General features: G+C 69.6%; 58 protein-coding genes and 1 tRNA gene (1 of these 59 cut by a window edge). 17 read left to right on the forward strand and 42 right to left on the reverse strand.

From position 1 onward, the window contains the following. Window positions 1-38 precede the first annotated feature (38 nt). The 3 genes from ACLKM7_RS12705 to ACLKM7_RS12715 are packed head-to-tail and all read right to left on the reverse strand — an operon-like array spanning window position 39 to window position 5,809. Window positions 39-530 carry a peptide deformylase gene (locus ACLKM7_RS12705; RefSeq protein WP_436447532.1) on the reverse strand — a complete coding sequence of 164 codons (492 nt, stop codon included), beginning with the start codon at window positions 528-530 and terminating at the stop codon, window positions 39-41. 7 nt (window positions 531-537) lie between these two features. After that, window positions 538-2,349, reverse strand: a complete 1,812-nt coding sequence (locus tag ACLKM7_RS12710) for a MinD/ParA family ATP-binding protein (RefSeq protein ID WP_436447533.1) — start codon at window positions 2,347-2,349, stop codon at window positions 538-540. Window positions 2,350-2,401: 52 nt separating this feature from the next. After that, entirely contained in the window at window positions 2,402-5,809 is a 3,408-nt protein-coding gene (locus tag ACLKM7_RS12715; RefSeq protein WP_436447534.1) for a pyruvate carboxylase, read from the reverse strand. Window positions 5,810-5,895: 86 nt separating this feature from the next. Between ACLKM7_RS12715 and ACLKM7_RS12720 the strand changes: the two genes are divergently transcribed. Both ACLKM7_RS12720 and ACLKM7_RS12725 read left to right on the forward strand, forming a co-directional pair. Continuing rightward, complete coding sequence (locus ACLKM7_RS12720; protein ID WP_168914422.1) at window positions 5,896-6,705, forward strand: AAA family ATPase; 810 nt, start codon at window positions 5,896-5,898, stop codon at window positions 6,703-6,705. 162 nt (window positions 6,706-6,867) lie between these two features. Continuing rightward, on the forward strand, window positions 6,868-8,097 hold the full coding sequence (locus ACLKM7_RS12725) for a trans-sulfuration enzyme family protein (RefSeq protein WP_436447535.1): 1,230 nt from the start codon (window positions 6,868-6,870) through the stop codon (window positions 8,095-8,097). Between the two features lie 24 nt (window positions 8,098-8,121). On the opposite strand, the gene ACLKM7_RS12730 is transcribed toward ACLKM7_RS12725, so the two are convergent. The 3 genes from ACLKM7_RS12730 to ACLKM7_RS12740 form a co-directional block, all read right to left on the reverse strand. Further along, window positions 8,122-8,664, reverse strand: coding sequence for a MerR family transcriptional regulator (locus ACLKM7_RS12730; protein ID WP_168914420.1), 543 nt, complete (start codon window positions 8,662-8,664; stop codon window positions 8,122-8,124). 126 nt (window positions 8,665-8,790) lie between these two features. Further along, window positions 8,791-9,483, reverse strand: coding sequence for a transcriptional regulator FtsR (gene ftsR, locus ACLKM7_RS12735; protein WP_168914419.1), 693 nt, complete (start codon window positions 9,481-9,483; stop codon window positions 8,791-8,793). Then, entirely contained in the window at window positions 9,483-9,986 is a 504-nt protein-coding gene (locus tag ACLKM7_RS12740) for an FHA domain-containing protein (RefSeq protein WP_436447536.1), read from the reverse strand. The genes ftsR and ACLKM7_RS12740 overlap by 1 nt, the downstream gene beginning before the upstream one ends. 169 nt (window positions 9,987-10,155) lie before the next feature. Here ACLKM7_RS12740 and ACLKM7_RS12745 point away from each other — a divergent pair, with 169 nt between their 5' ends. Beyond that, entirely contained in the window at window positions 10,156-10,506 is a 351-nt protein-coding gene (locus ACLKM7_RS12745; RefSeq protein WP_343234356.1) for a hypothetical protein, read from the forward strand. 6 nt (window positions 10,507-10,512) lie between these two features. Here the strand turns inward: ACLKM7_RS12745 and ACLKM7_RS12750 are convergent, their stop codons facing one another. Next, the gene (locus tag ACLKM7_RS12750) at window positions 10,513-10,914 is read right to left on the reverse strand and encodes a hypothetical protein (protein WP_168914417.1); all 402 of its coding nucleotides are present in this window, start codon (window positions 10,912-10,914) and stop codon (window positions 10,513-10,515) included. Window positions 10,915-11,017: 103 nt separating this feature from the next. Between ACLKM7_RS12750 and ACLKM7_RS12755 the strand changes: the two genes are divergently transcribed. Together ACLKM7_RS12755 and lpdA are read left to right on the forward strand one after the other, a co-directional pair. Then, window positions 11,018-11,716 (forward strand): copper resistance protein CopC, encoded by a 699-nt coding sequence (locus tag ACLKM7_RS12755; RefSeq protein ID WP_436447537.1) that lies wholly within the window; start codon window positions 11,018-11,020, stop codon window positions 11,714-11,716. Window positions 11,717-11,726: 10 nt separating this feature from the next. Further along, on the forward strand, window positions 11,727-13,124 hold the full coding sequence (lpdA, locus tag ACLKM7_RS12760) for a dihydrolipoyl dehydrogenase (protein ID WP_436447538.1): 1,398 nt from the start codon (window positions 11,727-11,729) through the stop codon (window positions 13,122-13,124). Between the two features lie 53 nt (window positions 13,125-13,177). Here the strand turns inward: lpdA and ACLKM7_RS12765 are convergent, their stop codons facing one another. Both ACLKM7_RS12765 and ACLKM7_RS12770 read right to left on the reverse strand, forming a co-directional pair. Continuing rightward, the gene (locus tag ACLKM7_RS12765; protein ID WP_436447539.1) at window positions 13,178-13,828 is read right to left on the reverse strand and encodes a CYTH domain-containing protein; all 651 of its coding nucleotides are present in this window, start codon (window positions 13,826-13,828) and stop codon (window positions 13,178-13,180) included. Then, window positions 13,815-14,048 carry a response regulator gene (locus tag ACLKM7_RS12770; protein ID WP_168914414.1) on the reverse strand — a complete coding sequence of 78 codons (234 nt, stop codon included), beginning with the start codon at window positions 14,046-14,048 and terminating at the stop codon, window positions 13,815-13,817. The genes ACLKM7_RS12765 and ACLKM7_RS12770 overlap by 14 nt, the downstream gene beginning before the upstream one ends. A gap of 113 nt (window positions 14,049-14,161) precedes the next feature. Here ACLKM7_RS12770 and glgP point away from each other — a divergent pair, with 113 nt between their 5' ends. Further along, a complete protein-coding gene (glgP, locus tag ACLKM7_RS12775; protein ID WP_436447540.1) occupies window positions 14,162-16,723 on the forward strand; it encodes an alpha-glucan family phosphorylase in 2,562 nt (853 codons plus the stop codon). A 103-nt stretch (window positions 16,724-16,826) separates the two neighbouring features. On the opposite strand, the gene ACLKM7_RS12780 is transcribed toward glgP, so the two are convergent. Beyond that, entirely contained in the window at window positions 16,827-17,468 is a 642-nt protein-coding gene (locus ACLKM7_RS12780) for an endonuclease domain-containing protein (RefSeq protein ID WP_436447541.1), read from the reverse strand. A gap of 399 nt (window positions 17,469-17,867) precedes the next feature. Here ACLKM7_RS12780 and ACLKM7_RS12785 point away from each other — a divergent pair, with 399 nt between their 5' ends. Then, a complete protein-coding gene (locus ACLKM7_RS12785; protein ID WP_436447542.1) occupies window positions 17,868-18,599 on the forward strand; it encodes a glutamine amidotransferase in 732 nt (243 codons plus the stop codon). A 15-nt stretch (window positions 18,600-18,614) separates the two neighbouring features. On the opposite strand, the gene ACLKM7_RS12790 is transcribed toward ACLKM7_RS12785, so the two are convergent. The 3 genes from ACLKM7_RS12790 to ACLKM7_RS12800 form a co-directional block, all read right to left on the reverse strand. Then, window positions 18,615-19,352, reverse strand: a complete 738-nt coding sequence (locus tag ACLKM7_RS12790) for an NAD(P)H-hydrate epimerase (RefSeq protein WP_436447543.1) — start codon at window positions 19,350-19,352, stop codon at window positions 18,615-18,617. After that, a complete protein-coding gene (locus ACLKM7_RS12795) occupies window positions 19,349-20,407 on the reverse strand; it encodes a YihY/virulence factor BrkB family protein (protein ID WP_436447544.1) in 1,059 nt (352 codons plus the stop codon). The genes ACLKM7_RS12790 and ACLKM7_RS12795 overlap by 4 nt, the downstream gene beginning before the upstream one ends. Before the next feature lie 254 nt (window positions 20,408-20,661). Continuing rightward, entirely contained in the window at window positions 20,662-21,210 is a 549-nt protein-coding gene (locus ACLKM7_RS12800; RefSeq protein ID WP_436447584.1) for a GNAT family N-acetyltransferase, read from the reverse strand. Between the two features lie 70 nt (window positions 21,211-21,280). Here ACLKM7_RS12800 and ACLKM7_RS12805 point away from each other — a divergent pair, with 70 nt between their 5' ends. Further along, entirely contained in the window at window positions 21,281-22,951 is a 1,671-nt protein-coding gene (locus ACLKM7_RS12805; protein ID WP_436447545.1) for a GspE/PulE family protein, read from the forward strand. 9 nt (window positions 22,952-22,960) lie between these two features. Here the strand turns inward: ACLKM7_RS12805 and ACLKM7_RS12810 are convergent, their stop codons facing one another. The 15 genes from ACLKM7_RS12810 to ACLKM7_RS12880 form a co-directional block, all read right to left on the reverse strand. After that, the gene (locus ACLKM7_RS12810) at window positions 22,961-24,202 is read right to left on the reverse strand and encodes a type II secretion system F family protein (RefSeq protein ID WP_436447546.1); all 1,242 of its coding nucleotides are present in this window, start codon (window positions 24,200-24,202) and stop codon (window positions 22,961-22,963) included. Then, window positions 24,202-25,347 carry a type IV pilus twitching motility protein PilT gene (locus tag ACLKM7_RS12815; protein WP_436447547.1) on the reverse strand — a complete coding sequence of 382 codons (1,146 nt, stop codon included), beginning with the start codon at window positions 25,345-25,347 and terminating at the stop codon, window positions 24,202-24,204. The genes ACLKM7_RS12810 and ACLKM7_RS12815 overlap by 1 nt, the downstream gene beginning before the upstream one ends. A 1-nt stretch (window position 25,348) precedes the next feature. Next, window positions 25,349-26,053, reverse strand: coding sequence for a hypothetical protein (locus tag ACLKM7_RS12820; RefSeq protein WP_436447548.1), 705 nt, complete (start codon window positions 26,051-26,053; stop codon window positions 25,349-25,351). Next, window positions 26,050-26,694, reverse strand: coding sequence for a hypothetical protein (locus ACLKM7_RS12825; RefSeq protein ID WP_436447549.1), 645 nt, complete (start codon window positions 26,692-26,694; stop codon window positions 26,050-26,052). The genes ACLKM7_RS12820 and ACLKM7_RS12825 overlap by 4 nt, the downstream gene beginning before the upstream one ends. Continuing rightward, on the reverse strand, window positions 26,694-27,749 hold the full coding sequence (gene pilM, locus ACLKM7_RS12830; RefSeq protein WP_436447550.1) for a pilus assembly protein PilM: 1,056 nt from the start codon (window positions 27,747-27,749) through the stop codon (window positions 26,694-26,696). Before pilM ends, ACLKM7_RS12825 begins: the two co-directional genes overlap by 1 nt. Window positions 27,750-27,780: 31 nt before the next feature. Continuing rightward, a complete protein-coding gene (locus ACLKM7_RS12835; protein WP_436447551.1) occupies window positions 27,781-28,644 on the reverse strand; it encodes a prepilin peptidase in 864 nt (287 codons plus the stop codon). Beyond that, complete coding sequence (locus tag ACLKM7_RS12840; protein WP_436447552.1) at window positions 28,632-30,200, reverse strand: hypothetical protein; 1,569 nt, start codon at window positions 30,198-30,200, stop codon at window positions 28,632-28,634. Before ACLKM7_RS12840 ends, ACLKM7_RS12835 begins: the two co-directional genes overlap by 13 nt. Continuing rightward, a complete protein-coding gene (locus ACLKM7_RS12845; protein WP_436447553.1) occupies window positions 30,197-30,778 on the reverse strand; it encodes a prepilin-type N-terminal cleavage/methylation domain-containing protein in 582 nt (193 codons plus the stop codon). The genes ACLKM7_RS12840 and ACLKM7_RS12845 overlap by 4 nt, the downstream gene beginning before the upstream one ends. Further along, window positions 30,775-31,215 (reverse strand): prepilin-type N-terminal cleavage/methylation domain-containing protein, encoded by a 441-nt coding sequence (locus ACLKM7_RS12850; RefSeq protein ID WP_436447554.1) that lies wholly within the window; start codon window positions 31,213-31,215, stop codon window positions 30,775-30,777. The genes ACLKM7_RS12845 and ACLKM7_RS12850 overlap by 4 nt, the downstream gene beginning before the upstream one ends. A gap of 85 nt (window positions 31,216-31,300) precedes the next feature. Continuing rightward, the gene (locus ACLKM7_RS12855) at window positions 31,301-31,708 is read right to left on the reverse strand and encodes a type II secretion system protein (RefSeq protein ID WP_436447555.1); all 408 of its coding nucleotides are present in this window, start codon (window positions 31,706-31,708) and stop codon (window positions 31,301-31,303) included. A gap of 220 nt (window positions 31,709-31,928) precedes the next feature. Further along, window positions 31,929-32,228 carry a DUF1905 domain-containing protein gene (locus ACLKM7_RS12860; protein WP_436447556.1) on the reverse strand — a complete coding sequence of 100 codons (300 nt, stop codon included), beginning with the start codon at window positions 32,226-32,228 and terminating at the stop codon, window positions 31,929-31,931. Between the two features lie 48 nt (window positions 32,229-32,276). Further along, window positions 32,277-32,705, reverse strand: a complete 429-nt coding sequence (locus ACLKM7_RS12865) for an SRPBCC family protein (protein WP_436447557.1) — start codon at window positions 32,703-32,705, stop codon at window positions 32,277-32,279. Between the two features lie 16 nt (window positions 32,706-32,721). Beyond that, window positions 32,722-33,519 carry a glycosyltransferase family 2 protein gene (locus ACLKM7_RS12870; protein WP_436447558.1) on the reverse strand — a complete coding sequence of 266 codons (798 nt, stop codon included), beginning with the start codon at window positions 33,517-33,519 and terminating at the stop codon, window positions 32,722-32,724. A gap of 77 nt (window positions 33,520-33,596) precedes the next feature. Next, the gene (locus ACLKM7_RS12875; protein WP_436447559.1) at window positions 33,597-34,250 is read right to left on the reverse strand and encodes a response regulator; all 654 of its coding nucleotides are present in this window, start codon (window positions 34,248-34,250) and stop codon (window positions 33,597-33,599) included. Further along, window positions 34,247-35,443 (reverse strand): sensor histidine kinase, encoded by a 1,197-nt coding sequence (locus ACLKM7_RS12880; protein WP_436447560.1) that lies wholly within the window; start codon window positions 35,441-35,443, stop codon window positions 34,247-34,249. Before ACLKM7_RS12880 ends, ACLKM7_RS12875 begins: the two co-directional genes overlap by 4 nt. Window positions 35,444-35,565: 122 nt before the next feature. On the opposite strand from ACLKM7_RS12880, the gene ACLKM7_RS12885 reads away from it, so the two are divergent. From ACLKM7_RS12885 to ACLKM7_RS12895, 3 genes are all read left to right on the forward strand, one after another. After that, window positions 35,566-36,345 (forward strand): ABC transporter ATP-binding protein, encoded by a 780-nt coding sequence (locus ACLKM7_RS12885; protein WP_436447561.1) that lies wholly within the window; start codon window positions 35,566-35,568, stop codon window positions 36,343-36,345. Continuing rightward, window positions 36,330-38,027 carry a hypothetical protein gene (locus tag ACLKM7_RS12890; RefSeq protein ID WP_436447562.1) on the forward strand — a complete coding sequence of 566 codons (1,698 nt, stop codon included), beginning with the start codon at window positions 36,330-36,332 and terminating at the stop codon, window positions 38,025-38,027. Before ACLKM7_RS12885 ends, ACLKM7_RS12890 begins: the two co-directional genes overlap by 16 nt. Before the next feature lie 80 nt (window positions 38,028-38,107). Beyond that, the gene (locus ACLKM7_RS12895) at window positions 38,108-39,988 is read left to right on the forward strand and encodes an adenylyl cyclase (protein WP_436447563.1); all 1,881 of its coding nucleotides are present in this window, start codon (window positions 38,108-38,110) and stop codon (window positions 39,986-39,988) included. A 74-nt stretch (window positions 39,989-40,062) separates the two neighbouring features. Here the strand turns inward: ACLKM7_RS12895 and ACLKM7_RS12900 are convergent, their stop codons facing one another. After that, window positions 40,063-41,055: an aldo/keto reductase gene (locus ACLKM7_RS12900; protein WP_436447564.1), complete on the reverse strand. Its 993-nt coding sequence runs from the start codon at window positions 41,053-41,055 to the stop codon at window positions 40,063-40,065. Window positions 41,056-41,211: 156 nt separating this feature from the next. On the opposite strand from ACLKM7_RS12900, the gene ACLKM7_RS12905 reads away from it, so the two are divergent. Then, window positions 41,212-42,303 carry an FUSC family protein gene (locus tag ACLKM7_RS12905; protein WP_436447565.1) on the forward strand — a complete coding sequence of 364 codons (1,092 nt, stop codon included), beginning with the start codon at window positions 41,212-41,214 and terminating at the stop codon, window positions 42,301-42,303. A 44-nt stretch (window positions 42,304-42,347) separates the two neighbouring features. On the opposite strand, the gene ACLKM7_RS12910 is transcribed toward ACLKM7_RS12905, so the two are convergent. Next, window positions 42,348-43,298 (reverse strand): L,D-transpeptidase, encoded by a 951-nt coding sequence (locus tag ACLKM7_RS12910; RefSeq protein WP_436447566.1) that lies wholly within the window; start codon window positions 43,296-43,298, stop codon window positions 42,348-42,350. Between the two features lie 113 nt (window positions 43,299-43,411). On the opposite strand from ACLKM7_RS12910, the gene ACLKM7_RS12915 reads away from it, so the two are divergent. After that, on the forward strand, window positions 43,412-44,125 hold the full coding sequence (locus tag ACLKM7_RS12915) for an NADPH-dependent F420 reductase (RefSeq protein WP_436447567.1): 714 nt from the start codon (window positions 43,412-43,414) through the stop codon (window positions 44,123-44,125). Here the strand turns inward: ACLKM7_RS12915 and ACLKM7_RS12920 are convergent. The 4 genes from ACLKM7_RS12920 to ACLKM7_RS12935 all read right to left on the reverse strand — a co-directional run bounded on the left by ACLKM7_RS12920 (window position 44,103) and on the right by ACLKM7_RS12935 (window position 46,149). Further along, entirely contained in the window at window positions 44,103-44,552 is a 450-nt protein-coding gene (locus ACLKM7_RS12920) for a DUF2809 domain-containing protein (protein WP_436447568.1), read from the reverse strand. The two genes, ACLKM7_RS12915 and ACLKM7_RS12920, sit on opposite strands and share 23 nt — an antisense overlap. After that, a complete protein-coding gene (locus ACLKM7_RS12925) occupies window positions 44,549-45,118 on the reverse strand; it encodes a mismatch-specific DNA-glycosylase (protein WP_436447569.1) in 570 nt (189 codons plus the stop codon). Before ACLKM7_RS12925 ends, ACLKM7_RS12920 begins: the two co-directional genes overlap by 4 nt. A gap of 48 nt (window positions 45,119-45,166) precedes the next feature. After that, window positions 45,167-45,481, reverse strand: a complete 315-nt coding sequence (locus ACLKM7_RS12930) for a hypothetical protein (RefSeq protein WP_436447570.1) — start codon at window positions 45,479-45,481, stop codon at window positions 45,167-45,169. A gap of 89 nt (window positions 45,482-45,570) precedes the next feature. Further along, window positions 45,571-46,149 carry a hypothetical protein gene (locus tag ACLKM7_RS12935; RefSeq protein ID WP_436447571.1) on the reverse strand — a complete coding sequence of 193 codons (579 nt, stop codon included), beginning with the start codon at window positions 46,147-46,149 and terminating at the stop codon, window positions 45,571-45,573. A gap of 153 nt (window positions 46,150-46,302) precedes the next feature. Here ACLKM7_RS12935 and ACLKM7_RS12940 point away from each other — a divergent pair, with 153 nt between their 5' ends. After that, window positions 46,303-46,881 (forward strand): dihydrofolate reductase family protein, encoded by a 579-nt coding sequence (locus tag ACLKM7_RS12940; protein WP_436447572.1) that lies wholly within the window; start codon window positions 46,303-46,305, stop codon window positions 46,879-46,881. A 68-nt stretch (window positions 46,882-46,949) separates the two neighbouring features. Here ACLKM7_RS12940 and ACLKM7_RS12945 read toward each other — a convergent pair whose 3' ends face one another. Then, the gene (locus tag ACLKM7_RS12945) at window positions 46,950-47,696 is read right to left on the reverse strand and encodes a group I intron-associated PD-(D/E)XK endonuclease (protein WP_436447573.1); all 747 of its coding nucleotides are present in this window, start codon (window positions 47,694-47,696) and stop codon (window positions 46,950-46,952) included. Between the two features lie 102 nt (window positions 47,697-47,798). Continuing rightward, window positions 47,799-47,872 (reverse strand) — tRNA-Pro (locus tag ACLKM7_RS12950). A 122-nt stretch (window positions 47,873-47,994) separates the two neighbouring features. On the opposite strand from ACLKM7_RS12950, the gene ACLKM7_RS12955 reads away from it, so the two are divergent. The 3 genes from ACLKM7_RS12955 (at window position 47,995) to ACLKM7_RS12965 (ending at window position 49,714) form a co-directional block, all read left to right on the forward strand. After that, window positions 47,995-48,582 (forward strand): N-acetyltransferase family protein, encoded by a 588-nt coding sequence (locus tag ACLKM7_RS12955; protein ID WP_436447574.1) that lies wholly within the window; start codon window positions 47,995-47,997, stop codon window positions 48,580-48,582. An 86-nt stretch (window positions 48,583-48,668) separates the two neighbouring features. Next, on the forward strand, window positions 48,669-49,337 hold the full coding sequence (locus ACLKM7_RS12960; protein ID WP_436447575.1) for a lysoplasmalogenase family protein: 669 nt from the start codon (window positions 48,669-48,671) through the stop codon (window positions 49,335-49,337). After that, a complete protein-coding gene (locus ACLKM7_RS12965) occupies window positions 49,334-49,714 on the forward strand; it encodes an RNA-binding S4 domain-containing protein (protein WP_436447576.1) in 381 nt (126 codons plus the stop codon). The genes ACLKM7_RS12960 and ACLKM7_RS12965 overlap by 4 nt, the downstream gene beginning before the upstream one ends. 6 nt (window positions 49,715-49,720) lie before the next feature. Here ACLKM7_RS12965 and ACLKM7_RS12970 read toward each other — a convergent pair whose 3' ends face one another. The 6 genes from ACLKM7_RS12970 to scpB all read right to left on the reverse strand — a co-directional run. After that, a complete protein-coding gene (locus tag ACLKM7_RS12970; RefSeq protein WP_436447577.1) occupies window positions 49,721-50,620 on the reverse strand; it encodes an NUDIX domain-containing protein in 900 nt (299 codons plus the stop codon). A gap of 84 nt (window positions 50,621-50,704) precedes the next feature. Beyond that, window positions 50,705-52,249, reverse strand: coding sequence for a ribosome biogenesis GTPase Der (gene der, locus ACLKM7_RS12975; RefSeq protein ID WP_168914368.1), 1,545 nt, complete (start codon window positions 52,247-52,249; stop codon window positions 50,705-50,707). Continuing rightward, window positions 52,239-52,979: a (d)CMP kinase gene (gene cmk / locus ACLKM7_RS12980; protein WP_436447578.1), complete on the reverse strand. Its 741-nt coding sequence runs from the start codon at window positions 52,977-52,979 to the stop codon at window positions 52,239-52,241. The genes der and cmk overlap by 11 nt, the downstream gene beginning before the upstream one ends. Continuing rightward, window positions 52,972-54,114: a prephenate dehydrogenase gene (locus tag ACLKM7_RS12985; RefSeq protein ID WP_436447579.1), complete on the reverse strand. Its 1,143-nt coding sequence runs from the start codon at window positions 54,112-54,114 to the stop codon at window positions 52,972-52,974. Before ACLKM7_RS12985 ends, cmk begins: the two co-directional genes overlap by 8 nt. Further along, a complete protein-coding gene (locus tag ACLKM7_RS12990) occupies window positions 54,115-54,903 on the reverse strand; it encodes a pseudouridine synthase (RefSeq protein WP_436447580.1) in 789 nt (262 codons plus the stop codon). Then, window positions 54,900-55,234, reverse strand: the 3' portion of a protein-coding gene (scpB, locus tag ACLKM7_RS12995; RefSeq protein WP_436447581.1) for an SMC-Scp complex subunit ScpB. It continues 241 nt past the right edge of the window; the window shows 335 of its 576 coding nt (coding positions 242-576); its start codon lies beyond the right edge, outside the window; it ends in the stop codon at window positions 54,900-54,902. The genes ACLKM7_RS12990 and scpB overlap by 4 nt, the downstream gene beginning before the upstream one ends.

Genomic DNA, 55,234 nt, shown 5'->3' on the forward strand with positions numbered 1-55,234 from the left:
GGGCCTTCTCGAAAGGCCCGGGCCGCGGCATTCTCACGTCAGAACCAGTCCGACTCGCGGATCTCACGCATCGCGACGCGGCGCTCTTCGGGGGTGAGCCGGTCGAGGTACAGCATCCCGTCGAGGTGATCGGTCTCGTGCTGCAGCGCCTGCGCGAGCAGCCCCTCACCCTCGACGACGATCTCGTTCCCGTCGAGGTCGATGCCGACGACCTTCGCGTACGGATATCGGATGGCGTCGTGCCAGAGTCCGGGAACCGAGAGGCATCCCTCCCCGATGGGCTGCGGGTCGCCCGATGTCTCGACGAGCACGGGGTTGAGGACGTAGCCGATGTCGCCGTCGATGTTGTAGCTGAACGCTCTCAGCCCGACACCGATCTGGCACGCGGCCACCCCGGCGCGACCGGGGAGCTCGACGGTGTCGATCAGGTCCTTCACGAGGGCGCGCACGCCGTCGTCGATCTCGCCGATGGGAGCGCTGACCGATTTCAGGACGGGGTCGCCGAAGACACGAATGGGACGAACTGCCATGGATGCCTCAGGCAGCCGAAGCGTAGGAGCGCAGGCCCTCGACGACCGCGGCCGCGAGCTCGCGTGCCGCAAGGCGGGTCGCGGGCTGCAGGTCGCGGAACACGATGGCGCTTCCGGTCGCGATGTGGGGGTCGTACGGCATGCGGACAACCGACCGCACCCGCGTGCGGAAGTGCGACTCCAGCTCGTCCAGCTGCACCAGCGGCTGCCCGGGACGCGCGTTGTTGAGCACCACCACGGCGCCGCGCACCTTGTCGGAGTAGCCGTTCGTCTCGAGCCACGTGAGCGTCTCGGAGGCGAGGCGCGCCTCGTCGACGCTCAGTCCTGCCACGATCACGATCTGATCGGCGAGATCCAGCGTCGCGCCCATCACGGAGTGCACGATGCCGGTACCGGTGTCGGTGAGCACGACCGAGTAGTAGTGCGCGGCGAGCGACGCGACATCCCGGTAGTCCTGGTCGTTGAAGGCCTCAGAGACGCGCGGGTCGGTGTCGGACGCGACGACGTCCAGGCGCGTCTCGTCGCGGGCGACGATGTTCGAGAGGTCGTTGAAGCCCACGACATCGCCGCGCACGCGCACGAGGTCACGGACGGTCTTGCCGCTCTCGCGCGAGATGCGCTCGGCCAGCGTGCCGCGGTCGGGATTGGCGTCGACGGCGATGACGCGATCGTCGCGTGCGTCGGCGAGTGCCATGCCCAGCAGCGTCGTCACGGTGGTCTTGCCGACCCCGCCCTTGCGAGACAGCACCGGCACGAACCGCGCGCCGCCGGTCAGCGGCGCGGAGATGCGGCGATCGAGCTCTTTGCGGGCGCGGGCGCGCTTGCCGTCGCCCAGGTTGATGCGCCGACCCGAGATCGAGTACAGGAAGTGCTGCCACATCCCCTCCGGCTCGGAGCGGATCACCTGGTGCGGGTCGAGCAGGCGATCGGCCGTGAGAAGATCGGCGGTCTCGCGGTCGGGTTCGAACTCGCCGAGGCGCTTGGACGTCAGCGCGACGCCGGCACGAGGCTGCGACCGCTCGACGGCCCGCTCGACGACGGGGAGCGCGCCGGTGTGGTGCGCTTCGCGCCGCGTGGCCGGCGTCGGTCCGGTCGAGGCAGTCGGCGCGGCGGGCGCTGCCGGCGGAGCGGATGCCGCGCTCTGGGGCGCGCGCGCGCCGGATTCCTCCGGTGCGTCGTCGGACGGGGTGTCGGCGATCATGGGCTCCTCCGCGGTCGCGGCGGCCGCGTCCGCAAGCCCGGCGGCGAACTCGGCGTCTTCGAACTCGGCATCCTCGAATGTCACCGCATCGTACTCGTCGGCGGCGAATGCGGCGACTCCCTTGAAGTCGGCGTCGTTCACGTCGTCGTCATCCGGCGCGGAGCCGTCGGCGAGAGGGGACGCTGCGGCTGCCTCAGCCTCACCAACCGCCGTCTCATCGAGCGCGGAGGTCACTTCGAACACCTCGTCGGCGTCGGCGATGTCCTCGACCGCCTGCGGATGGTCGAAGCCCCCGGTCTCCGCCGTCCAGTCCTCGAGCTCTGGTTCGGTCTCGATGATCTCGGCCTCAGCGGTCTCGACGGCGGGCTCGTCCGGGTGGACTGTCACGGCAGCGGCGGGCAGCTCGGCGTCCGCGGGGATATGCACCACGAACGGCACCTCGTCGTCGATGACGTCGTCGTCGGCGAGGTCGTCTTCCGACTCGGTCGGCAGTTCGACGCTCACCTGTGCCGTCGCACCGCCCAGGATGCCGAGTCCGGTCGTGTCGAGGCTCCCCGTGTCGGAGAGCACGCCGTTCACGGCTTCGTCGGGTGTGTGGTCGGGTCGGTCGGGCGTCACTGCGGAGATCTCCAGAGCAGAAGGGCGTTTCGGGCGGATGCCGCCCTCCAGGCTACTGGGCGGGACGGACCACGACCAAAAGGTCGCCCGCCTCGACCTGTGCGGTCTCGGCGATGGCCAGACGCTCGACGACCCCGTCGACGGGCGCGGTGATGGCCGCTTCCATCTTCATCGCCTCGATCGAGGCGACCGGCTGGCCGGCGACGACCGCGTCGCCGACGACCGTCTTGAGCGTCACGACGCCCGAGAACGGCGCCGCCACCTGACCGGGCTTCGACGTGTCGGCCTTCTCCGCCTGACGGGACTCGACCTGGATGCTGCGATCTCGCACGAATACCGGACGCAACTGGCCGTTGAGCGTCGTCATGACGGTGCGCATGCCCTTGTCGTCGGCTTCGCCGATGGCCTCGAGGCCGACGAACAGCTGCACACCGCGCTCGATCTCGACCACGTGCTCCGTGCCCTGCGCGAGACCGTACAGGTAGTCCGCGGTGTCGAGCACGCTGAGGTCGCCGAAGACCTCCCGGCGCTGCTCGTACTCGCGGGTCGGCGCCGGGAAGAGCAGCTTGTTCAGCATCGCGCGGCGGGACGCGGCATCCGCTTCCAGTGCCGCCGACTCGCCTTCCGTGAGCGGCGTCACCTCGATGTTCACCGTGCGGCCCTGCAGCACCTTCGTGCGGAACGGCTCCGGCCAGCCGAACGGCAGCTCGCCGAGCTCACCGGCCATGAAGCCGACGACGGAGTCGGGGATGTCGTAGTTCTGCGGGTTCTCGGCGAAGTCCTTCGGGTCGGCCTTGACGGCCGCCAAGTGCAACGCGAGGTCGCCGACCACCTTCGACGACGGCGTGACCTTCGGCACGCGCCCGAGGATGTCGTTCGCAGCCGCGTACATGTCCTCGATGAGCTCGAAGTCCTCCGAGAGCCCCAGAGCGATCGCCTGCTGGCGCAGGTTCGACAGCTGACCACCGGGAATCTCATGATGGTAGACGCGCCCGGTGGGACCGGGCAGACCGGACTCGAACGGGCGGTACAGGTGACGCACGGCCTCCCAGTACGGCTCCAGATCGCTCACTGCATCCAGGTCGATGCCGGTGTCGCGCTCGGTGTGCGACAGCGCCGCGACCAGGGCCGACAGCGACGGCTGGCTGGTCGTGCCCGACATCGGCGCGGCGGCCGCGTCGACGGCATCCGCCCCCGCCGCGCTGGCGGCCAGCAGCGTCGCCAGCTGCCCGCCTGCGGTGTCGTGCGTGTGCACGTGCACCGGAAGGTCGAAGTTCTCGCGCAGGGCGGAGACTAGACGGGATGCCGCAGCCGGCCGCAGCAGGCCCGCCATGTCTTTGACCGCGAGGACGTGCGCTCCCGCGTCGGCGATCTGCTCGGCCACGCGCAGGTAGTAGTCCAGCGTGTACTGATCCTCGGCGGGATTGAGGAGGTCGCCGGTGTAGCAGACCGCGACCTCGGCGACGGCTGTGCCGGTCTGCAGCACGGCGTCGATCGCCGGGCGCATCTGCGACACGTCGTTCAGTGCGTCGAAGATGCGGAAGATGTCGATTCCGGATGCCGCGGCCTCGCGCACGAACGCATCGGTGACCTCGGTCGGGTACGGCGTGTAGCCCACCGTGTTGCGGCCGCGCAGCAGCATCTGGATCGCGACGTTCGGCAGCGCCGTGCGCAGCCGGTCCAGGCGCTCCCACGGATCCTCCCCGAGGAACCGCAGGGCGACGTCGTACGTCGCGCCGCCCCATGCCTCGACCGACAGCAGCTGCGGCGTCAGACGTGCGACGTACGGGGCTACCGTCACGAGGTCCTTGGTGCGGACGCGGGTGGCCAGCAGCGACTGGTGCGCGTCACGGAAGGTCGTCTCGGTCACGCCGAGGGCGTTCTGCTCACGAAGCGCCCTCGCGAACGCGGCGGGGCCGAGCTCGAGCAGGCGCTGGCGCGATCCGGCCGGCGCTTCGACCGTCAGATCGACGACCGGGAGCTTCAGGCGCGGGTCGACCGTGACCGGGTTGTCACCGTGCGGACGGTTCACCGTGGTGTCGGTCAGCCAGTTGAGGATCTTGGTGCCGCGGTCCTTGGACTCGCGGCCCCTGAGCAGGCCCGGCCGCTCGTCGATGAACGACGTCGACACGTCGCCGGCGACGAACGACGGGTCGTCGAGCACCGCCTGCAGGAAGGGGATGTTCGTCGAGACGCCGCGAATGCGGAACTCGGCGAGAGCACGACGCGCACGCACCACCGCGGCGCCGAAGTCGCGGCCCCGGCACGTGAGCTTGGAGAGCATCGAGTCGAAGTGCGGGCTGATCTGCGAGCCGGCAGCCGTCGTGCCGCCGTCCAGGCGGATGCCCGCGCCGCCGGGTGAGCGGTACGTGGTGATCTTGCCGGTGTCGGGGCGGAAGCCCTGGGTCGGGTCCTCCGTCGTGATGCGGCACTGAAGCGCCGCTCCGCGGAGGCGGATCCGATCCTGGGTGAGGCCGAGTTCGTCGAGGGACTGGCCCGCCGCGATGCGCATCTGCGACTGGACGAGGTCGACGTCGGTGACCTCCTCGGTCACGGTGTGCTCGACCTGGATGCGCGGGTTCATCTCGATGAAGACGACCTCCCCGGTGCGCGGGCCCGCGGTCTCGAGGAGGAACTCCACCGTGCCGGCGTTCTCGTAGCCGATCGACCGCGCGAAGGCGACGGCGTACGCGTGCAGCGCGTCGCGGATCGCAGGATCGAGGTTCGGCGCCGGCGCGATCTCGATCACCTTCTGGTGGCGACGCTGCAGCGAGCAGTCACGCTCGAACAGGTGAACCGTCTCCCCCGTCCTGTCGGCGAGGATCTGCACCTCGATATGCCGAGGGCGCTGGACGGCCTGCTCGAGGAACACGCGGGCGTCGCCGAACGCGCTGTCCGCTTCGCGCATGGCCTCGGCGAGGGCGGGTGCGAGTTCTTCACGCTGCGCGACGCGCCGCATCCCTCGTCCGCCGCCGCCGGCGACGGCCTTCACGAAGATCGGGAAGCCGATGTCGTCGGCCTGCGCGAGGAGGGCGTCGACGTCGTCCGATGCATCCGTCGACCGCAGCACCGGCACGCCCGCCGCCACGGCGTGCTGCTTCGCAGTGACCTTGTTGCCGGCCATCTCGAGCACGCTCGCGGGCGGTCCGATGAACGCGATGCCGTTCGCGGCGGCCTTCTCTGCCAGGTCCGGATTCTCGGACAGGAAGCCGTACCCGGGGTAGATCGCGTCGGCCCCCGCTTCTTTCGCGACGCGGATGATCTCGTCCACGTCGAGATATGCGCGTACGGGATGACCCTTCTCACCGATCTGGTACGCCTCGTCGGCCTTCAGCCGATGCAGCGAGTTGCGGTCCTCGTATGGGAAGACGGCGACGGTGCGCGCCCCCAGTTCGTAGGCCGCTCGGAAAGCGCGGATGGCGATCTCACCACGGTTCGCGACCAGGATCTTGCGGAACATTCGACCTCCGTGGGCGGCGGTGCAGACGGGCCCCTGGAAACGGGCTGAGTGTGCTCTCAGCCTAGGGGACGGTAACGTGGTGCCTTGTGCACGTCCTTTCCGTCAGCTCGCTCAAGGGAGGCGTCGGCAAGACGACCGTGACTCTCGGACTCGCGTCGGCGGCCTTCGCCCGCGGTGTCCGCACGCTCGTCGTCGACCTCGACCCGCAGTCCGACGTGTCGACGGGCATGGATATTCAGGTCGCCGGGCGACTGAATGTCGCCGATGTCCTCGCCAACCCCAAGGAGAAGACGGTCCGTCAGGCCATCACCTCCAGCGGCTGGGCGAAGGTGCATCCGGGCACCATCGACGTCATGATCGGCAGCCCCTCGGCGATCAACTTCGACGGACCGCACCCCAGCGTGCGCGACGTCTGGAAGATGGAAGAGGCGCTGGCCACGATCGAGGCCGACTACGACCTCGTGCTGATCGACTGCGCGCCGTCCCTGAACGCGCTCACCCGCACGGCATGGGCCGCGAGCGACCGCGTGATCGTCGTGACCGAGCCCGGCCTGTTCTCGGTGGCCGCCGCCGACCGGGCCCTGCGCGCCATCGAAGAGATCCGCCGCGGCCTCTCCCCCCGCCTGCAACCGCTGGGCATCGTGGTCAACCGCGTGCGTCCGCAGTCGATCGAGCACCAGTTCCGCATCAAGGAGCTGCGCGACATGTTCGGCCCGCTCGTGCTCGCGCCGCAGCTGCCGGAGCGCACGTCGCTGCAGCAGGCTCAGGGCGCCGCCAAGCCGCTGCACATCTGGCCCGGCGACTCCGCACAGGAGCTCGCGGCCGACTTCGATTCGCTCCTGGACCGCGTGATGCGCACCGGCCGCATCCCGGTGCCCGACGACACCCGCGCCTGACCCGGGCCCTTCGCCCCTGCACGACGCGGGCGCGACCGATCGACTCCGGCTGAGCAGTGGCGGGTCAGCAGAATGCTCGCGCGATGGTCAGATTGCTCGCTTAGTGCGCGACCCACTGCACAGGACTTGCCTTTCGCGGCGAAGTCGCTGAACATATCGACCATGGCACCGATGACGCTGCACCCCGACAGCCTTGCCGTGCACGCCGGGCGCGATGATCTCGCGGCCCTCGGCGTACACGCCCTCCCTCTCGACCTCTCGTCGACGAACGCTCTGCCCGACGTCGACCTCGGCGGCCTGTCATATGAGGTGCTCGCGACCGGCGGACACCCGTTCGAAGGCGGCTCCAACGTCTATGCGCGCCTGTGGAACCCGACCGTCGCGCGGTTCGAGGAGGCACTCGCGCGTCTGGAGCATGCCGAAGAGGCCGTGGCGTTCTCGTCAGGCATGGCCGCCGTCACCGCCGCCCTGCTCACCCTCGCGCACGAACGAGGTCGCCGGCACGTCGTCGCGGTCCGCCCGCTCTACGGCGGCACGGATCACCTTCTCGCCTCGGGGCTGCTGAGCGTCGAGACCACGTACTGCACGATCGAGAACGGCGGGGCGGATGCCGTGGCCACAGCGATCGGGGACGACACGGCGCTCGTCGTGGTCGAGTCGCCCGCCAACCCGTCGCTCGAACTCGTCGACATCCGCGCGGTCGTGGCGGCGGCCGGCGACGTGCCTGTACTCGTGGACAACACTTTCGCCACGCCCGTGCTGCAACAGCCCCTCGATCTCGGCGCTTCGCTCTCGCTCCACAGCGCAACGAAGTACCTCGGCGGGCACGGCGACGTCGTCGGCGGCGTCATCGCGTGCGACGCGCGCACCGCGGCGGCCCTGCGGCGCACGCGTGCGATCACCGGGGCCCTGCTCCATCCCCTGGCGGCCTATCTGCTGCACCGGGGGCTCGCGACGCTCCCCGTGCGCGTGCGGGCCCAGCAGGAGAACGCCCGCGTCGTTGCGCGATGGCTGGCCGCACGCGAGGACGTCGACCGCGTCCACTTCCCGGAGTTCCCCGAGTGCGACCCGCACGGGCTGATCGGCACGCAGCAGTCCGGCCCGGGCGCGATGATCGCGATCGAGCTGGCCGGGGGCTACGACGCCGCCCGCGCGCTCACCTCGTCGGTGCGACTGTTCACGCACGCGGTCTCGCTCGGGAGCGTCGACTCGCTCATCCAGCACCCCGCGTCGCTCACACATCGCCCCGTGCAGGCCCACGCGAAGCCGTCGGACGCGCTCGTGCGCCTCTCGATCGGGCTCGAGGACCCTTCCGACCTCATCGCCGATCTCGAGCAGGCGCTCTCGGAGGGCGCCAGGAATCGGGCCCCCGCCGACGTCGCGATGAGCTGACACGGCGACCGCCGTGCCGACGCGTCAGGCGGTGCGTGCGGCGCGGCGGAGTGCGAGTTCGTCCATCGCGTCGGGCTTCTCGACCTCGAACTCGACGAGTTCGGACTCGACCTCGCGCAGGACCTTGCCCACTGCGATGCCGAACACGCCTTGACCGCGGCTCACGAGGTCGATGACCTCGTCGTTCGAAGTGCACAGGTACACCGATGCGCCGTCGCTCATGAGCGTGGTTCCCGCGAGGTCGCGGATGCCTGAGGCCCGGAGCTGGTCGACCGCCGTGCGGATCTGCTGCAGGGAGATGCCGGTGTCTAGCAGGCGCTTGACGAGCTTGAGCACCAGGATGTCGCGGAAGCCGTAGAGCCGCTGAGATCCCGACCCGCTCGCGCCGCGAACCGTGGGCTCGACGAGCTCGGTGCGGGCCCAGTAGTCGAGCTGGCGGTATGTGATGCCGGCGGCGCGTGCCGCGACGGCTCCGCGATAGCCCACCTCGTCGTCCATGGCCGGCAGTCCGTCGGTGAAGAGGAGTTCGGCGACGAACGGCTCGTTGTCTGACGCGTCTCGTGTCATGCCTATCCCCCCTCCGGAATCGGATATCTCCACGCTAGATGAGCCGCACGCTTGCGGCAATGACATCCGCTGTTGGCGGTCCGGCGTGTCGCGCGTTTCTGCCCTGCGACATGCCGCTGGGCCGCGTCAGGACAGCAGCCGATCCAATGCTGACCGCACGAAGATCGAGCGGACTTCGTCGAGACGTTTGGCCAATTCGGGTGCCAGCTCGCCCGCGCGACCGCGGGACGAGGCATCCGTCCTGCGCAGCAACGGGGCGAGAGCGGACTCGACCAGGGCGACATCGCGTTCGGCGTTCTGCCGCAGTGCCCGCACGTGCCGGGGTTCGATGCCGTGCCGGTCGAGCGCGACGAGCGCGCGCAGCAGCGCGACGGACTGCTCGGTGTAGCTCTCGCCGGCCACGAGCACGCCGGTGCTGATCGCGTCATTGAGCAGCTGCGGCGCGGCACCGGATGCGGCGAGCAGCTCATCGCGTCGGTAACGGCGCGGCGCCGGCAGGATCGACGGCGGCGGCACGGCGGTCGGCGTCGCGGGGTCGCGCCCGGCGTCGACGTCTTCGAGGTAGTCGCGGATGACCGACAGCGGCAGGTAGTGGTCGCGCTGCAGCGTGAGCGCCAGGCGCAGGCGTTCGAGGTCGTCCTGAGAGAACTTGCGGTACCCGGACTCGGTGCGCAGCGGGGTGACGATGCCCTGAACTTCGAGGAACCGCAGCTTGCTCGACGTGAGCGAGGGGAACTCCGGCGACAGCCGCGCGAGCACCTGGCCGATGCTCAGAAGACCCGCGGACGAAGATCGTTCGCGGGCGGACGCAGCGGGCATCAGACGTCCGCGGTCTGGGACAGATCGGCCGGTGAGACGAAGAAGTTGAGACGGAACTTGCCGACGCGAACCTCGGCGCCGTTCGTCAGCGCCGCGCGGTCGACGCGCTCACCGTTCACGTACGTGCCGTTGAGCGAACGCTGGTCCACGAGCTCGAAGGCTGTGCCCGTGCGGGTGATCTCGGCATGGCGGCGCGAGACGGTGACGTCGTCGAAGAAGATGTCGGCCTCGGGATGCCGGCCGACGGTCGTCACGTCGGTGTCGAGCAGGTAGCGCGCTCCGGCGGTGGGTCCTGAACGCACGAGCAGCAGTGCGGCGCCCGACGGCAGTGCTTCGATCGCGTCGAGCTCGGCTTCACCGAGCTCGCTGCCGAACGGCACGAACGACAGGTCGGAGTCGTGCCCGAACGTCTGCGTCGTGTCGGCTGCGCGATCGGACTCGTGCGCGGCGGCCCCGGCAGCCCGGCGAATGTCGCCCTGGTCGGGTCGGCGGTCGTCCTCCACGTTGTCCTCCTTCGACGCCCCAGCCTATCCGATCGCGGGTGCCGCGAAAGTGCAGGTTTCGAGGATCCGGCCGCATCGCATTGTTTCGTCTCGTGTCGACCCGCGTGCTCCGCGCAAGCAGCGCGCCTAGCCTGGCGGAGTCCGAATCCGACGAGTCAAGGAGTCCCCCGTGTCGAGCCCGCACCGCCACATCCCGCCCCTCGAGGTGCGTGAGCGTGCGGCGTGCATGTGCGACCACGGAGATGCCTGCACGTCGTACGCGCCGGGCCATGCGCTGCACCTGATCCAGGCGCGCCTCGCCTCGGCGACGCCCTCGGACTGGGCCGACGCGATCGTGGAGGCCGCCGACGGGCGCTCGGGTTTCGTCATCGTCCGGACGCTGGACGACGGCTCGGCGGTCGCACTGTGGAATGGCGCAGGCGCCGCGGCGCGCCTGGCGGTGGGCACGCCTGTCGCGCTCCACGAGCGCTATCACGTGCTCGCCGTGGGTGGCGAGCGGTTCAACGTCCTGCGCGGCTGACTCGCCTCAGCTCATCGCCATCATCTTGTCCTTGACCGCCATGCAGGCGTCCATGCAGGCCTTGCACGCCTGAGCGCACATCTTGCAGACCTCGCTGTGGTCTGCGTGCTCCATGCACTCGTCCATGCAGGTCTGGCACATGGCGATGCACGCGTCGAGCATCGCCATCATGGAGGCCGGCGTCATCCCCTGCATGCGCATCATCGAGCGCATCATGGTGTTGCACATGTCGGCGCAGTTCATGCACGCCGGCGCGCACGACATCATCTGGGTCGAGCAAACCGTGCACGCCTGCTCGCAGGCCGAGCAGGCGTCCATACAGGCCTGCAGGACCGCCATGTCCATCTCCTGCATGCCGGGCATCGACATCATGTCTTTCGACATGGCGCCCATCATCATGCTGTCCATCGCCCACCTTCTTCCGCTGTCGGGTCGGCGGGCAGGTCGTCCCGCCTGCGGCCATGCTAGACCTCGCGGGTTCCGGATCGAAGGGCCGATTAGGCTCGATCGGGTGACGTCACAAGGAATTCACACAGCCCGCCCGTCCCGTGCAGCCGCGCTCGCCACCGCGGTGCTGCTGGCCCTCGCCGGTGGGGTGGTGACGGCATCCCCCGCCTCCGCTCACGACGAGCTGCTGGGCAGCGACCCCGCGGCTGACAGCACCGTCGAGGTCCTGCCTGCCGAGCTGACACTCACCTTCAGTGGCGTGATCGCCCCCGACGAGGGTGCGTCAGAGGTGCAGGTGACGGATGCCGAGGGCACGACGCTCACCGATGGCACGCCCTCCGCTCAAGACAACGTGCTCACCCAGCCGCTCGCCGCGGAGGGACTCGGGGGCGAGGCATCCGGTCTCATCACGGTGCTGTGGAAGGTGGTCTCGAGCGACGGGCATCCCATCTCGGGCGAGTTCTCGTTCACCGTGACGGGCGCACCAGGGCCCGACCCCACCCAGACCACCCAACCGGCCCCCGCGCCGTCCGAGTCGATCGCGCCGAGTGTGAGCCCGACGGGCGAGACGACCCCCTCCGCCGCACCCGCGGCCGACGAGGGCTCCAGCGCTCTGCCGTGGATCATCCTGGGCCTCATCGCCGCGGCTGTCGTGGGCGGCGTGACGTACCTGCTGGTGTCGCGCTCGCGCCGCGAACGGGCCCTCGCCGAGGGCGCTCGCGACGGCGCTCAGCCCGGATCCGAGCCCCCTGCCGACCGATAGGCTTGGAGCCATGCCACATTACGACGTCGTCATCCTCGGCGCGGGCCCCGGCGGGTACGTCGCGGCCGTCCGCAGCGCTCAGCTCGGCCTCTCGGTCGCGATCATCGAAGAGAAGTACTGGGGCGGTGTGTGCCTCAACGTCGGCTGCATCCCCTCCAAGGCGCTTCTCAAGAACGCCGACCTGGCGCACCAGTTCCACCACAAGGCGGAGCTGTTCGGCATCTCGGGCGACGTCTCGTTCGACTTCGGCGTCGCGTGGGATCGCAGCCGCAAGGTGTCCGACACCCACGTCAAGGGCATCCACTACCTGATGAAGAAGAACAAGGTCACCGAGTACGAGGGCCGCGGTTCGTTCACGGGACCCAACGCGATCCGGGTGACCAAGACCGACGGCACCACCGACGACGTCACCTTCGACAACGCCATCATCGCCACCGGCTCGCGCGTTCGCCTGCTGCCGGGCGTCCAGCTGAGCGAGAACGTCGTGACGTACGAGGAGCAGATCCTCTCTCGCGACCTGCCCTCGTCGATCGTGATCGTGGGGGCCGGCGCGATCGGCATGGAGTTCGGCTTCATCCTCGCCAACTACGGCGTCAAGGTCACCATCATCGAGTTCCTCGACCGCGCGCTCCCCAACGAGGACGCCGACGTGTCGAAGGAGATCACCAAGCAGTACAAGGGGTACGGCGTCGACATCCTGACCTCCACCAAGGTCGAGACCGTCACCGACCAGGGCGACAAGGTCACCGTCGCCTACACCGCCAAGGACGGCAGCGCGGGCTCGATCGAGGCCGACAAGGTGCTCATGTCGATCGGCTTCGCCGCCAACGTCGAGGGCTTCGGGCTCGAAAACACCGGCGTCAAGCTCTCCGACCGGGGTGCGATCGACATCGACGACCACATGCGCACCAACGTGCCGCACATCTACGCGATCGGCGACGTGACCGCCAAGCTGCAGCTCGCGCACGTGGCCGAGGCCCAGGGTGTCGTCGCGGCCGAGACGATCGCGAAGGCCGAGACCATGACGCTCGGCGACTACCGCATGATGCCCCGCGCGACGTTCTGCTCGCCGCAGGTGGCCTCGTTCGGTCTGACCGAGCAGCAGGCGCGCGACGCCGGCTACGACGTCAAGGTCGCCAAGTTCCCGTTCTCGGCCAACGGCAAGGCGAACGGGCTCGGCGAGGCGATCGGGTTCGTCAAGCTCATCGCGGACGGCGAGCACCTCGAGCTTCTCGGCGGCCACATGATCGGTCCGGACGTGTCGGAGCTGCTGCCCGAGCTCACGCTCGCGCAGAAGTGGGACCTGACCGCGCTCGAGGCGGCGCGCAACGTCCACACCCACCCGACGCTGTCGGAGGCCGTGCAGGAGGCGTTCCACGGCCTCGCGGGTCACATGATCAACCTCTGACTCGCATCGGTGAAGGCCCGGAACCGTTCTCGGTTCCGGGCCTTCTCGTGTGTTCAGCGACCGAGGGCGCGAGCGAGTTTCGACGCGGATGCCGCAGCACGGCCGCCCACTGCGCGCACGGCGGCCTCGGCGGCCGACAGCAGCGCCGAGCGCTCGGCGGGCGACACGGGGGCCGCGGATCCGAGCTCGAACTCCCACTCCCGCCACGTCCGCTCCACGCCGTCGCGTTCGTCGAGGGCGGTGACCCGGTCGTCGACGAACTCGGCGACGAGATCTCCGGCGGAGTCCAGGAGCGCGTACGCCGTGCGGGTGTTGCGGATGCGCGCGATCGCCGCGAAAGCGGTGGCTTCCGTCACCGCAGCCAGCGCGGCGCGCACCTCCGCGGGAACCTCGGCGTGCGAACCCAGCGGCCACTGCTGTTCGATGCGGCCGCCTTCGGGGCCGCGCGGCCCCTTGATGTGCCAGCCCTCGTCCGGCCCGCCGGTGCGGCGACGCGCCGCGTATCCTGCGTGCGCCAGCGAGAGGTCATCGGTGTCGAAGTAGACGGCGTCGAGTTCACGGCGCTCGGCCTCGCCCACGGACGCAACGCCCGGCAGTCCGGACCAGTCCGGCAGCGGCGTCTCGTCAGCGACGTCGAACTTGAGCTCGATCTCTACGGAGCTGGTGCCGCCTGAGGTCGTCGGGGCTTCGTCACCGTCGGTCACGTGCCGTGTCGCTGTAGGGATCGATGTCGTCCTCGGACTCGACGAACCAGAACTCCGCCTCGGTCGGGCCGTCGCCGTCGCCGGTGTTCTCCGGCGAGCCCTTTCGCTCGTAGACGACCTGCGTCTCGCTGTAGGGAACGATCATGCGGTCCAGCTGCGGGTCTTCGAGGGGCAGGACCTGCCCGTCGAGCGGTCCGCCGTGAAGTCGTGCGATAGCCATGAGGCGAGCCTAGACCCGAGGCGCCGGCGGGCGGCGGCACTTGACTCGGCAGCATCCGGTTTGTGCCCCTCGCTCGTGCAAGCGCTTCCAGCTTGGGCCCCTAGAATGCACGCGTGAAGGCCATCCGAACGTTCACCGTCCGTCCCGTCCTCGCCGAATCCCTCACACCCCTGGACCGCCTCGCCTCGAACTGGCGCTGGTCGTGGAGCCGGTCCACCCACGCGCTGTTCGCGTCGATGGACCCCGCGCTGTGGGACGAGATCGGCGCGAACCCCGCACGCATGCTGGGGGCGGTGGGTCAAACGCGCCTGGACGAGCTGGCCAGCGACGAGGCCTTCGTCGCCCGCGTCCGGGAGGAGGACGACCGGCTCTCGGCGTACCTCACCGGCGAACGCTGGTACCAGGGCCTGCAAGACCCCAAGCCCGCTCACATCGCCTACTTCTCCCCCGAGTTCGGCGTCGACGGCTCGCTGCCGCAGTACTCCGGAGGCCTCGGCATCCTGGCCGGCGACCACCTCAAGAGCGCCTCCGACCTGGGCGTCCCGCTCACCGGTGTCGGCCTGTTCTATCGCGCGGGCTACTTCCGTCAGTCCATCGGCGACGATGGCTGGCAACGCGAGAGCTACCCGCTGCTCGACCCGTACGGCCTCGGGCTGACCCTGCTGCGGGACCGCAACGGCTCCCCGGTGGAGATCCCGCTCGCGCTGCCCGGCGACCGGCGCCTGCACGCCAGGATCTGGGTCGCCGACATCGGGCGCGTGCCGCTGCTGCTGCTCGACTCCGAGACTCCGTCCAACTCCGACGACATGCGCAAGGTCACCGATCGTCTGTACGGAGGCGGCGGCGAGCACCGTCTGCTGCAGGAGCTGCTGCTCGGCGTCGGCGGCGTCCGCGCAGTCCGCGCATGGTCCGAGATCACCGGGCGACCCGCTCCCGACGTCTACCACACCAACGAGGGCCACGCCGGATTCCAGGGTCTGGAGCGGATGTCGGAGCTCATCACGCACGATGGGCTGACGTTCGACGAGGCCCTGGCTCAGGTGCGCGCGTCGACGGTGTTCACGACCCATACGCCCGTGCCCGCCGGGATCGACAGGTTCTCTCGCGACCTCATCGCCGACGTGCTCGCGGGTGGCCTGTTCGAGGGGCTCGACGGCGGGCGTGCGATCGCCCTGGGTCTCGAGACGTGGGACGGCGGCGACCAGGGCGTGTTCAACATGGCGGTGCTCGGCCTGCACCTGGGTCAGCACGCGAACGGCGTGTCGGTGCTGCACGGTGAGGTGAGCCGCGGCATGTTCGGCCATCTGTGGCCGGGCGTCGATACCGACGAGGTGCCGATCACGTCGATCACCAACGGCGTGCACGCGCCGACGTGGGTGCACCCGGCGCTGAAGGCGCTGAGCGAGCGCGTCTGGGGCGACGCCCATACCGACGCCCACGACTGGACCGACCGCGAGGCCGTGACCGACGCGGAGCTGTGGGGCGTCCGCCAGCAGATGAAGGGCGAGCTCGTCGCCGAGGCACGACGCCGGGTCACGGCGGCATCCGTTTCGAATGGCAGCGGTGTGACGCCGTCTTGGGTCGGCGATCTGCTCAGCCCCGACGTCCTCACGATCGGGTTCGCCCGCCGCGTCCCGACCTACAAGCGCCTCACGCTCATGCTGCGCGATCCCGAGCGCCTCACGCGGCTGCTGACCGACCCCGAGCGGCCGGTGCAGATCGTGATCGGCGGCAAGTCGCATCCTGCCGACGACTCGGGCAAGATCCTCATCCAGCAGCTGGTGCGCTTCAGCCGCGACCCGAAGGTGCGCGGCCGCATCGTGTTCCTGCCGGACTACGACATCACGCTCGCGAAAGACCTCTACCCGGGATGCGACGTGTGGCTGAACAACCCGTTGCGCCCGCTCGAGGCCTGCGGTACGAGCGGCATGAAGGCCGCGCTCAACGGCGCGCTGAACCTGTCGATCCTCGACGGCTGGTGGGACGAGTGGTTCGACGGCGAGAACGGCTGGGCGATCCCGACCGCCGACACCGCGGCGAACGACGAGGAGCGCGACGACGCCGAAGCCGCGGCACTCTACGACCTCATCGAGCACCAGCTGGTGCCCAAGTTCTACGACCGCGAGGGGGGCTTCCCCCTCGCGTGGCTCGGAATGGTGCGCCACACCATGACCGACCTGGGCACCAAGGCCACGAGCGACCGGATGGTGCGCGACTACGTCCAGCGCCTGTACGTTCCTGCCGCCGCGCACGATGCGGCGCTGCGCGCTGACGGCTTCGCCGAGGCCAAGGCGCTCGCCGCGTTCATCGGGCGGGTGAAGGATGCCTGGGCCCGAATCTCGATCGCGAGCGTCGACAGTTCCGGCATCCCGCAGCAGGCGCAGGCCGGCGACACCCTCGAGGTGCGCGCCGACGTGCGGCTGGACGGGCTCTCGCCCGAGGACGTCGCGGTGGAACTGGTCTACGGCCGCACCGACGAGGACGACGCGCTGGCCGCCGAGCACTCCGTGCACCGTCTCGATCCGGCCGGACCCGCCCACGACGGCATCGTGACGTTCACCGGCGCCCTGCCGCTCACCGTCACCGGCACCTTCGGCTACGCCGTGCGCGTCGTGCCGCGGCACGAGCAGCTCGTCTCCCCTGTCGAGCTCGGCCTCGTGACCTACGCATCGTGAGCGCGGGGGCCTGCACAGAATCGGAGACTTCGGCAGACACGCCGAGACCGGATGCCGCCGCCCGGCGTTTCGCGCAGGACCTCCGATTCTGTGCACGCCGACATCACCGAAGGTGTAACCCGCGGTCGACGTAGCCGAGGATCGCCAGTTCGACAGTCCGCCAATCGTGGACGACCAGCGCGTAGTCGAACCGGAGCGTCACGTATCCCCATGCCGCTGCATGCGCGTCTCGCACAAGATCTTTGTGGCGGTGCGACTCGCCGTCATGGTTGTCGACTCCGTCGACCTCGACGATGAGCCGATCGCCGATCACGAAGTCGACGCGACCGACGGAGACGATCGACTGCTGCGCCCTGACCGACAAGCCGTGGGGTCGTAGGCGCCATCGCAGCAGCGATTCGAGCCCGCTGTCGGCGTCGCGGCGGGCGAAGGCGATCGCTTCTCGGGCCGGGGCATTGGTGTGCGCCTGCAGCCACTGCACATCGGAGCTCGAGAGCTTGCCCTGTCTCAGTGCGGACTCCAGCGCGACGAAGAACGCCTCGATGCCCTGGCATCGCAGAACCTGCCGCACGGTCGCTCGGACGGATGGCACGCCGAACACGCTCTTCTTTCCGTCCTCGTCGGACCAGTGGACGACGCACGTGCACTCGTCGTGCGCGTACGCCCGGGCGTGGGCACCGAGCGCGATGTGCAGGTTGCCGCCGTGCTCAGGAACCCAGAGGCCGTGATGGACAGCCGCAGACACGCACGCGACCGACCCACCGTGCGCCGCTGCTGTCCGGACCGTCTCGCAGGCGCCGCGCTCGTAGACGCCTCGCCTGACTTTACGAAGCGAGCCACGGTGGACGGCCTTGGCGATATTCGACCGCGACTGCCCCGCAATCGCTTCTTGATATGTCATGACGGCAGGGGCGGGAGCGGTGCACATTCCTCAACGCTGCGGGGCGCGGCATCCGCCCCCGCCCCGCTTCTCGCGATCTGTCGATAACCTGGCCGGCCAACTCCCTGTGGAGGAGTGGAGCTGCCGCACAGAATCGGAGACTTCGGCGCACACGCCGAGACCGGATGCCGCCGCCCGGCGTTTCGCGCAGGACCTCCGATTCTGTGCGCCGCGCCGCGTGCCGCTCGCGCCTAGGCTGGTCGGGTGAAGCCCTTCGTCCTGCTCGCCACGCGCGCCGAGGACGTCCCCGCCGACGAAGAGTACGCACTCTTCCTCCGCTACACCGGGCTCGAGGAGCGCGATCTCGTGCGTGTGCGACTCGAGGCGGGCCCCATGCCTCACCTCGATCTCGACGGGCTGTCGGGCATCTTCGTCGGCGGTGGGCCGTTCAACGCCTCCGACCCCGCCGAGACGAAATCGGCCGTGCAGCGACGGGTCGAGCACGAGTTCGACACGCTCCTGGATGAGGTCGTCGCACGGGATTTCCCGTTCCTCGGCGCCTGCTACGGCGTCGGCACGCTCGGCGCACACCAGGGCGCCGTGATCGATCGTCGCCACAGCGAGCCGATCAGCGTCGTGCCCGTCACGAAGACGCGGGCCGGGGCATCCGATCCCCTCCTCGACGCCCTGCCGACGACGTTCGACGCCTTCGTCGGGCACAAGGAGGCGATCTCGCAGCTGCCGCGCTCGGCGACGCTCCTCGCCTCGTCGCCCGCGTGCCCGGTGCAGATGTTCCGTGTGGGCGCCAACGTGTATGCCACGCAGTTCCATCCCGAGCTCGACGTCGAGGCCATCACGACCCGCATCCACGCGTACGCGGGGCACGGCTACTTCGGGGCCGACGAGCTCGAGCTCACCCTCGCGGCGGTGCGCCGTGCCGCCGTGTCGCATCCGAGCCGCATGCTGCGCACGTTCGTCGAACGCTACGCCCGGTAGGCGGGGCGCCGCTCGTCATCCGGTCACGACGCGCGAGACGGATGCCTCCCCTACCGGCACGAAGCCGTCGAGCTCGGGCCCGAGGCCGATGTCGGCGAGCACGAGCTCTCCGGTGAGCTCGGGACCCCGGCCGGTGACGAGGCCCGCCTTGACGGCGCCGAACGTGACGGTGACGGATGCCGGCAGCACATGGGCACCGCTGTCCCCGCTGTCGGGGTGCAGGCCGCTGGGCAGGTCCACCGCGATGACGCGCGAACGACCGGCGCGAACGGCCGGGAGCAGCGCCTCGACCGCCTCGCGGGCGCTGCCGCGCAGGTCGAGATCGGTCGTGCCGATGCCGAGGATCCCGTCGAGGATGAGGTCGTAGTCCTCGGCCGCCTCGCGCACGGCCGGGATCTCGACGCGACGAGCGCCCGCGCCGAGCGCCGACGCGAGACCTGTCTCGTGGACGCGCACCCCGACGGTCAGCACATCGACATCGACCTCGTCGGCGAGGTGGGCGGCCGCGTACAGCGCATCGCCGCCGTTGTCGCCGCTGCCGGCGAGCACGAGCAGGTGCCGGGCGTGGGCCGTCGCGATCGGCTGCGGCGCCCCGGCCGGCGCACCGCTGTCGCCCTGCCCGTCGCGGAACATCCCACGCACGACCTCCGCCAGCGCGGCGGCGGCGCGCGCCATGAGCGGCTGCTCGGCGGCGAGCAGCGGTGCCTCCGCGATCCGCACCTGCTCGGCGGTGAAGACCGGCACCTGGATCATGAGCGGGCCTCCGCACGTTCCCTCGCCCCGGCGTCCCCCTTGGAGCCGTCCGCGCCGTTCGCCGCGGCGCGCTCGGCGTCGGCCGCTTCACGCGCGAGCCGCAGCTCTTCGGCCGCGACGGCCGCGGCGTCCTCGGCCTGGCGCACCCGGCGCAGCGCGAAGGTGGGCGACCCGTGGCGCTCGCGCACGCGGTCGGCGCGCTCGCGCTCGCCGACGATCACCCACGTCCCCGCGAGCAGGATCACCTGGGCCGACAGATTCAGCCAGATCAGCAGGGCGACGAGCGACGCGAACGACGCGAGCAGGGGGTTGGAGTCCGCGCCCGCCACGAACAGGCCTGACAGCTGCTGCAGCACGATCAGCCCGACCGCGCCGACGAAGGCGCCCGACCACAGCGACCGCGGGTGCGCGCGGACGCCGCTCAGGGTGACGAAGGCGAGCGCGACCAGGGCCATGTCGAGCGCGAAGACGACGACGATCGACACGCCGCGAGTCGCGAGGTCGGCGAGGGGACCGCGGGCGATGCCCAGCCAGTCCAGCACCGCTCCGACGAACGAGGTGCCTGCGAAGGTGGCTCCGGCCGACAGGATGAACCCCCCGCCGATCGCGAGCGCGAGCAGCAGGTTGCGCAGCAGCACCCACAGGAACATCACGTCGTCGTGGACCTTGTCGGCGAGCGTGCGCAACGCACTGCGCAGCGAGCCGATCGCTCCGATCGCGGCCCCCACCAATGCCACAAGGGCGATGATCCCCGCCACCGTGAGGCCGGCGGGTGCGTCGATCCCGCTGACGTCGACGATGCCGCCTGGTCCGACCAGGCCCGGGATGGCGGCATCCACCGCTTCCACCAGGGAGTCCCACGCGGCGCGGTTGCCACTCAGCCACAGCGCCGCGAACGAGAAGCCGAGCAGCACGCCCGCGAAGACGGAGAACAGCGTGCGGTAGGTGACGCTGTCGGACAGCATCGGCCCGCGCCGCTCGGAGTAGTGAAGCCACACCCGCACCGGCTTGACAGACAGCGCCCACGCCGTCATCCGCTTGATCAGGTCACCCATGCGCGTCACCATACCCAGCCCCGAAAATCCGCGATCCCCGCTTGACGCGCGCGCCGTAGTGTGTCCCTCGGGATCGGGGCGCCGTGAGAGGGCTCGCGCAGACGCTGGCGCTCACCGGGACGGTGCGGGCGCCACATGGTGGGTCACCCCCACGGCGCTCACCGCGCCCGCCGACCCGTCACCCTGGTGAGCCTGCGGGCAGCTTCCGAGACCTCGACGATCGCGAGGTCCGACATCCCAGCGAGGCCGTGTCGTCATTCGAGCATGCTCAGGACGATTCGGCGCGCACGGCTTCCCGTGCCCTCGTCTTCGATGCGGTGCATGCCGATCTTCTCGGCGACCCGCTGGGAGGCGCGATTGTCAGGGTGGATGATCGCGATCAGCTCCCGTGCTTCGAGGTGCTCGATCACGAAGTCGCGACTGGCTGCCGCCGCCTCTGTCGCGACGCCCTGACCTTGCCACGCCGGCGTGACGTGATAGCCCACCTCGAGCTTGCTGAGCCCATCGACGTCCTGCCAGGTCAGGCCGCAGTCTCCTACGAACTCGCCCGCGTGCGTCTCGATGATCCAGAGTCCGTAGCCGTGTTCGGCGTAGTTCCGTTGGTTCCATGCGATCCATGCCGCGGCCTGTTCGCGGGACTTCGGCGCCGGGTAGTACCGCATGACATCGGGATCAGCCAACAGTCCGGCCATCGCGTCGAGGTCCGCCGGGGTCATCTGGCGAAAGCGAAGCCTTGCAGTATCCCGGGGAAGCACTTCTGCACGATAGCGGCCCGATGGTGTCCTCGTCCTGCGTCGTGCCATTCTCCACGCCGCATTCACCCGAGACTCCGCCCGCGCCCAGAACCTAGGATGAGCGTAGAAGGGTGGGCAGGTGAGAGGACTCGCGCAGACGCTGGTGCAGACCGGTGTCGTCGACGCCGACGAGATGTCGGATCTCGTCGCTCGCGCCGGCGACGGCGCGGAACTGCGGCACGAGATCGTCACCGCCCGCCTGGCCACCGAGACCCAGATCGCGCAAGCGATCGCCGAGCAGACCGGGCGCCCGTTCATCGACCTCGGTTCGACCGCACTCGACGCCGACATCATCGCCCTCGTGCCCGCCGCGCTGTGCCGGCGGTACCAGGTGATACCGATCACCCGCGGCCGGCGCCAGCTCATCATCGGCATGCTCGATCCGAGCGATCTCATCGCCCTCGACGACCTCACGACGGCGACCGATCTCAACATCGTGCCGGTGGTCGTCGCCGCCGACGCTCTGACCGCCGCCTTCAGCCGGTTCCTGCGCTCCGACGAAGAGCTGAGCGACCTCTCGGAGCAGATCGGCGAGAGCGCCGCAGTCGACTCCAGCCCCGCGGGTACCGAGTCGCTCGAAGACCAGTCCGGCGACGCTCCGATCGTGCGGTTCGTGAACCTGCTGATCACCCAGGCGATCAGCGACCGCGCGAGCGACATCCATATCGAGCCGGGCGAGCGGCAGCTGACGGTGCGGTACCGCATCGACGGCGTGCTGCACGAGATGCAGCGCGCCGATCGTGCGATCCAGGACGGCGTCATCTCGAGGCTCAAGATCATGGCCAACGTCGACATCGCCGAACGCCGTCGACCACAGGACGGCCGGCTCTCGGTCAAGCACGAGGACCGCCAGGTCGACCTCCGCGTCGCGACGCTGCCGACGGTGTGGGGCGAGAAGATCGTGATGAGAATCCTCGACAACTCCAGCAGCGCCCTGGAGATGTCGCAGCTGCGATTCTCGACGATCAACGAGAAGCGGTTCCGCACCGCCATCACTCGACCCCACGGGATGGTCCTTGTCACCGGACCGACCGGGTCGGGCAAGTCCACGACCCTGTACACCGCGGTGAACACGGTGGCCAGCCCGCAGATCAACGTCATCACCGTCGAGGACCCCGTCGAGTACCGCATCGAGGGCATCAGCCAGGTGCAGGTCAACCAGCGCGCGGGCCTGACCTTCCAGGCGGCACTTCGCTCGATCCTGCGATCCGACCCCGACGTCGTGCTCGTCGGCGAGATCCGCGACTCCGAGACGGCGCGCATCTCGATCGAGGCCGCTCTGACCGGTCACCTCGTGCTGTCGACGCTGCACACCAACGACGCGCCGAGCGCCCTCACCCGCCTCGTCGAGATCGGCTGCGAGCCGTTCCTGGTCGGCACCGCCCTATCGGCGGTGGTCGCTCAGCGTCTCGCCCGGCGCCTGTGCATGAAGTGCCGCGCCCCGTACGTCGAGGGCGCCGAAGCGCTGCGGTCGGTGGGCTTCCCGCACGATCCCGGCGACCTGCCCCAGCTGTACCGGGCAGTGGGCTGCTCGGCCTGCTCGGGCACCGGGTACCGCGGCCGCGTGGCTCTTCATGAGGTCATGACGCTCAGCGAGGGTCTCGAGCAGCTCGTCGTGGCGGGCGCCACCGGCACCGAGATGCGTCAGCTCGCGATGGCCGAGGGCATGGTGCCCCTCCGCGACGACGGCTTCAGCAAGGTCGCGCAGGGCGTCACGACGGTGGACGAGATCATGCGCGTCGCCGTCTGACGCCCGGACTCACTGCCCGGACTGCCCGAGCTCGCCGTAGATCGAGAAGATCGGCATATAGAGCGAGATGACCATGCCGCCGATGATGATGCCGATGCCCACGATGAGGATCGGCTCGATCGAGGCGGTGAGCTGCGACGTGGCCGTCTCGACCTCGTTCTCGTAGAAATCTGCGATACTTGCCAGCATCTCGGCGAGTGTTCCCGATTCCTCGCCGACCGCGGTCATCTGCGCCACCATCGGCGGGAAGACGGCCGCCTTGGCCAGCGGCGTGGAGAACGAGCGCCCCTGCTTGACCGACTCCTGGATCTCGCGGACGGCCTGCTCGATCTTCCAGTTGTTCGAGGCGGAGCCGACGATCGACAGTGCCTGCACCAGCGGCACGCCGGCGTTGAGCATCATCGACAGACTCCTCGTGAATCGGGCCACCGCGATCTTCGTGGCGAGGGGCCCCATCACCGGCAGCTTCAGCTTCCACGGGTCGACGATCCGCCGCACCTTCTCTGACCGGCGATTGCGTACCCACCACAGCCACCCCGCCATGCCGGCAACGATCAGCACGGGAAGGAGCCAGATCATGTTGTTCGACAACGTCACCAGGATCTGCGTCGGCACGGGCAGCTCAGAGCCGAGATTGGTGAACATGCCTTCGAAGATGGGCACGACGAACGTGACCATCGCGATGACGCCGAGGATCGCGATGACGAACACGATGATCGGGTACGTCGTCGCCGACTTGATCTTGCCCTGCAGCTCGGATTCGCCCTGATACGTCTCGGCGACGGTGGCGAGCGACTGTCCGAGGAAGCCACCCATCTCACCGACCCGCACCATGCTGATCATGAGCGGAGGAAAGACCTCGGGGTAGGCCGAGAGAGCGGCAGAGAACGACGACCCCGATTCGACACCGGCGTGGACGCCGACGAGGGCTCGCTGCAGCTTCTTGTCTTCGGCCTGCTCGATGAGGATGCTGAGGGTCCGCATGAGCGGGAGGCCCGCGTTGATGAGTCCCGCCATCTGCTTGGAGAAGACTGCGAGCGTGCCGACCTTGACGCGCTTCTCGAATCCGGGGATCGAGATCTCCTGATTGAGGCCGGTCTTGGATGCCGGTGTCACCTGCAGAGGCGTCATGCCCTGCGCGCGCAGCTTGGCCGTGACCGCGCCCTCGCTCGGAGCCTCGATCGTGCCCTTGACGATCGCTCCCCCCGTGCCATCGACGGCGCGGTAGGTGTACTCCTGGACGAGCGCCATCAGTGCCCCCACCCAGACGATGCGGGTTCGGGCGTGTGGACGGACCAGGCGTCCGCGTCCAGATCGCGCGGTCGCACCCGTGCCTCGTCGAGTGACTTCGGATCCGCTGCATACGATTTCGCCAGCGCCAGCGAGAGGCTGCCGTCCTCGACCAGCCGCTTCAGATCCTGATCCAGGGTGTGCATGCCCAGGCTGCCGCCCGCCTGCATCATCGAGTAGATCTGGCTCACCTGGCCCTCCCGGATCAGGTTCGCGATCGCCGGGGTGTTGATCAGAACCTCGGTCGCGATCACCCGGCCATCGCTATGTGCCATGGGCAGGAGGGTCTGGCTGATGATGCCCTGCAGGGTGTCGCCGAGCTGCGTGCGCACCTGCGTCTGCTGGTCGGGCGGGAAGGCGTCGACGATGCGGTTGATCGACTTGGCCGCGCTCTGGGTGTGCAGGGTCGACAGCACGAGGTGACCGGTCTCGGCCGCCGACAACGCGGTCGAGATGGATTCCGGGTCGCGCAGCTCGCCGATCAGGATGACGTCGGGGTCCTGACGCAGCACGCGACGCAGCGCCTCGGCGAACGACTTCGTGTCGCTGCCGATCTCGCGCTGGTGGATCAGGGAGGTGCGGCTGGTGTGCTGGAACTCCACCGGGTCTTCCACCGTCACGATGTGCGCGGGAAGCGTGCGGTTGACGATGTCGAGCATCGCCGTAAGGGTGGTCGACTTGCCCGATCCGGTGGGGCCGGTGACGAGGACGAGTCCTCGCGGCTTGAGCACGAGGTCGCGCGCGACGGCGGGCACACCCAGCTTCTCCAGAGAGAACGCCTTGTCGGGGATGAACCGCAGGGCCACCGCGACGTCGCCGAGCTGCCGGAAGACGTTCACACGGAAGCGGGCGACACCGGGCACGGTGTACGACAGGTCGACCTCGCCCGACTCGCGGAACTCGACGATCTGCTCGTTCGTCATGAGGCCGCCGACGGCGCCCTCGAGCCAGTTGGTCCCTGTCGGCTCGGCGAACCCGGGGATGGCGGCCAGGTCGCCCTTCACCCGCATGAGCGGCGGGTGATTGGCGGTCAGATGGACATCGGATGCTCCCGCGGTCCCCGCGGTCGCGAGCATCGAGGGCAGGGCGTTCGAGTCGTAGGTCATGTCAGCCCCCGGTGCTGCTGTGGTCGGTGCGGATGAAGGCGAGTGCGGTCACGGTCAGGGTTCCGTCGGCGAGCGTGCCGTCGATCGGGGCGAGCAGTCGCGGACCGCGACCGAGCGCGTCCATGAACGCGGCAGCCTGCGAGGCGTCGGCGAGCTCGACGACGATCGTGAGGGGCACCTGCTGCGATGGTGAGGGCGCGGTCGTGCCATCTGCCGGCGCGGTCGCGCCGGCTTCGGTGGCATCCGTCTCCGGTGAGGCCGGCTCCGACTCCGTCGGCTCGGCCTCGGGCGTCGCCGGCTCCACGGCGGTGTCGGCGGGCGCGGTCGCCGTGGGATCGTCCGACGCCGCACCGCGAGGTGCCCACGCCTCGGGGTCGCTCGCCGTCACGCTCGTGATCGTCGCTCCGGTATCGGCAGCCGAAGCGATCACGATCTCGAAGACGTCATCCAGCTGCGGGATCGCCGCGATCTGGCGGCGCAAGCCGGCGAGGTCGGCGGTGATCTCGTCCATGCGCTCGCGCTCGGCGGCGAGGGTCTGCACCTGGATGTCGTAGACGTCGTTCGTCTGCGCGACCGTGCGAGCCGAGGCATCCGTCGTCTGCGACGATCCGTACATCGGCAGGGCGATCAGCGCGATCCCGGCGACGACGACACCGATGACGACCACGGCACCGAGGAGGTTGATGAGCTGCTTGGGGATGTTCATTCGGCCTCCTCCTTCGCGTAGGCGCCGGTGTAGACCGACTGGTCGAGCGCGATGCGGATCTCGTACGAGTACGAGTCCTGCTCGGCCGTGCTCTGCCAGCCGTCCGCCTCGAGCACGCCCGGCAGCGGCCGCAGCGCGCGAACGATCGGCACGATCTCGGTCGGCGTCGCGCTGCTGAGCGTGAGTGTGCCCGAGACGCCCTCTTTGGCGGTCGGGTCGTCGCCCTGCGGCGCCGGGCCGGGAGCCAGACTGAACCCGGTGATCGAGACACCGCCGGGCAGCTGCTGCTGGACGGTCGCGATGAGCGGGCTCCAGCGCAGGTCGGTGGCCATCGCGTCCGCACGGAACGTCTGCAGATCGGCTTCGAGGTCCAGCGCCTGCCGCACGTCGCCGAGTTCGGCGAGCTGGCCGAGCAGCGAGGTCGTGCGCGCCTGCTCGACCACGAGGCGCTGCGCCGCGAAGATCTGCAGAGCGAAGGCGAGACCGGATGCCGTGGCCACGAGCAGCAGCGCGGCCACGAGTGCCCCGATCCAGCGCCGTGCGAGGACCGCTCGCTCTCGGCGTTCGGTCTCGGCGCGCGGCATGAGGTTCACGCGTGGCGCTCCGCCCCACGCGTGGACTGCCGGGTTGGCGGTCGCCATCAGCGGGCCTCCCCCATCGCCAGGCCGACCGTCGCCACGAGGTTGAGCGCGTCTTCGCCAGCCGGCAGCTTCTTGCCCGTGACGAGCGCGGTGACGTCGAGGTGGTCGACGGGCACCGGCAGGCTTTCGGCGAGCGCCTGCGCGACCCCGGGCGCCGCGGCACCGGCGCCACTGATCAGCACGCGCCGGATGGGTTGGCCGCCCGAGCGGTCGGCGTAGAAGGCGAGGGTGCTGCGCAGCCGCCCGGCCAGGTCGACGACCGCGGACTCCGTCATGCCGATGGGCCGCGCGACCCGCGCAGCTGACCGCAGGCGACGAGCCGGGGCCGCCTCGGAGGGCGGTACCGTCTCGAGCACTTCCTCCACGGGAGCGGGCGCCTCGTCGGCGATCTCGGCGAACGCCGCGAGCTCGCGCGCCCGCACGGCGCCGGTGACGATGTCGACCGGGATGATCCGGACGAAGCGCGGGATGCCGGCCTCGACGACGACCACATAGCTGGTGTGGTCGCCTAGATGGAAGGCGGCGACGGCCTCCTGCGGCGGGCACACGCGGGCGACGGCCCGGGCCAGGCCGAACGGCGCCAGATCCACGACGTCGACGGTGAGCTTGGCCTTCGACACCGCCGCGATGAGCTGTTCGACGGTCTCGGCCACGGCAGCGACCAGCAGTCCGCTGACCTGGTCACCCTCCTGCGACGCGGGGTAGAAGTCCAGCACCGCCTGATCGAGCGGGACGGGCAGAAGGTCCTGCACCTGATACGGCAGCGCCTGCCGGAGCAGATCCGGACGCATCGCCGGCGCGGTGTGCTCCCTGACCAGGATGCGGCGACTGCCCAGGCCCAGCACGACGCGGTGCCCACGGATCCCCGCACGACTCCAGAGCTGGCGCAGTGCAAGAGCCACGGCATCCGCGTCGAAGATCTCGGAGTCCTTCGCTGCCCCCGGCGGAAGGGGAACGGAGCCGCTCGCGATCAGCGCAGGCGTGCGCCCGGTGCTCACCTCGGCCGCTCTCACGCCCTCTTCGGTGATCTCGAGCCCGACGATCGTGTGCGCCATGGCCATTCCTTTCCGATGATGTCGCCGCGGATCACGCGACGAAGAATCCGATGTACCAGCGGGCGGTCGTGTCGCCCGCGATGATTCCCACCCACGCGCCGGCAAGCATCCAGGGGCCGAACGGGATCGCCGATCGCCGCCCGGCGCGGCGCGCGAGCAGCAGTGCGAGGCCGAACACGCCGCCGAGGAGGAAGGCCGCGAACGCCCCGACCACGAGCGGTCCCCAGCCCAGCCAGGCGAGGTAGATGCCGACGACGCCGGCGAGCTTGACATCGCCGCCGCCCATGCCGCCCGGTCGGATGAGGCGCAGGATGAAGTAGAAGGCGTACAGGATGCCGCCCCCGATCGCCGCCCTCAACAGCGCCGACCAGTCCACCCCGAGCACGCACGCGAGCGCGAACAGGACGCCCGCGACGAGATAGCTCGGCAGCACGATGGCGTTGGGAAGCCGATGCGTGTCGAGGTCGATGAGCGTGAGTGCGATGCTGATCGCGGCGAAGCACAGATACGCGACGATGACCACGGCGAGCGCGCCCCAGCCGAAGTCCGGTCGTTGAGCGAGCGGAGCGAGCCCGAACGCGTCGAGGAACATCCAGACGACTCCGACGAAGGCGATCCCCGTCGTGAGTTCGACGAGGGGATAGCGGGCCGAGATCGGCGTCTTGCAGTGGGCGCACCGGCCCCGCAGCACCAGCCACGACACGACGGGGACGTTCTGCCACGGCCTGACCGATGCGTCGCAGTTCGGGCAGCGGCTCTCACGCGTCAGCGGGATGCCGGCCGGCACGCGGTACACGACCACGTTGAGGAACGACCCGATGACGAGACCGAAGACGCCCGCAAGCACAAGGAGCGCAGTGAGGACGGCGGGCGCGAGCGCGGTCACGGTGTCCATGAGCCCAGCATTTCGTATGTCACATCGCGCTGACGGAGAAGGACTCCGACCGTCTTCGTCTCGATCGAGATGCCGTGCTCAGCTCCCATGCCGGGCAGCCCGATGGGATCGGCCGTAAAGGTGAACAGGCCGCCGGGTGTCCAGGTCCCCCCGTACAGCGTGCCGGTCCACTGGTCGGTGCCCTTGCTGCCCACATCTATCGTGCAGGGGGTGTATCCCATCGCCCGCACCGACGGTTCGATCACCGTCCCGTTGATGATCAAGGTGCCCTGGTTGGAAGCGCATGTCGGATTGGTGTCCGTCGGAGTGCGATCCTCCGTGAGGAAGACGAGCGACGGTTTGGTCGTCGCCGAGGTTGATGCCTTGACGGTGAGCGACCCGAGGTCGAACTTGTGCGCGAGAATGACGAGGTTCTTCTTCAGCTGCACCACCGGAGTCGACCCGTTCTCGGAGTTGAGACCGCTGCAGGCGCGGGCATCGATGATCGTGTCTGCAGCGAGGGTCGAAAGCCACGTCCATCCCGATCCCGGATTCTGGTTGAAGTAACCGCATGTGCCCGGACCGGTTCCCGACGCGGCGAGGGCCACGACCGTGTAGCCGGGCCAGTCCGCCGCCGCGAACCGGTATTCGAACCACGTCGGCAGCGTCAGCGGCGGTACTGGCGCAACCGCGGTCGGACGATCGATACCACCGGCGACGGTCCCTTCGTCATTCGTCAGCGTCTTCGCCGCAGGCAGGGTGAGCTTGCCCTGGATCCGCACTTTGCCGAGCTTCACGTTGCCGGTCGTGCTCACGGATTGACCGACGGTCTTGTTCTCCCAGCCGAACTCGAGCGCCCCGTTCGCCTGAATGGTGCCCTTGATCGTTCCGCGGACGATGCTGGCGGCCGTCCCCCGCAGGGTGAGATCCCCGTGGAAGGTGTCGCTACCGCAGCACATGTCGAGGATGCCACCGGCGGCCACGTTTCCGGAGACGTTGCACCCCGATTGCGTGTGCAGGTCACCCTTGAGGGTGAGGTTGCCGGGGATCGTGGCGTTGCACTTCACGGACGCCTGCGGCGCGACGACGTTGACCCTGCGCCCGGGGTCGGTCACGATGACGTTGGAGTTGAAGGTGATGTCGGTAGTGCCGAAGAAGACCATGTCGCCGCCCTCGCCCAGCGAAGACGAGTAGGCGTAGTCGGCCTGCACGGCGGTTCGGGCTCCGCGAACGTCAGCGTTGACACGGACGGTCGCGGTCGTGCTCGTGCAGGTGATCGCGTAGTCGTACGACAGCGCACCGGTATCGGCGGACACCTTCACTCCCGTCGCGGTGCGTGTCGCGGGGGCCATGGGGCAGGCGAGCTCTCCTCGCTTGAGCGCAGCAACGGTTGCCGCCAATCCCGCATCCGCGGTGGCGCGCGACTCCGCCCGCGCGCGGCTGTCGGTCACGACACCAGAGGTGTTGACCACGATGGAGGCCAGCGTCAGGCCGGCCACCGTGAGAACGAGCATGACGATGAGGACGGCGACGAGCGACGAACCTGCATCATCGCCCCTGCGGACGGAGTCCTTCATGACCAGCACGCGATCGCTCCCTCGGTCGCGACGGCCTGCGCCGTCATCCCATCCGAGATCGAGACCGTCTTGGGTTCGTCGCCCACGGTGATATCGATCGCGAGCTGGACGCCCTTCGATCCGATGAGGGCGAAGCCGGCCCCACCCATCGAGCCGGCCACTTTGTCGAAGGGCCGCTCCGAGGATCGCCCGGCGAGGATGGTCCAGGTCGAGACGTCCGTGCTGCGGGCATTCGGTCCGGCGCTGTAGCGAATCGACTCCTCCTTCAGCACCCAGGCTCGACACTCCCATGCCCAGCCCGCCAGCGAGTCATCGATCTCCGCGACGACGGCGTCGACGCGGGTGCCGGATTCGCTCACACGGACAGCTGTCGCGTTGCGCAGAGCCTGGGAGAATGTCGACTTCACGACCGACGCCTGGCCCGTGGCCGAATCGCGAGCGACCGAACGCTCCTGCGTCGTCCAGCCGTTGATGAACAGCACCGTCAGGAGCCCGGCGAACAGGCCCGAGACGACAATGACGACGATGAGCTCGATCAGGCTGAGGCCGTCATCGTCGCGAACGGATGAGTCCCTCACGCCGCACTCACCGGGATACGGGAGCGAAGCACGACGAGGCTTGCACCGCCTGATTCGCTGATCGTGACGGTGACCAGCATGGCCGCCGGCTTGCCTGCGGTCGCTCCGCTCGGGCAGTTCTCGACGGCAATGGCGCGCGTGAGCCCGGCTGGCACGGTGATGTTCGGGAGAGTTCCCGGCACCGAATCAACGAGGGTAATGGCCGCCGCGCGAAGCTGCGCGCACGTTGTGTCGGTGGCCGGTTGAGCCGGGAACTGGGCTCGCAAAGCGGCCAGGTGTGCGTCGGCGAGGGCCGTCGCCTCAACGGTGTCGCGGTTGTCAACGCTCAACCGTGTCCCCGAGATGATGAGCGGGAGGACCGCGAGAGACAGCACGGCGAGCAGGAACATCGCAATGATGACCTCGACGAGGCTGAAGCCTTCTTCGTGGCGTGCCACGGTGATCACCTCCCGGCGGATCATGGTTCGGCCAGGTCCGGAGCCCCCGGGCCCGGACCTGGCCGATCGTTCGCTGGAACGGGTCTTAGCAGCCGGGACCAGAGGGCGACGCGGTCGTCGCACCGCCCGAAACGGTCACGCAGAAGTTGTCGATCCCAAGCGGGTCAGCCGCCGGAGCGGTGGAGTCCTTCGCAATCTCGATCGTGTACTTACCTGCCGCAAGGTTCGCCGCATAAGGGCCAGCGATGGGATCGGTGGCCGCCTCATTTGCAAACTCGGCAGCTGCCTGGCTCGCCGCGTTCGCCGCCACAGAGTCCTGCGCGGACTGCTCGGCCTGGCCCTGCAGTCCGAGGAAGATCGGAATCGCCACAGCGGCCAGGATGCCCAGGATCACGACGACGACGATGAGCTCGATGAGCGAGAAGCCGGCCTCACCGGACTCCTCACGGCGGGCCTTCTCGGCCTGGATGTAATTACGCACGAAGGAACGCATTGCGGTTCTCTTTCTCTAAGGATGACAGAAGACATCCCTGATCAGACCGCGTTTTCGCCCAGTCGCCCAGTCAGTTCAGGCTGGCGATCGAAACCATGCGTGTGCATGTTCCCAACCCCCGCGGTCAATCATGAGAGAACTCTCATCTGGAGTCAAGCCGGATCGCTCAGGATGCGATCAATGATTCCTCAGGAGGTTGAGCAGACTGCTGAGGAACGCCTCAGGCGTCGAGCACTTCGATCCGGACAACCACGGGCCCACCCTCGACCAGGCCCTCGGCATCCCGCACCGATTTCTTGAGCGGAAGCACGTACGAGCCGGTCTTCGAATCGGGGAAGATCGAGGTCGCCCATTCCGACCCGCCGACGCTCGCGCGCACCCGCACCGATCCGAAGCCGCGGTACGGCCGCGGGATCTCGCGGATGTCTTCACTGAGCTCGGGCGGCACCGCCGTCAGGTACAGCGCCATGTCGTCACGCGCGCTCCACCGGAACACGTCGGATTCGAACTCGATGATCACACTGCGAGGCTAGCCAACCCGTACGACGCTCGTGTCGTGTCGATGGACTCAGAGGTGCTCGCCAGGCGTGCCGCCGTAGCGGTCGATCAGGCGCTGCAGGCAGTTCGACCAGCCCTCGACGTGACTCGCCCGCTCGTCTGCCGAGAGGAAGCCCGTGTGCCGCACGATCACGCGCGTGGCGCCGTCTGCGGCGGCCACGAGCATGATCTCGACGTCGGTCGAGCGCTCCTCCCCCGCCCACTTCCACGCGAGCCGCAGCGACCTCGGCCGGTCGACCGTGAGCACCGTGGCTTCGACGGCCAGCTCGGCCACATCCGATCGGATATGCCATCGCCCGAGCTCTCGCAGCTCGACTTCCGCGGTGGCCTCGAAGCGCTGTGGCCAGATCCACTCGATCAGCCTGTGGGACTCGGTCAGGTCGGCCCAGACGACATCGACGGATGCCGCGACCAGCGCCTCTTCGGTCAGCTCGAGCATGCCGTGCTCCCTCGGTTCAGCCGCCGTAGCGGGGTGCCCATTCGTCGCCCTCGGGTTCCCAGTTCGGGACCGCATCAGCCTCCGCCGGCACCTCGCGGCGGCGCCACGCGGCACCCTCGGGCCAGCTCACCGCGAACGTCGTCGCGACCTTCGCGATACGCCGCGACAAACCGGACAACGTCTGCACCGGTCGTGCTGAGACAGGCATGCGCAACTGCGGGTCGTAACGCACCCCGTCCGAGGCACGAAGGCGGATCGTGAGGTCCAGATCGTCGTGGATTCGGTCGTTGCCCCGGTCGACCTGCTCCCGTACTCGCTCCCAGACGCCGGTCCGCATCGCGAAGTTCGAACCGAACACCAGCGGGATGCCGAGCCACTTCTTGATCCAGTAGTGCCCGCCGCCGATGTACCAGCGCTCGCCCAGGTAGTTCTGGAGCGGAGAGCCGCCGTAGAACTCCGCACTGCCGGTCAGCACGCCGAGCGACGGGTCCGCGACGAACGCGCGCACCAGACGTGCGATCCAGTCGGGGTGCGGACGCGAGTCCGCGTCGAGCCGGGCGATGATGTCGGCGTCGGCCATCGCCTCGTCGTAGCCGCGCGCGGCCGCCGGCCAGATTCCGATCACGGGCTCGGTGACCACGACCGCGCCGTGGCGGCGCGCCACGTCGGCCGAGGCATCCGCGCTGCCGTTGTCGACCACGATCACCCGATCTGCGGCGTGCGTCTGCGCGTCGAGCGCGGCGAGGCATTCTTCGAGGAAGTCCGCGTCGTCGCGGCACGGAATGACGACGACGATGCGCGGGACGAGGGGCACAGCCACACGATACTCCCGCCCCGCGACGTGGGCTGCGCGCCCTGCCGACTGCCGCTTTCGAGCCGTCTCTGGTTCGCTCACCGTCCGCCGCGCCGGCGCGACTCGTGCGCGGCGACAGCCAACTGCACCCGGTTGTCGAGGCCGAGCTTGCTCAGGGCCGACGAGATGTGCGCCTTGACGCTTCCGACCGAGAGGTACAGGCGCTCGCTGATCTCGGCGTTGCCCAGTCCCTCGGCGACAGCCAGCGCGACCTCGCGCTCGCGGTCGCTGAGCCCCTCGAGCGGATCCTCCGCGGCCGGCCTCCCCTCCGTGGCGACGTGGTCGATCAGCTGGCGCAGCACGACCGGCGACACACTCGACTCTCCCGCGGCGGCCGCGTGGATCGCGGCGATGATCTGGTCGGGCGGCGTGTGCTTGAGGAGGAATCCGGATGCCCCGGCCCGCAGTGCATCGAGCACGATCGGCTCCGCACCGAAGGTCGTGAGCATCACCACTGCGGGCTGCTCACGAACCGAGCCGCGCAGTTCGCGCAGGGCCGTCACGCCGTCCATTCCGGGCATGCGCACGTCGAGCAGCACCACATCGGGACGCTCCCTGACGACCGACGCGGTCAGCTCGCCGCCGTCGCCCGCCTCGCCGACCACGTCGATTCCCGGGTCGCCGGCGAGCAGCATCCGCAGCCCCGCGATCACGAGCGGATCGTCGTCGACAAGGAGTACCCGCACGCTCATCGGGTGCCCGCCGGCAGTTCGGCGACGACACGGAACTGGCCGTCCTCGACTCCGGCGCGGAACGATCCGCCTTCGATCCGCACCCGCTCCTCGAGTCCGATCAGTCCGTTGCCCTCGACAGGCGCGTCCCAGCGTGTGATGCCCGGCGGGACGGGGTTGGACGTCGTGACGGTCAGCTGCGCGCGGTCCTGGTGCAGGCGCACCGTGACGGGGGCGGCGGGCGCGTGCTTGCGCGCGTTGGTGAGCGCCTCCTGCACCACTCGGTACGCCGCGCGCTGCGTGGTCTCGCGCAGTCGCTCGGGGCGCGCATCGCTGTCGAAGTCGACGTGCTGTCCCGCTGCGGCGGCGTCGTCCAGCAGCCTGTCCAGGTCGGTCAGGCGCGGCTGCGGCGCCGCAGCCCCCAGCTCACCGTCGCTGCGCAGCAATCCGAGAAGCTCGCGCAGATCCTCGACGGCGCCCTGGGCGTTCTGACGGATCACGCCGGCCGACTCCTGCAGCTCGAGCGGATCGGGCGGATGCAGCGAACGCGCGCGGTACTCGAGGGCTCCCGCATGCATCGACAGCAGCGAGATGCGGTGCGCGAGCACGTCGTGCATCTCGCGCGCGATGCGCTCCCGTTCGTCGCGCTGCGTCGTGGCGAGCCGCTCCTCGTAGCGCTCGCGGTCGCGGGCCGCAGACTCCCGCAGCCCGACGATCAGCTGACGCCGCGCGCGCCCGAGCAGGCCGATGCAGAGCGCAAGGGCGTACATGAGCGGCACGACGATCAGCCACATGAGCCAGGTCATGCCGGGCACCGGCGCGACCAGGTGGTAGGGCAGCGCCGCCAGGACGTGCAGCGTCGTCAGCAGCAGTGCCCAGCGGATCGGGGCGAGCAGCCCCATCCGGTACACCGCGACCAGTGCGCCGACCATCGCGGTGATCGACACCGCGCCGGGAACGATCAGCAGAACGCCGACGGCGACGGGGTACCGCCGCGTCCACCAGATCGAGGCCGACGAGAGCAGACCCAGGGCGATGTCCCACGGCCACCACCACACACCGATCTCCGGGTACGCACTGGGGCTCGCCGTCAGCCACCCGACCAGGAGAGCGAGCGCGAACAGCGCCCAGTCGGTCGCCCACTCCCCGCGCGTGCGCCCCGCCGCGGGCGACAGTCGTCCGGCCACCCGGCGCCACGTCGCAGAGGTCGCCATGCCTCGATGATACGGACGACGGATGCCGCGGCATCCGCTCGACCGCATGGTCCTGGCCGATCGGCGCGGAGTCTGGCCGATCGACCGGCGCGCGAGACGCCCCGCCGGCGTGGAATGGAGTCATGACAGCACTCCGCGACGACACGCCGGCCCTGGAGATGCGCGCCCTGCGCCGGGAGTTCGGCGACAAGGTCGCCGTCGACGACATCGACCTCACCGTTCCGGTCGGCTCGTTCTTCGGCGTGGTCGGGCCCAACGGCGCCGGCAAGACGACGGCGCTCTCGATGGCGGTCGGCCTGCTCCGCCCTTCGTCCGGCAAGGCCTTCGTGCAGGGATTGGACGTGTGGTCCGATCCCGTGGAATCCAAGCGTCGCCTGGGCGTCCTTCCCGACGGGCTGGCGCTTCCCGAGCGACTGACCGGCGGCGAGCTGCTCACCTACTGGGGACGCTTCCGTGGCATGCCGCCCGAGACCGTCGCGGCGCGCACCGCCGAGCTGCTGCGCATCCTCGAACTGGAGGAGGCTGAGCGCCTCGGCACGCTGGTCGGCGAGTACTCGACCGGCATGCGCAAGAAGATCGGCCTGGCCACCGCGCTGCTGCACACTCCGCGCGTACTGGTGCTCGACGAGCCGTACGAGGCGGTCGATCCGGTGAGCGCACGCGTTCTCACGCGGATCCTGCGACGCTTCACCGAGACGGGTGGCTCAGTCATCATCTCGAGCCACGTCATGGCACTGGTCGAGCAGCTGTGCGACCGGGTGGCGATCGTCGCCCACGGCCGTGTGCTCGCGCAGGGCACGCTCGACGAGGTGCGGGCGGGGTCGAGTCTCGAGGACCGGTTCGTCGAGCTCGTCGGAGCGCCCGAGTTCGATGAGGAGGAGCTGTCGTGGATCGGTGGCTGATCTCGCTCAAGTTCGCGATGCTGCGCAACTCCTCCGCGGGGCTGCGACGGGCCGGGTGGGTGATCGGTGGACTGCTGGTCGTGGCGACGTGGGCCGCGGCCGCCCTCGCTGCAGACACGGCCATCCGTCACGACGTCCTGACGCTGGTCTTCGCGATGTGGCTCGTCGGCGGCATGTTCGGACCGGTGCTGATGAGCGGTGCCGGCGTGCTGCGCGCCGACTACTTCGCGCTGCTGCCGCTGTCGCGCAGTCAGCTCGGGCGGGGGCTGCTGACCACGGTGTACGTCGGCGTGGCGGCAACCTACGTGCTGCTCGCATTCCTGGCGGTGAGCTGGCACGCGGCCGTGCTCGACCCGGGCACGATCATCGTGGCCGTGGTCGGGTCGCTCCTCACGTGGGTCCTCGTGATCGCGCTCTCGCGGCTGGTCTACGGCGCGCTCGGGGCGGCGATGCGCACCCGGCTGGGCATCGAGATCGCCGGCGTGCAGTGGGGCATCATCCTCGCGGCGATGTTCGCGGGCTGGATGATCGTCTCGGTCGCCTTCCAGTCGATCCCGCAGCTGCTGCAGACCGGTCTACCCGCCGGCCCCATCACCGCCGTGCTGGATGCCCTGCCGACGTCCTGGACGGTGCTCGCCGTCGAAGCAGCCACAGTCGGCGACGGGGGGGTCGCCGTCGCCTTGCTCGCGGCACTGCTGGTGCTCGACGTCGTGTGCGTCGTCGGCACGGTGGCGCTGCTCGTGCCGCGCTCGCAGCGCGTCACCGCCCGGCGGGGGCGGCCCCGCTCGACGTCGCTGGTCGCCGGTGGGGGCATCCTTCCGGCCACGCCCACCGGCGCCGTCGTCATGAAAGAGCTGCGGCAGTGGCGGCGCGATCCCTGGCGCGCACTCGAGGCGAGCACCGCGGTGTGGACCGGAGCGGTCATCGGGGTGTTCGCGCTCCTGGGTGGCTACACGGCGCCGGCGGGCGCCTTCGCGGGCGTGATCGTCGCGATCATGGTCGCGCTGGCGGGCTGCAACCTGTACGGGCAGGACGGCTCGGCGGTGTGGCAGAACATCGTCGGCGAGAGCGCGTCGTCGGTCCGCGCCGACGTGCGCGGCCGTCAGTGGGCGATGGCTCTGGTCTTCCTGCCGCGCGCGCTCCTCGTCTCGGTCGTGTTCATCCTGCTCGCCCAGGCGTGGTGGGCCATCCCCTTCGTCGTCGCGGCGCTGCCCGCGACGGTGGGCGCCGCGGCCGGCGCGGCGATTCTGACCTCGGCCGTCGGCGTCTCGCCCGGGGTCGATCCGCGACGCCGTGTGGGGCCGAACGACGCCAACGGCAACATCGCGCTGCACATCTGGATCGCGTTCGCCGCGACCACGATCGGTGTCGCCCCGACCGTGGCCATGATCGTGTGGGCGGCGACGAGCGGATCGTCCGTCGTGATGATCGCGACGGCGGTCGTCGGGGTGGCGAACGGGTTCGCCGCGGCGTGGCTGCTCGGCCGCGTCGCGATCGGCTACCTGTCGACACGCATGGTCGACGTGTTCAGCCGCATCCGCTACGGGCGGATCTTCCGCGACAAGGGCTCCGGGTTGCTCGATCAGATCGCGGCGTCGACGCTGAAGGGCGAGCAAGTCGCGCTGGAGGCCAAGCAGAAGGAACGCGAGAAGCGCCTCGAACGGACGAGAACTGGATCTTGAGACCGCTCCCACGAATGGTTACAGTCCAGTAAGTAACGCAGCATCCGCGGCGTCACCACCTCGATGGAGAGGACCCGTCCATGCACGCTCCCCCTGCCCGCCGTGCTGTGCGCCTCGGCGCCGTGGCCGGCGCCGTCGCGCTCGCCGCCGGCACCTTGCTGGCAGCGCCCGCGATGGCCGCCCCACCGCGCGTCGTCGATGCGCTCGACCCGGACTTCGGCCCGAACGTCACGATCTACAGCCCCGACACCCCCGTGGCGCAGATTCAGGCTGACCTCGATGCGCTGCACGCGCAGCAGGTCGACGCCGAGATGAGTACGACACGGCAAGCGGTGTTCTTCCTTCCCGGACAGTACGGGTCGGCAGCGCAGCCGCTCCAGGCGAAGGTCGGCTACTACACCGAGATCTCGGGTCTGGGCGCCTCCCCCGAAGACGTCACGATCCACGGCGCCGTCGAGGTGTACAACCGCTGCCTCGAGGGCGGCGGGACGGCGAACTGCCTCGCACTGGTGAACTTCTGGCGCACGATCTCGAACCTGTCGATCGACATCGACAAGTCCGGCCAGGACGGCTGCCGCGCGAGCGCCGAGTTCTGGGCGGTGTCGCAGGCGGTGTCGATGCGCCGGCTGGACGTGTCGGGCGGCAACCTGTCGCTCATGGACTACTGCACCGCCGGTCCGCAGTATGCCAGCGGCGGGTTCATCGCCGACTCCCGGCTGCCTTCCGTGACGAACGGGTCGCAGCAGCAGTGGCTCATCCGCAACAGCGAGGTCGCCGGGTGGTCCAACGCCGTCTGGAACCAGGTCTTCTCGGGCGTCGTCGGCGCTCCCGATGACGCCACCTTCCCCAACCCGCCGTACACGACGCTCGATTCGACACCCGTCAGCCGAGAGAAGCCCTACCTCTACGTCGACGACGACGGTCGCTACCAGGTCCGCGTACCCGCCGTGCAGCACGAGTCACGCGGGATCAGCTGGGCCGACGGTGAGACCGAGGGGCGCAGCATCCCGATCACGGATTTCTTCATCGCAACGCCCGACGACTCGGTGAAAGACATCAACAACGCCCTCGCTCGTGGTCAGCACCTGATCCTCACGCCCGGCGTCTACGACGTCGACCGCACGATCAAGGTCAAGCGCGCCGGCACCGTCGTGCTCGGGCTCGGTCACGCGACGCTCACGGCTGTCGGCGGTGCGGTTCCGCTGGAGGTGAGGGATGCCGAGGGCATCGTGGTCGCCGGAGTCACGATCGACGCCGGCTCCGAGCTCTCGCCCGTGCTGCTGCGCGTCGGCAAGACCGACGGCGGCAAGCCGCTCGGCGCCGAGGATCCCATCACGCTCAGCGACGTGTACTTCCGTGTCGGTGGCCCTCACATCGGCAAGACGACGACGGCGCTCGAGGTGAACGCCGACAACGTGCTCATCGACCACACCTGGGTGTGGCGCGGCGATCACGGCGTCGAGGGCTTCACCGAGGGCTTCAACGGCGACACCGACCGGTGGAAGACCAACACCGGCACGAACGGCGTCATCGTCAACGGTGACGACGTCACGGCGACGGGCCTGTTCGTCGAGCACTTCCAGCAGCACAACACGCTGTGGAGGGGCGAGAACGGCCGCGTGGTGCTCTATCAGAACGAGCTGCCGTACGACCCGCCGACGCAGGCCGACTGGACGCAGCCCGACGGAACGCTCGGATACCCCGGTTACGTGGTCGACGACGACGTCACGACCCATCGCCTCGACGGCGCCGGCGTGTACGTCTTCAACCAGAACAACCCGGCGATCATCACGGCCAATGGGTTCTCGGTGCCCGAGACACCCGGCGTGCAGCTCCACCACATCATGACGGTGAACCTCAGCGCCGGCACGATCGAGCACGTCGTGAACGGCATCGGCGGCCAGGCCGACAACACCAACACCGGTGCGCCGCAGTACGTCGTGGATTACCCCACGCCGTAGCAGGGATTCGGATGCCCCGGCTCGGCCGTGTCGCCGGGTCGGGGCATCCGCGTCTCAGTCCGCGGGGGCGGCGCTCACCACAGCGGGTGGATGGCCTCGCGCAGGCGACGGTCGTACACGTCGCGCACGACGGCGTCGAACGCGCCGATGTCGAAACCGCCCTCGAGCAGGGCTGCGGCGTCCGCGTTGGACTGCGCCTGTCCCACGTTGCGCGCACCGGGGATCACGCTCGTGACGCCCGGCTGCGCCGCGATCCACGCGAGCGTCGCCGCGGGCAGGGTGACTCCGGCCGGGAGCGCGGCGGCGAGCTCGGCCGCGGCATCCAATCCCGTCTCATAATCGACACCCGAGAATGTCTCGCCGCGGTCGAAGGCCTCGCCGTGGCGGTTGTAGGTGCGGTGGTCGTTCTCGGCGAAAGTCGTCGATGATGTGTAGCGGCCCGACAGCAGGCCCGACGCGAGCGGCACCCGCGCGAAGATCGACACGCCGGCGGAGGCGGCGGCGGGAAGCACCTCGTCGAGGGGCTTCAGCCGGAACGGGTTGAAGATGATCTGCACGTTCGTGACATTCGGGCGTGCGATCGCCGCGAGCGCCTGGGCACACGTCTCGACCGACACCCCGTAGGCGGCGATGGCGCCGTCGGCGACGAGTGCGTCGAGGGCGTCATAGGTGGCGTCATCCTCGATCACCGCGGTCGGCGGGCAGTGCAGCTGCACGAGGTCGAGCGTCTCGACACCGAGGTTGCGGCGCGAGCGGTCGGTCCAGGCCCGGAAGTTCTCGGGCGAGTAATTCGCCGGCTCCTGCGCCAGGCGCCGGCCCATCTTGGTGGCCACTGTGACGCCATGGCCGGGCCGCTCCGCGAGGAAGCGGCCGATGATCGTCTCGCTGCGTCCGTCGCCGTACACATCGGCCGTGTCGAAGAGGGTCACGCCGCGGTCGACGGATGCCGCGAGCACCGCTGTCGCGTCCGCTTCGCTGACCGCACCCCAGTCGGCGCCGAGCTGCCATGTGCCGAGCCCGACCGCCGAGACCGATCGACCGATGCGTCCGAGGGAGCGCTGCTGCATCAAATGTTCCTTTCGTCGGTGGCCGAGGAGAACCGCCCGGTGTCGCCGCGCGTGTGATCGCGTCTGGTGATGGCTGTTCGCTCAGGTGCACCGCCTACCGTAGCGGCAGAGCCCCGCCATCTGGCGCCGTCGAGAGCCTGTGACGAGAGGAGCAGCGTGACAGAGAAGCGCACGCACGTCGTCCGCCGGCGGGTCGCCGAGTGGACGTCCGAGGTGGCGGACCAGCCGCGGCTGCTGCTGGCTGGCAAGACCGCTCTCGCCGCGGTGCTCGCGTGGTACCTGGCGCCGTTCATCCCGTTCGCCGAGGACCAGTACTCGTACTATGCCCCGCTCGGCGCCCTGGTCACGATGTACCCGACCCTCGCCCGGTCGGCTCGCGTGGGTCTGGAGGCACTCGTCGGGCTGGGGCTGGGGATCGCGCTGGGACTGGCCGGCCTGCTGCTCGTCCGCGCCGGCGCGCCGGGCGGCGTGGGACTCGCGATCGTGATCGCGGCCGGGGTGCTGGCGGGCGGGATCCGGCGCCTCGGCGCGGGTGGCGACTGGGTCGCGCTCGCCGCGCTCTTCGTGCTGCTGCTCGGCGGGAACGACGCAGACGATTTCTCGATCTCGTACCTGGTCACGATGGCCTTCGGAGTGCTGGTCGGGCTGGCCGTCAACCTGCTGGTGTTCCCGCCGCTGTACCTGCGACGCGCGAGCGGGCGCCTGTCGGCCCTTCGGAGCGCCGTGACCGAACGACTCGAAGAGCTCGCCGAGGCCGTCGCGGCCGGCGGTCTGGACGCGCAGCGGCTCGGAACGGCCCTGGGCGAGTTGGGAGACACCATTTCGGCGGTCGGCGATGAGGTGCGCGAAGCCGAGGAGAGCAGTCGAGGCAACCCGAGAGGCCGTCGCGCCCGTGGCGCGGTGCAGCAGGAGAACGCCCAGCGGATGTCCGCGCTCGAACGCACCTCGTTCCTGACGCGTGACCTCGTCGATCTGCTGCTGAGGATGCAGGAGCGGCGCAGTCCCAGCCTCGACCCGCCTCAGCGCGAGACGCTCGCTGCGGCGATCCACCGCGTGGCCGGCATCGTCGGAACCCCGCTGGGTGCGGACGAGGCACCCGACCGGCTGGATGCCGCGACGGCAGCCGTCGATGAGTTCCAGCGGACGATCGACGAAAGCCCGGCGGCGTCAGCGTCGGAGAGCGCCGACGAGCTGGCGGCGCTGGTGTGCCTGCGCCGGATCGTCGATGCCTCGCGTCCGTTCGTGTGACCCGCGCCCAGGATCCCGGTTCACGGGCTCACGGGTTCACGGGTTCACGGGTTCACGATCACTGGCGTCCCGAGCGGGAGGGCCGACAGCTTGGCGATCGCGTCGGGGTCGACGCGGAGGCACCCGTTAGAGATCGGTCCCGAGCGATCGTCGTGATAGTGGAAGGCCGTGACCGCGGCATCCGCTCCCCCGAAACCGTCCAGGGTCGGCGACTGCACCGACAGATACACGATCGGATGCCCGCGCGTGTACCCGTACTCGGGCACGACCTGGGTGGTCATGATGAACGCACGGCCCACGGGCGTGGGCGTGGCGTCGGTGCCCCACGCGAAGTCTCCGGCGATCCGCTCGGCCACGCCGTTGCGGACGATGTCGATCGTGCGGGCCGAGATGCTGACCACGACGGTTTCTGTCGAGGGCGCGACCTCGACGTCCGAGACGCGCATCCACCCCGCCACCTGCGCAGGGTTGCCCTGCGACGGCATGGCCTGCCGCCCGGTCAGCAGAACCTTGATCCAGTGCTCCTGCCGCTCGACGATGGGCACAGTGGTGCCGTCGTAGGCATATTCGCGCGGCAGGTAGGCCACCGGCTCGCCGCGAGGATCGGCCCAGACCGGCGCACCGACCCCGAGCGGGAGGGCGCGTTCCGCGGTGGCGGCGCCGAAGGGCGCGTCGTCGACCGGCAGCGCCGGGATGACGGCGAACACGTTCACCTGCGGGAGCGTCGACACATCGTACGGATTCGCGTTCTGCGGGAAGCCGGCGACGATCGGCGTCGGTGTGGGGGCCTGGGTGGGCGTCGCGGTGGTGGTCACGCTCGGTGACGGGGTCGCCGCGGCGCCTTCCTCTGCCGGCGCGCCGCGGAGCACACCCACGACGATGGCGGCGATCAAGAAGACCGCTGCGCCGGCCAGCGCCCACCAGATCGCCCGCCGGCGGCCGCCGCCCGCATCCCCCGCCGTGGGGACGCCGTCCGCAATCGATTCATCCCCCATGAGTCCATGGTCGGCCGCGATGACGGATGCCGCAACCGCGCAAGCCCTGAGGCCCTCGTGCACGGCCGCGGGCGGGCTCCAGTCACGCACGCTCGTCGGGCTACGCTGGCGCTGTGGGCACTGACGACGAGAGCATCCGCGTCGTCGGGATCCTCGGCGCGGGCAGGGTGGGGCTCGTGCTCGCGCGGCTCGCAGTGAATGCCGGGTATCGCGTCCTCGTCGCCGGCTCCGGCGATCCTGCGCGCATTGCAGCACCTGTTGCGACTCTCGGTCCGGCGGCGACCGCGGTCCAGGCATCCGTCGTCGCCCGTGAGGCGGATGCCGTCGTTCTCGCACTCCCGCTTCCCCGCTACCGCGATCTCCCGGTCGAGGCACTCCGGGGCACTCTGGTGATCGACGCGATGAACTACTGGTGGGAGGTCGACGGGCTTCGCGACGACCTCGCGGATCTGCGCACTTCGACCAGCGAGACCGTGCGGGGCTTCCTCGCCGGGTCGCGGGTCGTGAAGGCGTTCAACCACATGGGCTATCGGGATCTGGAGGACGAGGCGCGGCCGTCCGGCGCCCCGGGGCGCAAGGCCATCGCGATCGCCGGTGACGACGCTGCCGACCTCGCGGTCGTCGCGGGCCTCGTCGACGCCTTCGGCTTCGACCCGGTGATCGCGGGACCGCTCGCCGAAGGCATCAAGCTCGAGCCCGGCGCAGAGGCCTTCGGCGCCGACGTCGACGCGGACCAGCTTCGCGCGATGCTCGACCGGTTCCCGGCATCCCAGCGCGGGCGCATGGTCGCGCGTGCTCGCCGGATCAGGCCCGACGCGGCCGGCTGACGGACCCGAGCGCCCAGTCGAGCACCGTCAGCGCCGCGATCGTGACGATGTAGACGACGAGATCGCGAGCGTCGAAGACAGCGCCGAGCAGAAGCGTCATCGGCGCGAAGCTCGCACCCCACGCCGACGGCAGCCCCGTGAGCTGGAACAGCTCGACACCGACGCACCACGCCGCGGCGATGCCACCGATCGCAAGAGGGCCCAGGCGTGCCGCGACCACGACGAGCGCGGCGTACGCGGCCGCCGCGTAGAGCGCGTCACCGGCGATATCGGTCACGGCGGTGTCGGGGAGGAGGCCATGGACCGCTAGTCCCGCGACGATCACGACGGCCAGACAGACGAGCGCTGCGATTCGACGAGTGCGGGCCGTGCGGCTGGGCTGCCATCGCTCCGCCGAGTCGGCACTGGGGTTCACGGGATCGTTCACGCGATGACCCCAGCCGCCCTCGCGGGGGCGGCGTACGCGGTCGCGAGCGTCGCGACGGTGTCGTGCGCGTTCAGCCCGCTGGGGTTGGGCACCACCCACAGTTCGGAGCCCGCCAACGTCTCGGGCTGACGACCGCCCGTGGCACGCGAGCGGCCGAACCCTTGGCGGTAGGCCGTGAGCCCGACGACCGCGACCACGCGGGCACGCCAGCGGGCGGCATCCCGAGCCAGTCGCTCCGCACCTTCCCGCAGTTCCGTCCGATCGAGCTCGTCGGCGCGGGCGGTCGCGCGATGCACCAGGTTGGAGATGCCGATGCCGGCATCGAGGAACATCCGCCGGTCGGCCTCGGGCAAGCCCTCGTCATCGATCCGAGGCAGCCGCGGGATGATGCCGGCCGCCACCAGGGCCGGGTAGAAGCGATTGCCGGGGTGCGCGAAGTGGACACCGGTCGCCGCGGTCCACAGGCCTGGGTTGATACCCACGAACACCAGGCCCGGGTAGCTCGGCATGAGATCGGGCACGTTCCGGCCGCGGAACGACTCGAGCCCTGCACGCGTGAAACCCATCGCCCCAGTGTCGCGCACGAGGGCGTGCGAAATGGCTCCTGGCCGTGCTCAGGCCGTGCCGGTGCGGTGCTCCTCGAGCGTGAAGTAGTTCGACGGTGTCCCGTCGGCCCGGGTGTCCTGGTACGAGAAACTCAATCCGCGCTCATCGAACGCGGCGAGCCATTGGTCCCAGCTGACCTGGCGCAGGTCGCTGGTCTCGGTGTCGAACCCGAAGTCGAAGTCGAACCGCAGCGCACCGATCCCCTCGGGATTCTGCGGGTCGTCGATCGTCGCGGGGTTCGCGTGCCGGTCATCCGCCCACCGCCGGATCTCGTCGTGGTCGGTCGTGACGTGGGTCTCGGCCTGTTCGTTGTGCTCATGCATGGTCGTCCTCCTCTCGACACCACCCTGCGACCGGTCGCGATGGGCTTCCAGGGGCTTGCCCAAGGGCGTGGCGCGCGCTACGTGACGCGTCAGCGCAGGAACGCCGCTGCGATCACGACGAGGCCGAGGAGGGTGTCGAGCACGGCGCAGAACTCCGCCATCGACGGCATGACGACGCGCCGGGAGCGGAAGTGCACGACATCCCACGTCGCGTGGGCGAGCAGCCCCACCCCGACGAGCAGACCCGCGGCCGGCTGGCCGATGAACATCACGGCGACGGCCACCGCCGCGATGACCGTCATCGCGAGCAGCTGCAGCGGCAGGCCCCACCCGGGCCGAAGTGCACCCCGCACGAGCCCGACGACCGCCAGCACCGCACCTCCGCCCAGCAGCACCCACGTCGGGTCGAGACCCGGCACGGCATAGCCGATGCCGATGACCACGAACGTGAGCCCGAACAGGGACCACGCCGCACGCCGGGAGCCGAGCGCCGCGGAACCGAGGTAGACGAATCCCGCGGCCGTCAGCACCTGTGACATCTGCGCAGTATCGCTGAAGCCCACCCACAACGCCGCCGACAATGCAGCCGCGAAGATGATCGCAGCGATCGCCGGCCACCGTCGGAAGATCCACGGCCGGCCGGCGCGTGTCTCCAGATTCGCCGTCATCGCATCACCACGCGTGAGTATGCCATGCGGTCGGTCCGAATGGATGGAGTATTTTCCCGCGAAGGTGTCGGATCGGGGCAGGGACGTTCGTAGCAGTGGTGAGAGGCGGCACTGACCGGCCACCACCGAACACACCATCACAAGGAGTGCATCATGACCGCGACATACACCTTCGACGTCTTCTCCAGCCTCGACGGCTTCGGCGCCGCCGGCGGCGACTGGACCGGCTACTGGGGGAAGCAGGGCACCGAACTGCTCGCGCATCGCCTCGCCCTGTACGGCGAGGACCAGCGGCTGATTCTGGGGGCGCATACCTATCAGGAGTTCGCCCGCATGCTGGCCGAGAGCACAGAGGAATCCGACGTCCGCGACCCGTGGGTGACCCGCATGATCACGCTGCCCACGATCGTCGTCTCCGACACTCTCGAAGAGCCCCTCGACTGGCACGACGCCACCGTCGCGCGCGGCGGCGCGATCGACGTGGTGCGCCGCCTGAAAGAGGAGTCCGACGTGCCCCTGCGCTCTCACGGAAGCCTGTCGCTCAACCGGGCGCTGATGGCGGCCGGCCTCGTCGACGTCGTGCAGGTGACGCTGTTCCCCGTGATCACCGGGCGCACCGGCATCGACCGCATCTTCGAGGGCGCCGAAGACTTCGACCTCGAGTTGGTGAACACCGTGCAGCTCGACGGCCGCACTCTCGAACTCACCTACCACCCGACCCTGCACGGGTGAGCGGCCGGGGCGCGGCATCCGTCTCGCGCTCTCTGACGGGAGCGCGCCTTGTCGCCAACGGCGAGGGCTTAGGAGGCACCTGTAATCCGCCTCGGCATCTTCGTGAGGCGGTAGCGCTCGTATGCACTCAAATGAATCGCCTGCAGGCCACCGACGTCTCGTGCCGGAATCAGATAGTACGCAAGGGCGCCGTCGATGACGAAGAAGTCGTCAATTTCGCTTGGGTCGTAGGTCTTTCGCGTCCTGCCGGTCGTAGAGAGGTACACCTTCCAGCTGTCGCGGACCCGCACCGTCGTCGTTTTGACTTGGACCCGGCGGACCTCGCGGTCGATATTCACCAACAGGTCGAAACGGCTGGGCTCGAGCGGCCAGGAGACGCTGTGACCACAGAGCGTGAACCAGCTCGCGGCCAGAAGGGAGCCCGCACGGCCAAGGTTCGCTAGATCCGGCTGAGCGTTGTTCTCGGTTGCCATCGCATGTGGCTCGGCAGTCGGCGAAACATCTACGCCAAACCGCACGGCGTGTCCCATCACTCTGGTGGCTGCAGCAGGCCCGCGGAGCCCGAGTGCGGCGGCCGCGTCTGTCCATGTTTCCGCGATCGCCACCGCGCCGCGTACTTCTTCGTATGTCAACCGACGCTGCTTCGAGAAATGGCCGTACTCCAGGCCGAGGAGGTCGGCGCGCGACCGCACGGACGCTATCGCCCTCGACGAGGTCGCAACGAGCCCGATCTTGCGCATTGTTTCGCGCCATGAGCGAGACCCCGCAATCGCCATGACGAGTTCATCATCCGTGTACGTGCGCGACCTTGCCATACGCGGAGCGTAGGCTCGGCCGCAGACGTCACAATCGCACGCGAGATGGCACTGCTCATTCGAACGGAGAAGGGACCGGCCCGGCCGGTCCCTTCTGCTCTGTCGGGATGACAGGATTTGAACCTGCGACCCCCTGACCCCCAGTCAGGTGCGCTACCAAGCTGCGCCACATCCCGATACCCCCGCCTGCGCGCGGGCAACTCGACTATCCTACCCGGTCCACGGTGGCCACGCGAACACACGGAGGCTCGGCATCCGGCCCTTGTCGCTGTCGGCGGCCGCGGCTAGCGTCGCGTGAATGGCACAGGTCAGGATCGAACCCGTCACCGCCGACCGCTTCGACGACGCTCAGCACACGATGAGCGGAGGCGGCGACGGCCGCGGCTGCCAATGCCAGTGGTGGATGATGCCGAACGTGGAGTTCGACAAGACGACACTCGAGCAGCGGAAGGAGCTGCTGCGCGGAGAGATCGAGACCGGTCCCCCACCGGCCCTCATCGCGTACGTCGACGACGAACCGGCAGGCTGGGTGCGCGTCGGCCCCCGCACCCGGCAGGTGCGCCTCGGTCGCACCCGCAATTTCGCGGCCCACTCCGAAGAGCCCTGGGACGACGACGCCGTGTGGGCCGTCAGCTGCTTCGTGGTGCGCCGAGAGCACCGGCGGCAGGGGCTGAACGCGCAGCTGCTCGCCGCCGCCATCGACTACGCGCGATCGCGCGGCGCACGTGTGATCGAGGCCTACCCCGTCGATCCCGGTGCCGGCCGCAAGAAGGCGTCGAATGATCTCTACCACGGCGTGATATCGACCTTCGAAGACGCGGGGTTCCGCGAGGTCGCGCGCCCGCGCCCCGACCTCGCGATCGTCTCGCTCGATGTGTCGAGTTGAGCCCGATCGCGGCTTCCGGTCTCCCCACGACTCTCGGCTCGGCGCGCGCGCGTGCGACGATGTCAGGGCGGGAATCGAGGAGGATCATGCGACGGCTCTGGATCGCGTTCGCACCGTACATCGTGATGTCGGTCGTGCACGTCGGCGCTCTCGCCGTGGGGTCGGACGCGCTCGCGGGTCCGACCAAGCTCGCGCTCATGCCGCTGCTCGCGCTCGCGGTCGTGTGGGGCGCTCGCGGCACCACATGGACCACCGTGCACACGCTCCTCGTCGCCGCCATCGGGCTCTCGTGGATCGGCGACGGCGCCGCCACGTTCCTGCCGTGGCTTCCGACCGTGCCGATGATGCTGCTCTTCTTCGGCCTCGCACACCTCTGCTACATCGCCCTGTTCTGGCGCTTCCTCGCGGTGCGGCGCATCCCGCCGTGGGCGGTCGTGTACGCCGCGTGGTGGGGCGTGCTGCTCGCGGTGCTGTGGTCCCACCTCGGTGGCCTCGTGATCGCCGTCGCGGTCTACGGGCTCGTGCTCGGCGGCACCGCGGTCGCGGCATCCCGCTGCGATCCCCTCATTGTGTGGGGCGGTGCGTTCTTCCTCGCCTCGGACTCGATCCTGGCGTTCCGGCTGTTCCTGCCCGAAGCGATGCCGGACTGGACCAGCCCGGCGGTCATGCTCACGTACTGCCTCGGGCAGGGCCTCATCGCGGCCGGTGTGCTGGTGACCACGCGGGTGCGGCGTCCCGCGGAGGTCGTGGCATGACCACCGGAGGCGCTTCGGTTCGCGTCGACGCGTGGCTCTGGGCGATCCGCGTGTACAAGACCCGGTCCGCCGCGACCACGGCATGCCGCGCCGGGCATGTACGGGTCAACGGCGAGAGGGTGAAGGCCGCACAGCCCGTGCGTCCGGGCGACGAACTGAGGGTGCGCATCAACGGATTCGACCGGATCCTCGTCGTCAAGCAGCCCATCGCGAAGCGGGTCGGCGCCGCGGTCGCGGCCGAGGCCGTCGATGACCAGACGCCTCCCCCGCCGCCGCGTGAGCTGACGGCGTTCGTCCCGGTGCGCGACCGCGGCGCCGGGCGTCCCACCAAGCGTGAGCGCCGCGACATCGACCGGCTCCGCGGCCGAGAGGGCTGACCGCGGTCAGCCCAGCAGCTCGAGCAGCCAGCGCGCTCCGCGGACCGCGGCTCCGGCATCCTGAACCCGCGCCGCCAGTCCTCGATCACTGGTGACCACCGTCACGCGGTCCCCGGCGGCGACGAGATGTTCGGCCGCGGCGACGATGGCGTCGTCTCCGGATGCCTCGGCTCGCACCACTTCGACCCCATTCGTCGCCTCGGCCGCGCGCGCCTGACCCTCGACGACGGCGGTCCAGTGCGGATACCACGTGTGCTCGGGCAGCTCGAGCGCGGCAGCGGGCGTCCCCTGCTGCGCGAGCGTGCCGAGGCGCACCAACAGGCGCTCGGCCGCACCCGCGCGGTCACGCCACCAGCCGTCGGGAACCGCACCCATGACGTTCGCGACGTCGACGACCACGGCGGGTCGGAGCGGGAGCAGCGCCCTCAGTCGCTCCCACGAATCCGCGAAGCCGGGGTGCAGCGGATGCCGGGTGACCTCGTCGGCGGGCACCCACGCGAGCTCGCGGCTCTCGGGGTCGCTGATCACCGGTTCGAACGGCTCGACCACATCACCGATGACGGTCGTGTAGCTCCAGTACCCGAGGTCGAGCACGCTCAGCACACGCGGACGAATCGCGGATGCCGGGACCCCGGCCTCTTCCGCAGCTTCCCGCAGTGCGCCGTCGCACGCCGACTCGTCTTCGTGGCGCGCGCCCCCGGGCAGCGCCCACGTGTCGCCGAAATGGCTCCACGACACGCGATGCTGCAGCAGGACCCCGCGATCGGGGTCCACGGCCAGCAGACCGGCAGCGCCGAACCGCCCCCAATACCGCTCCCCCGTCGGCGCGACCACCCAGGCGTCGCCGGGATCGCGCGGGCCTAGCGGTCGCCGCGGCTCACCGGGTGCAGGAGGCTCGATGATCACGCCGCCCCTTTCGTCACGGTGCCCATTTTCGTCACAGGGCCCGTTCGGTCACAGCCAGCCTGTCACACCCGCCCGAGTCCCGATTCAGCGCTGGCGACGCTCGCGGACACGCATGTTGATCACGATCGGTGTGCCCTCGAAGCCCCACAGTTCTCGAAGGCGGCGCTGGATGAACCGTCGGTAGCCGGGGTCCAGGAAGCCCGTCGTGAACAGCACGAACGTCGGCGGACGCGTCGATGCCTGGGTGCCGAAGAGGATGCGAGGCTGCTTGCCGCCGCGCAGCGGGTGCGGGTGCTCGGCGATCAGCTCCGACAGGAAGGCGTTGAACTTGCCGGTCGGGATGCGCTGATCCCACGACTCGAGTGCCGTCTCGAGCGCCGGCACGAGCTTCTCGAGGTGGCGCCCGGTACGGGCCGAGATATTGACGCGCGGGGCCCATGCGACGTGTGCGAGGTCCTGCTCGATCTCACGTTCGAGGTAGCGGCGACGATCCTGACCGTCCATGTCGTCGTCGTTGAGGCGGTCCCACTTGTTGAACGCCAGCACGAGTGCGCGCCCGGACTCGAGCACGAGGTCGATGATGCGCACGTCCTGCTCGCTGAGGGGCTGGGTGACATCCAGGACGACGACGGCCACTTCGGCCTTCTCGAGGGCCGTCGACGTGCGCAGCGAGGCGTAGAAGTCGGCGCCCTGCTGCAGGTGCACGCGACGCCGGATGCCGGCCGTGTCGACGAACCGCCACATCTTGCCGCCGATCTCGACGATCTCGTCGACGGGGTCGCGGGTGGTGCCGGCGAGCTCGTTGACGACCACACGCTCTTCGCCTGCCGCCTTGTTGAGCAGCGACGACTTGCCGACGTTCGGCCGCCCGAGGATCGCGACCCGGCGCGGACCGCCGATCTCCTGCTTGGCGACCGCCGAGATGTCGGGAAGAACCTTCATGAGCTCGTCGAGCAGGTCGGCGACGCCGCGGCCGTGGATCGCCGACACCGGGTGCGGCTCGCCGAGGCCGAGGTTCCACAGCGCGGCGGCCTCGGGCTCCTGGCGGGGGTCGTCGATCTTGTTGGCGACGAGGAAGACCGGCTTGCCGCTCTTGCGCAGCAGCCGAACGACGTGCTCGTCGGTGGAGGTGGCTCCGACCATCGCGTCGACGACGAACAGCACCACGTCCGACAGGTCGATGGCGACCTCTGCCTGGGCGGCGACCGAACGGTCGATGCCGCGGGCATCGGGCTCCCACCCGCCGGTGTCGACGAGCGTGAAGCGGCGGTCCATCCATTCGGCCTTGTACGTCACGCGGTCGCGCGTGACGCCGGGCGTGTCTTCGACGACGGCCTCGCGGCGGCCGAGGATGCGGTTCACGAGCGCGGACTTGCCCACGTTCGGACGGCCCACGATCGCCACGACGGGCAGCGCCGGCATGTACTCGATGCCGTCCTCGCCGCGGACCAGCCCTTCGAGCAGTTCGGCGTCGTCCTCGTCGAGGTCGTAGTCCTCGAGCCCCACGCGCAGCGCGGCGGCGCGCTGGTCGGCGAGCTCGTCGTCGATGGCGGCGAGGTTCTCGGCGAGGTGGTCTTCACCGCCCTCGTACGTGTCGTCTGTGTCGGGGGCGCGGTCGTCAGCGGCCATCGGGGGCTCCTGTCTGCAGGGGATCAGACGCGGGCAGCGCGCTGCGGATCACGCCGAGCACGGCGTCCACGGTCTGATCGAAATCAAGGTCGGTCGAGTCGACGACCTCGACGCCGGGGGCGGCGGTGAGGAAGTCGACGACGGACGAGTCTGAGGCGTCACGCCGGTGCAGTGCCGCGGCGACGGCCGCGGCATCCTGCGTCGTCAGTTCCGCGCTGCGCCGCGCCGCCCGCACCTCTGGGGCGGCGGTGAGCAGGATGCGCACGGGCGCATCGGGGGCCACCACGGTGGTGATGTCGCGGCCCTCGACCACGACGCCGGGACGGCCGGAGTGCGCGACGAGCGCGCGGAAGAGGGCATTCACGGACTGGCGGACAACCGGAACCCTCGCCACACCGCTCACCGCGTCGCTCACCCTGGGCTCGCGGATGGCGTCTGTCACGTCGACCCCGCCGACCCGCACCCAGTATGAGTCGGGGTCGAGTGAGATGGCGTAATCGAAGTCGCCTGAGACATCCAGAACGGATGCCGCGTCGGACGTGTCGATTCCGTGCTCGAGCGCGTGCCAGGCCAGGGCCCGGTAGGCGGCGCCGGTGTCGAGGTAGCCGTAGCCCAATCGCCGTGCGACCTGCTTGGAGACGCTGGACTTACCGCTGCCGGCAGGCCCGTCGAGGGCCACGACGACCGTGCCGGCGCCGGTGGGCTGCCCAGAGGTCGAGGGGTCAGTCATTGGTGGTGCTCGCAATCTTCCAGCCGCGGGACTCGAGGCCGTCCACCGCACGCCGGACGGCGGCAGGGTCGACACTGATCTCGGCGAGACCGAACTGCGCGCCTGGGGAATGCTCCAGGCGCATGTCCTCCACGTTCACCTCGAGCTCGCCGAGTTCGCCGAACAGTCGCCCGAGCTGTCCCGGAGTGTCATCGACCATGACCACGATCTGCTCGAAACGCCGGTTCTGCCCGTGCTTTCCGGGCAGCCGCTCGACGCCGTCATTGCCGCGTCGGATCGTGTCGGCGATCGCACGACGGGCGCCAGGCGCGTCGGGTGCTCGCAGAGCCGTCGCGACGGTCGTCAGATCGGCCGCCAGCCGGTCGAGCACGTCCACCACCGGCTCGGCGTTGGCGCCGAGGATCTGCACCCACAGCTCCGGCGCGGAGGCCGCGATGCGCGTGGTGTCGCGCACGCCCTGTCCGGCGAGCCGCAGCGACTCGTCGCGCGCGTCGACGAAGCGACCCGCGAGCAGGCTCGCCACCAGCTGCGGCACATGCGAGACGAGGGCGACCGCACGGTCGTGATCTTCGGGCGACATCTCGATCGGGGTCGCGCCCAGCTCGAGGGCGAGCCCTTCGACGACCGCGAGATCCGCGGCCGACGTGGCCTCGTCGCGACAGACGACCCACGGTCGCCCCACGAAGATGTCGGCACGCGCAGAGATCGCGCCGCCGCGCTCGCGTCCGGCGAGCGGGTGGGAACCGATGTAGTGCGTGAGGTCGACGCCTCGTTCCCGCAGCGCGCGCAACGGCTCGAGCTTGACGCTCGCCACGTCGGTGACGACGGCGTCGGGGTGACGCGCCAGCTCACGCTCGATCACGTCGGCCGTGACATCGGGCGGGACGGCCACGACCACGAGCGACGGCTCGTCACCGTCGCGCGCCTGGCGGCCGGCGCCGTAGTCCACGGCGAGCCGCAGCTGCGACGGTGAGGTGTCGTCGAGGACGACATCGACGCCGCGCGCGGTCAGCGCGTGCCCGATGCTCGCCCCGAGAAGGCCCGCACCCACGATGCGGACGGTGCCGTGCACCCGGGGAGCGAGCGATGCCTCGGCCCGGCGCGCGCGCTCGGAGGTCGGCCTCGTCTCGGTCACTTACTTCTCCTGTTCGCCCTCTTCCGCCAGCGGCGAAGAGGTTTCACGGCGCGCGAGAGTCAGCAGAGCGCCGCGCTCCACTTTAGTCAACTCACGTGCCGCCCCCGCTGGCAGGGTTCCCAGGTGGAGCGGGCCGAACTGGCGGCGCACCAGTTCGACGACCGGATGCCCCACCGCGGCCATCATTCGACGCACGATGCGGTTGCGGCCCGAGTGCAGCGTCAGCTCGACGAGCGAGCCACCGCCCTCGGCGGATGCCGACAGCAGCCTGGCCTTGTCTGCCGCGATCGGGCCGTCGTCCAGTTCGATGCCGCGGATCAGCTTCTGCACCGTTTGCGGGGTGACTCGGCCCTCGACCTTGGCGATGTATACCTTCGTGACGCCGAACGACGGATGAGCCAGCACGTGGGCGAGCTCGCCGTCGTTCGTGAGCACCAGCAGACCGCTGGTCTCGGCATCCAGCCGGCCGACGTTGTACAGCCGCTCCGGCCAGTCCTTCGTATAGCGCCGCAGATCCGGGCGGCCGCGGTCGTCCTTCATCGAGCTCACCACGCCGGTCGGCTTGTTGAGTATCACGTAGCGCTTGGATGCATCCAGCTGCACGGCGGTGCCGTCCACGTCGACGAGGTCGCTCTCGGGGTCGATGCGGCTGCCGAGCTCGGTCACCACCTCGCCGTTGACGCGGACGCGGCCTTCGACGATCAGCTGCTCGGCAACACGACGCGAGGCCACGCCGGCGTTGGCGAGCACCTTCTGCAGCCGCACCCCGTCGGTGTTCTCGGGACTCATCGTCTGGTCCTCTCGTCGAATCCGTCGACGCTTCCGACGTCCTCGGCGCCGTCCAGCAGCGGCGAGATGTGCGGCAGCTCGTCGAGCGAGTTGATGCCGAGATGCTCCAGGAGCGCATCGGTTGTGCCGTAGTTGATGGCGCCGGTCTCGGCATCCGTGAACAACTCCGTGATGAGGCCCCGCGCCAGCAGAGTCCGCACCACCGAGTCCACGTTGACGGCGCGGATCGAGGCGACCTGGCTGCGAGTCACCGGCTGCTTGTAGGCGATGACCGCGAGCGTCTCGAGCGCGGCCTGCGACAGCCGCGAAGGCGCCTGGCCACCGACGAACT

The organism is Microbacterium sp. I2, from assembly GCF_051364985.1.
GTDB lineage: Bacteria > Actinomycetota > Actinomycetes > Actinomycetales > Microbacteriaceae > Microbacterium.

Excerpts from the sequence above, each read along its gene's own strand:
- ACLKM7_RS12705 (WP_436447532.1), bottom strand. The coding sequence starts at position 530 with ATGGCAGTTCGTCCCATTCGTGTCTTCGGCGACCCCGTCCTGAAATCG.
- ACLKM7_RS12715 (WP_436447534.1), bottom strand. The coding sequence starts at position 5,809 with ATGTTCCGCAAGATCCTGGTCGCGAACCGTGGTGAGATCGCCATCCGC.
- ACLKM7_RS12725 (WP_436447535.1), top strand. The coding sequence starts at position 6,868 with ATGGCACCGATGACGCTGCACCCCGACAGCCTTGCCGTGCACGCCGGG.
- ACLKM7_RS12730 (WP_168914420.1), bottom strand. The coding sequence starts at position 8,664 with ATGACACGAGACGCGTCAGACAACGAGCCGTTCGTCGCCGAACTCCTC.
- ftsR (WP_168914419.1), bottom strand. The coding sequence starts at position 9,483 with ATGCCCGCTGCGTCCGCCCGCGAACGATCTTCGTCCGCGGGTCTTCTG.
- ACLKM7_RS12750 (WP_168914417.1), bottom strand. The coding sequence starts at position 10,914 with ATGGACAGCATGATGATGGGCGCCATGTCGAAAGACATGATGTCGATG.
- lpdA (WP_436447538.1), top strand. The coding sequence starts at position 11,727 with ATGCCACATTACGACGTCGTCATCCTCGGCGCGGGCCCCGGCGGGTAC.
- ACLKM7_RS12770 (WP_168914414.1), bottom strand. The coding sequence starts at position 14,048 with ATGGCTATCGCACGACTTCACGGCGGACCGCTCGACGGGCAGGTCCTG.
- ACLKM7_RS12790 (WP_436447543.1), bottom strand. The coding sequence starts at position 19,352 with ATGATCCAGGTGCCGGTCTTCACCGCCGAGCAGGTGCGGATCGCGGAG.
- ACLKM7_RS12795 (WP_436447544.1), bottom strand. The coding sequence starts at position 20,407 with ATGGGTGACCTGATCAAGCGGATGACGGCGTGGGCGCTGTCTGTCAAG.
- ACLKM7_RS12800 (WP_436447584.1), bottom strand. The coding sequence starts at position 21,210 with ATGGCACGACGCAGGACGAGGACACCATCGGGCCGCTATCGTGCAGAA.
- ACLKM7_RS12810 (WP_436447546.1), bottom strand. The coding sequence starts at position 24,202 with ATGGCGCTCGTCCAGGAGTACACCTACCGCGCCGTCGATGGCACGGGG.
- ACLKM7_RS12815 (WP_436447547.1), bottom strand. The coding sequence starts at position 25,347 with ATGACCTACGACTCGAACGCCCTGCCCTCGATGCTCGCGACCGCGGGG.
- ACLKM7_RS12820 (WP_436447548.1), bottom strand. The coding sequence starts at position 26,053 with ATGAACATCCCCAAGCAGCTCATCAACCTCCTCGGTGCCGTGGTCGTC.
- ACLKM7_RS12825 (WP_436447549.1), bottom strand. The coding sequence starts at position 26,694 with ATGGCGACCGCCAACCCGGCAGTCCACGCGTGGGGCGGAGCGCCACGC.
- pilM (WP_436447550.1), bottom strand. The coding sequence starts at position 27,749 with ATGGCGCACACGATCGTCGGGCTCGAGATCACCGAAGAGGGCGTGAGA.
- ACLKM7_RS12835 (WP_436447551.1), bottom strand. The coding sequence starts at position 28,644 with ATGGACACCGTGACCGCGCTCGCGCCCGCCGTCCTCACTGCGCTCCTT.
- ACLKM7_RS12840 (WP_436447552.1), bottom strand. The coding sequence starts at position 30,200 with ATGAAGGACTCCGTCCGCAGGGGCGATGATGCAGGTTCGTCGCTCGTC.
- ACLKM7_RS12855 (WP_436447555.1), bottom strand. The coding sequence starts at position 31,708 with ATGCGTTCCTTCGTGCGTAATTACATCCAGGCCGAGAAGGCCCGCCGT.
- ACLKM7_RS12865 (WP_436447557.1), bottom strand. The coding sequence starts at position 32,705 with ATGCTCGAGCTGACCGAAGAGGCGCTGGTCGCGGCATCCGTCGATGTC.
- ACLKM7_RS12875 (WP_436447559.1), bottom strand. The coding sequence starts at position 34,250 with ATGAGCGTGCGGGTACTCCTTGTCGACGACGATCCGCTCGTGATCGCG.
- ACLKM7_RS12880 (WP_436447560.1), bottom strand. The coding sequence starts at position 35,443 with ATGGCGACCTCTGCGACGTGGCGCCGGGTGGCCGGACGACTGTCGCCC.
- ACLKM7_RS12885 (WP_436447561.1), top strand. The coding sequence starts at position 35,566 with ATGACAGCACTCCGCGACGACACGCCGGCCCTGGAGATGCGCGCCCTG.
- ACLKM7_RS12895 (WP_436447563.1), top strand. The coding sequence starts at position 38,108 with ATGCACGCTCCCCCTGCCCGCCGTGCTGTGCGCCTCGGCGCCGTGGCC.
- ACLKM7_RS12900 (WP_436447564.1), bottom strand. The coding sequence starts at position 41,055 with ATGCAGCAGCGCTCCCTCGGACGCATCGGTCGATCGGTCTCGGCGGTC.
- ACLKM7_RS12910 (WP_436447566.1), bottom strand. The coding sequence starts at position 43,298 with ATGGGGGATGAATCGATTGCGGACGGCGTCCCCACGGCGGGGGATGCG.
- ACLKM7_RS12925 (WP_436447569.1), bottom strand. The coding sequence starts at position 45,118 with ATGGGTTTCACGCGTGCAGGGCTCGAGTCGTTCCGCGGCCGGAACGTG.
- ACLKM7_RS12930 (WP_436447570.1), bottom strand. The coding sequence starts at position 45,481 with ATGCATGAGCACAACGAACAGGCCGAGACCCACGTCACGACCGACCAC.
- ACLKM7_RS12935 (WP_436447571.1), bottom strand. The coding sequence starts at position 46,149 with ATGACGGCGAATCTGGAGACACGCGCCGGCCGGCCGTGGATCTTCCGA.
- ACLKM7_RS12940 (WP_436447572.1), top strand. The coding sequence starts at position 46,303 with ATGACCGCGACATACACCTTCGACGTCTTCTCCAGCCTCGACGGCTTC.
- ACLKM7_RS12945 (WP_436447573.1), bottom strand. The coding sequence starts at position 47,696 with ATGGCAAGGTCGCGCACGTACACGGATGATGAACTCGTCATGGCGATT.
- ACLKM7_RS12955 (WP_436447574.1), top strand. The coding sequence starts at position 47,995 with ATGGCACAGGTCAGGATCGAACCCGTCACCGCCGACCGCTTCGACGAC.
- ACLKM7_RS12960 (WP_436447575.1), top strand. The coding sequence starts at position 48,669 with ATGCGACGGCTCTGGATCGCGTTCGCACCGTACATCGTGATGTCGGTC.
- ACLKM7_RS12965 (WP_436447576.1), top strand. The coding sequence starts at position 49,334 with ATGACCACCGGAGGCGCTTCGGTTCGCGTCGACGCGTGGCTCTGGGCG.
- der (WP_168914368.1), bottom strand. The coding sequence starts at position 52,249 with ATGGCCGCTGACGACCGCGCCCCCGACACAGACGACACGTACGAGGGC.
- cmk (WP_436447578.1), bottom strand. The coding sequence starts at position 52,979 with ATGACTGACCCCTCGACCTCTGGGCAGCCCACCGGCGCCGGCACGGTC.
- ACLKM7_RS12990 (WP_436447580.1), bottom strand. The coding sequence starts at position 54,903 with ATGAGTCCCGAGAACACCGACGGGGTGCGGCTGCAGAAGGTGCTCGCC.